General features: G+C 48.2%; 42 protein-coding genes. 22 read left to right on the top strand and 20 right to left on the bottom strand.

Translation table 11 applies throughout. The annotated features are described in order from the left end of the window. From HLG76_RS14835 to HLG76_RS13455, 7 genes are all read right to left on the bottom strand, one after another. A partial coding sequence (locus HLG76_RS14835) for a hypothetical protein (protein WP_217706591.1) occupies positions 1–184 on the bottom strand: 184 nt, incomplete at its 3' end. 402 nt (positions 185–586) lie between these two features. Further along, positions 587–2,482 (bottom strand): methyl-accepting chemotaxis protein, encoded by a 1,896-nt coding sequence (locus tag HLG76_RS13475; protein ID WP_175993845.1) that lies wholly within the window; start codon positions 2,480–2,482, stop codon positions 587–589. A 31-nt stretch (positions 2,483–2,513) separates the two neighbouring features. Continuing rightward, positions 2,514–3,074 (bottom strand): outer membrane beta-barrel protein, encoded by a 561-nt coding sequence (locus tag HLG76_RS13470; protein ID WP_175993844.1) that lies wholly within the window; start codon positions 3,072–3,074, stop codon positions 2,514–2,516. Between the two features lie 130 nt (positions 3,075–3,204). Continuing rightward, positions 3,205–4,722 carry a LuxR C-terminal-related transcriptional regulator gene (locus tag HLG76_RS13465; protein WP_175993843.1) on the bottom strand — a complete coding sequence of 506 codons (1,518 nt, stop codon included), beginning with the start codon at positions 4,720–4,722 and terminating at the stop codon, positions 3,205–3,207. A 222-nt stretch (positions 4,723–4,944) separates the two neighbouring features. Then, on the bottom strand, positions 4,945–5,193 hold the full coding sequence (locus HLG76_RS15050) for a glucose PTS transporter subunit EIIB (protein ID WP_368656360.1): 249 nt from the start codon (positions 5,191–5,193) through the stop codon (positions 4,945–4,947). After that, positions 5,190–6,500 carry a PTS transporter subunit EIIC gene (locus HLG76_RS13460; RefSeq protein WP_254877700.1) on the bottom strand — a complete coding sequence of 437 codons (1,311 nt, stop codon included), beginning with the start codon at positions 6,498–6,500 and terminating at the stop codon, positions 5,190–5,192. Before HLG76_RS13460 ends, HLG76_RS15050 begins: the two co-directional genes overlap by 4 nt. Positions 6,501–6,551: 51 nt before the next feature. Continuing rightward, entirely contained in the window at positions 6,552–7,880 is a 1,329-nt protein-coding gene (locus HLG76_RS13455) for a 6-phospho-alpha-glucosidase (RefSeq protein ID WP_254877699.1), read from the bottom strand. A gap of 168 nt (positions 7,881–8,048) precedes the next feature. On the opposite strand from HLG76_RS13455, the gene HLG76_RS13450 reads away from it, so the two are divergent. After that, on the top strand, positions 8,049–8,771 hold the full coding sequence (locus HLG76_RS13450) for a GntR family transcriptional regulator (RefSeq protein WP_175993842.1): 723 nt from the start codon (positions 8,049–8,051) through the stop codon (positions 8,769–8,771). An 82-nt stretch (positions 8,772–8,853) separates the two neighbouring features. Next, the gene (locus HLG76_RS13445) at positions 8,854–9,285 is read left to right on the top strand and encodes a PACE efflux transporter (RefSeq protein ID WP_077661478.1); all 432 of its coding nucleotides are present in this window, start codon (positions 8,854–8,856) and stop codon (positions 9,283–9,285) included. Positions 9,286–9,319: 34 nt separating this feature from the next. On the opposite strand, the gene HLG76_RS13440 is transcribed toward HLG76_RS13445, so the two are convergent. The 5 genes from HLG76_RS13440 to xerD all read right to left on the bottom strand — a co-directional run bounded on the left by HLG76_RS13440 (position 9,320) and on the right by xerD (position 16,261). Next, positions 9,320–10,657, bottom strand: a complete 1,338-nt coding sequence (locus HLG76_RS13440; RefSeq protein ID WP_175993841.1) for a sigma-54 dependent transcriptional regulator — start codon at positions 10,655–10,657, stop codon at positions 9,320–9,322. 233 nt (positions 10,658–10,890) lie between these two features. Then, positions 10,891–12,399: a lysine--tRNA ligase gene (gene lysS / locus HLG76_RS13435; RefSeq protein WP_077646814.1), complete on the bottom strand. Its 1,509-nt coding sequence runs from the start codon at positions 12,397–12,399 to the stop codon at positions 10,891–10,893. 26 nt (positions 12,400–12,425) lie between these two features. Beyond that, positions 12,426–13,524 (bottom strand): peptide chain release factor 2 gene (prfB, locus tag HLG76_RS13430; protein WP_175993840.1). Its coding sequence is split into 2 segments (ribosomal slippage): positions 12,426–13,448 and positions 13,450–13,524, totalling 1,098 coding nucleotides; the frame shifts between segments, so codons are not numbered across the junction. Positions 13,525–13,618: 94 nt separating this feature from the next. After that, positions 13,619–15,349 (bottom strand): single-stranded-DNA-specific exonuclease RecJ, encoded by a 1,731-nt coding sequence (recJ, locus tag HLG76_RS13425; protein WP_077461739.1) that lies wholly within the window; start codon positions 15,347–15,349, stop codon positions 13,619–13,621. Positions 15,350–15,370: 21 nt separating this feature from the next. Further along, positions 15,371–16,261 (bottom strand): site-specific tyrosine recombinase XerD, encoded by an 891-nt coding sequence (xerD, locus tag HLG76_RS13420; RefSeq protein WP_077576788.1) that lies wholly within the window; start codon positions 16,259–16,261, stop codon positions 15,371–15,373. A 147-nt stretch (positions 16,262–16,408) separates the two neighbouring features. Between xerD and fldB the strand changes: the two genes are divergently transcribed. Continuing rightward, positions 16,409–16,927: a flavodoxin FldB gene (fldB, locus tag HLG76_RS13415; RefSeq protein ID WP_175993839.1), complete on the top strand. Its 519-nt coding sequence runs from the start codon at positions 16,409–16,411 to the stop codon at positions 16,925–16,927. A 140-nt stretch (positions 16,928–17,067) separates the two neighbouring features. Here fldB and brnQ read toward each other — a convergent pair whose 3' ends face one another. Next, positions 17,068–18,372: a branched-chain amino acid transport system II carrier protein gene (gene brnQ, locus HLG76_RS13410; protein WP_175993838.1), complete on the bottom strand. Its 1,305-nt coding sequence runs from the start codon at positions 18,370–18,372 to the stop codon at positions 17,068–17,070. A 310-nt stretch (positions 18,373–18,682) separates the two neighbouring features. Between brnQ and HLG76_RS13405 the strand changes: the two genes are divergently transcribed. From HLG76_RS13405 to HLG76_RS13395, 3 genes are all read left to right on the top strand, one after another. Beyond that, a complete protein-coding gene (locus HLG76_RS13405; protein WP_368656359.1) occupies positions 18,683–19,387 on the top strand; it encodes a tRNA1(Val) (adenine(37)-N6)-methyltransferase in 705 nt (234 codons plus the stop codon). A gap of 106 nt (positions 19,388–19,493) precedes the next feature. Further along, a complete protein-coding gene (gene srmB / locus HLG76_RS13400) occupies positions 19,494–20,717 on the top strand; it encodes an ATP-dependent RNA helicase SrmB (protein ID WP_175993837.1) in 1,224 nt (407 codons plus the stop codon). A gap of 237 nt (positions 20,718–20,954) precedes the next feature. After that, entirely contained in the window at positions 20,955–22,502 is a 1,548-nt protein-coding gene (locus HLG76_RS13395; protein WP_175993836.1) for a sodium:alanine symporter family protein, read from the top strand. A gap of 96 nt (positions 22,503–22,598) precedes the next feature. Here the strand turns inward: HLG76_RS13395 and HLG76_RS13390 are convergent, their stop codons facing one another. Beyond that, on the bottom strand, positions 22,599–23,297 hold the full coding sequence (locus HLG76_RS13390; protein WP_175993835.1) for an oxidative stress defense protein: 699 nt from the start codon (positions 23,295–23,297) through the stop codon (positions 22,599–22,601). Between the two features lie 302 nt (positions 23,298–23,599). Between HLG76_RS13390 and HLG76_RS13385 the strand changes: the two genes are divergently transcribed. After that, entirely contained in the window at positions 23,600–24,190 is a 591-nt protein-coding gene (locus HLG76_RS13385) for a LysE/ArgO family amino acid transporter (RefSeq protein WP_175993847.1), read from the top strand. A gap of 60 nt (positions 24,191–24,250) precedes the next feature. Here the strand turns inward: HLG76_RS13385 and mscS are convergent, their stop codons facing one another. From mscS to HLG76_RS13360, 5 genes are all read right to left on the bottom strand, one after another. Next, the gene (mscS, locus tag HLG76_RS13380; RefSeq protein ID WP_175993834.1) at positions 24,251–25,108 is read right to left on the bottom strand and encodes a small-conductance mechanosensitive channel MscS; all 858 of its coding nucleotides are present in this window, start codon (positions 25,106–25,108) and stop codon (positions 24,251–24,253) included. Positions 25,109–25,276: 168 nt separating this feature from the next. Then, entirely contained in the window at positions 25,277–26,353 is a 1,077-nt protein-coding gene (gene fbaA / locus HLG76_RS13375) for a class II fructose-bisphosphate aldolase (RefSeq protein ID WP_175993833.1), read from the bottom strand. Between the two features lie 154 nt (positions 26,354–26,507). Then, a complete protein-coding gene (locus HLG76_RS13370; RefSeq protein ID WP_175993832.1) occupies positions 26,508–27,674 on the bottom strand; it encodes a phosphoglycerate kinase in 1,167 nt (388 codons plus the stop codon). 67 nt (positions 27,675–27,741) lie between these two features. Continuing rightward, positions 27,742–28,749 (bottom strand): erythrose-4-phosphate dehydrogenase, encoded by a 1,008-nt coding sequence (epd, locus tag HLG76_RS13365; RefSeq protein WP_175993831.1) that lies wholly within the window; start codon positions 28,747–28,749, stop codon positions 27,742–27,744. A 174-nt stretch (positions 28,750–28,923) separates the two neighbouring features. Next, entirely contained in the window at positions 28,924–30,906 is a 1,983-nt protein-coding gene (locus tag HLG76_RS13360) for a ligand-gated channel protein (protein WP_175993830.1), read from the bottom strand. A gap of 173 nt (positions 30,907–31,079) precedes the next feature. On the opposite strand from HLG76_RS13360, the gene HLG76_RS13355 reads away from it, so the two are divergent. From HLG76_RS13355 to ruvX, 7 genes are all read left to right on the top strand, one after another. After that, a complete protein-coding gene (locus HLG76_RS13355; protein WP_175993829.1) occupies positions 31,080–32,000 on the top strand; it encodes a LysR family transcriptional regulator in 921 nt (306 codons plus the stop codon). A gap of 178 nt (positions 32,001–32,178) precedes the next feature. Continuing rightward, the gene (gene metK / locus HLG76_RS13350; protein ID WP_175993828.1) at positions 32,179–33,333 is read left to right on the top strand and encodes a methionine adenosyltransferase; all 1,155 of its coding nucleotides are present in this window, start codon (positions 32,179–32,181) and stop codon (positions 33,331–33,333) included. Between the two features lie 71 nt (positions 33,334–33,404). Further along, positions 33,405–33,908: a SprT family zinc-dependent metalloprotease gene (locus HLG76_RS13345; RefSeq protein ID WP_217706589.1), complete on the top strand. Its 504-nt coding sequence runs from the start codon at positions 33,405–33,407 to the stop codon at positions 33,906–33,908. 119 nt (positions 33,909–34,027) lie between these two features. Beyond that, entirely contained in the window at positions 34,028–34,759 is a 732-nt protein-coding gene (gene rsmE / locus HLG76_RS13340; protein ID WP_175993827.1) for a 16S rRNA (uracil(1498)-N(3))-methyltransferase, read from the top strand. 18 nt (positions 34,760–34,777) lie between these two features. Beyond that, positions 34,778–35,722: a glutathione synthase gene (gene gshB, locus HLG76_RS13335; protein WP_175993826.1), complete on the top strand. Its 945-nt coding sequence runs from the start codon at positions 34,778–34,780 to the stop codon at positions 35,720–35,722. 88 nt (positions 35,723–35,810) lie between these two features. Then, on the top strand, positions 35,811–36,377 hold the full coding sequence (locus HLG76_RS13330; protein ID WP_077669382.1) for a YqgE/AlgH family protein: 567 nt from the start codon (positions 35,811–35,813) through the stop codon (positions 36,375–36,377). Continuing rightward, positions 36,374–36,820 carry a Holliday junction resolvase RuvX gene (gene ruvX / locus HLG76_RS13325; protein WP_021024536.1) on the top strand — a complete coding sequence of 149 codons (447 nt, stop codon included), beginning with the start codon at positions 36,374–36,376 and terminating at the stop codon, positions 36,818–36,820. The genes HLG76_RS13330 and ruvX overlap by 4 nt, the downstream gene beginning before the upstream one ends. Here ruvX and HLG76_RS13320 read toward each other — a convergent pair. Continuing rightward, positions 36,765–37,802, bottom strand: a complete 1,038-nt coding sequence (locus tag HLG76_RS13320) for a type IV pilus twitching motility protein PilT (protein WP_021024537.1) — start codon at positions 37,800–37,802, stop codon at positions 36,765–36,767. The genes ruvX and HLG76_RS13320 overlap by 56 nt on opposite strands. A gap of 23 nt (positions 37,803–37,825) precedes the next feature. Between HLG76_RS13320 and HLG76_RS13315 the strand changes: the two genes are divergently transcribed. From HLG76_RS13315 to rsmC, 8 genes are all read left to right on the top strand, one after another. After that, entirely contained in the window at positions 37,826–38,527 is a 702-nt protein-coding gene (locus tag HLG76_RS13315) for a YggS family pyridoxal phosphate-dependent enzyme (protein ID WP_021024538.1), read from the top strand. 42 nt (positions 38,528–38,569) lie between these two features. Continuing rightward, complete coding sequence (gene proC, locus HLG76_RS13310) at positions 38,570–39,388, top strand: pyrroline-5-carboxylate reductase (protein ID WP_077461753.1); 819 nt, start codon at positions 38,570–38,572, stop codon at positions 39,386–39,388. A gap of 16 nt (positions 39,389–39,404) precedes the next feature. Then, positions 39,405–39,959, top strand: a complete 555-nt coding sequence (locus HLG76_RS13305; RefSeq protein ID WP_077461754.1) for a YggT family protein — start codon at positions 39,405–39,407, stop codon at positions 39,957–39,959. A 91-nt stretch (positions 39,960–40,050) separates the two neighbouring features. Continuing rightward, positions 40,051–40,491, top strand: a complete 441-nt coding sequence (locus tag HLG76_RS13300) for a DUF4426 domain-containing protein (protein ID WP_175993825.1) — start codon at positions 40,051–40,053, stop codon at positions 40,489–40,491. 28 nt (positions 40,492–40,519) lie between these two features. Then, positions 40,520–41,116 carry an RdgB/HAM1 family non-canonical purine NTP pyrophosphatase gene (rdgB, locus tag HLG76_RS13295; protein WP_077461755.1) on the top strand — a complete coding sequence of 199 codons (597 nt, stop codon included), beginning with the start codon at positions 40,520–40,522 and terminating at the stop codon, positions 41,114–41,116. Positions 41,117–41,119: 3 nt separating this feature from the next. Further along, entirely contained in the window at positions 41,120–42,271 is a 1,152-nt protein-coding gene (gene hemW, locus HLG76_RS13290; protein ID WP_175993824.1) for a radical SAM family heme chaperone HemW, read from the top strand. Between the two features lie 90 nt (positions 42,272–42,361). Then, positions 42,362–43,447, top strand: coding sequence for an AI-2E family transporter (locus HLG76_RS13285; RefSeq protein ID WP_077461757.1), 1,086 nt, complete (start codon positions 42,362–42,364; stop codon positions 43,445–43,447). Between the two features lie 107 nt (positions 43,448–43,554). Beyond that, positions 43,555–44,580 (top strand): 16S rRNA (guanine(1207)-N(2))-methyltransferase RsmC, encoded by a 1,026-nt coding sequence (gene rsmC, locus HLG76_RS13280; protein WP_021024545.1) that lies wholly within the window; start codon positions 43,555–43,557, stop codon positions 44,578–44,580. Positions 44,581–44,933 lie beyond the last annotated feature (353 nt).

The raw sequence follows: 44,933 nt of genomic DNA, 5'->3' as shown, positions 1-44,933 counted from the left end.
TCAACCGGCCAAGATAATTGTCGCTAGACCGGCCACCGTAATTGTCGCTCAATACAAAACCAATCATATTATTTAAATACTGTTCACAGCTCGCCTTTTTTACTTGTCGCCCAGCTTGTCGATCACAATGGATGCATTGAGGCTTATAGACCTCTTTGAAAATACCACTATAAGCCCCCAGCATATTTCTCCCCTAAAAAACATTATAAATGGCTAGAGTAATAATCTCGCTACCAGTTTTCGAAAAATAACCCGCAACAATAGCCTAGTATGCACATGGATGAGAACTAAAGTAGAGCTTCAATAAGGCCGCTTCCATATCAAAACTTTTACTTCGGCACCCATGAATAAAACCTCGCATGTCCTGACGTATCAGCTTATATTTTGGGTTATCTAACATACGTTTATAGTAAACAAGCAACAAACGCTTCCGCTCCGATAAGGAAACATGCTTATCTACAGTGCTAATGTAGGAGTAAAGCCTTATTAGGCTATTCACAACAAGTTCAAAAAAAAGCCGCTCTTTTGTGTCTTTTATGGCGTCTGACATACAATGATTGCTACCCATCAACACCAAAACCTCGATTTATACTCTGAATCGCTTAACCGTTTCATGCAGACGTGAGTTCAGACGACCAATTTTCTCGGCTTCTTCTGTGACCACATCACTCCCTTTGCTAATTGACGCTACAATGGTCCTAATCCTATTCATGTTTTCGCTGATGTCCGCAGACACCGCTGATTGCTCTTCAGCCGCTGTTGAGATTTGCGTACTGGCATCGTCGGTTTCTTTTGCGTACTCCGCCATCGTTCTCAAGCTTGTAGCCACCTGTTCTTGACCGGAAGCCGTATCAACACACATTTGTTTTGTACGATTAATCGCTGCAGACATTTGTTCGCTACTAGCTAATAGCGCAGAAAGCACCTTATCGATTTCCTTGGTGCTGTCCATTGTCCGACTCGCAAGCGTCCTGACTTCATCCGCGACTACCGCGAAGCCTCGTCCCTGCTCACCAGCACGCGCCGCTTCTATTGCCGCATTAAGCGCCAACAAATTGGTTTGCTCTGCAATTTCTCCAATCACCTTCAATGCGCCATTAATGTTGTCACTGCTGGCGTTCATGTCGCTCACCAAGGCAACAGAGGCTTCCATATCTTCTAACAAGCGCTCGTTGAGCGACTGCGCTTTTCTCACCACTTCTTCTGATTGCCCGCCTAACTCTGATGCCTCTACAGTGATCTGGGACGCTTTAACGGCGCTTTGCGCGACCGAATGGGCGGTACTGTTCATTTCTTCAATGGCTGTTGCCACTTGCTCAGTTTCAACCGAGTGCTGACCAATACTCTCAGCGTTTTCCTCGGTAAGCGATTGTAACCGCTCGACATTATCAGCCAGTCCTAAAGAGACCTCGACGATATCAGCAACGGCACGATGGACTTTATCAATAAATGCATCAATACCTCGACCAATGTCACCCAAGTCATCATTGCGCTCAAGGTTAAGACGTTTAGTGAGATCGGCTTCACCACTGGAAAGATCCTCTGCCAACACACGAAGAGAGGTGATAGGACGGTACAGCTTATTGATTAACAGATAGAAAGCAGCGATGGCTGCCAGGATGCCCGCGAACACCATGAGTATTGTGGTGGTGCGAGTTTGATAAATCGGTGCAAATGTTTTTTCGTCCTCTACAGAGACGCCCAAAAACCACGTTGTATCAGCAATCTCTAGCGGCGCCGAGAAAAACACTTTTTCAACTCCCCCATAGGTATACTCTTGATACTTGGGTTGAGTACTATTGATGACAGCCCTAGCAACACTGGAAAAGCCCGCCAGTGACGTAGCTTGCTCGCCATTAGAAATATTTGGACTTGAGGAGGCGAGAATGGTTGAGTGCCTATCCATAATCACCGCGACTGCCCCATCCATCTCTTGGAAAGACTCAACAATCTTATTCATTTTTGACAAGTCAAAATCAAAAGAGAGGACATCGTTTCCTATTTGAGTGGCCATCGACATCCACATTCTCTCAGCGCCTTTGTAAGCTCGCGTTGTCGCAACGCCATTTGTCGATACAGCCGCTTTGTACCACTCTCTATTTCGTGCATCGCCTTTATATATGTGTCCTGGCCAGTCGGCACCCTGTTGATTCCAATAAGCTTTGCCATTTCCAGAAGTAAACACCACACTGTCCATATTCGTCGAGGCAGCGATATGCTTGACCAGCGCTATTTTATTATCTGGAAAAGGGTTACTTTTGTAGTATTCTGAAAGATTTAATAAGACACTTTCTTTTTCATCAAAGTAGGATGAAATGGTTCCGGCATTCGCTTCTACATATTCCCTAACCGTTTTCTCTTTATCCTGCTTAAATGCGTCATAGACATTAAGATATGTGAAAAGACTGACCACACCCAATGATAAGGATACCAATATCAACACCCCCATAAGGAGCGATTGTCTAAACCCTAACTTCTTCATTCCCCTCTCCCATAAAACTGCTATCTAGGCATTAAAATTTATACAAGACACCAAGAGAAAACAGATAGTTATCATCAACTTCCTGTCTAGAGTCTGTTATATATACATCATCTTGCGAGGACTCATAGCCGAGACGAGACATCACATGAATGTTTTCGCTTAAGGGTCGCATCACGATACCGCCAAGCTCATACCCCCACTCATGCCCAAAGTCTTTTGGCTCATCACTCTCATCGACATCGAACTCATAATGCTTATAGGTGAGTCCCCCGTATAATCCTGCTTGGATACAGGCATAATCACGCGTTAAGGTCAAACCAAGGGAATAGCCTGTTTTATCGATACCCTCTAATGATAGATGGCTTTTATGCTCTATCGCGTCATAGCTCCACCCAGCATAGATTGAGGTACCCTCTAACAGTTGATAGTAATAGGTAAACTGAGCGCCGTTCGCATGTCCGTCAATTATTTCTCCACTGTCATAAAGAGAGTGTCTGTACTCAAGTGATATTGAATTATTCGTGTTAGAGTAAGCAGAAAATGAAGTGAACGAGGCCAGCAGTAATAATGAGTAAACAGCAGAGTAATTCATTATAAAACACCAGGTAAATAGAAGTTAATCATAAAATACCGCTAGGCGCTATATGGGTAAATAGTACTCTGGTACGAAACTCAAGGTAAATGGAAAAAACAACAAAATCAGGTGACTCTATTAACAAAAATCACAATAAGTCATAGCGCCCCTTAACACCGAGTTTCTTATATATATTGTTCGCATGGGACTTAACCGTGTTGATTGATATATTTAGTGCGCTAGCAAGATCTTTGTAAGAGTAGCCCAGCTTAAGAAGCTCCACGATTTCTCGTTCTTTTTTAGATAAAGCATGACATCCTGTGCCATCCTTTTGTAAATGTCTATCTTGTACATTTCGCTTCAAAAAGACAAAAAGGATGGGGGGCTTAAAGTGACAAGGTCTATTTCTCAAATAATTTCTAATTTGCTCTTGGTAAAAGTGTTCAACAAAAGATGACTTTACAATACACGGCAGTCTGACACGTTTATCTCGACATCGAGCTAACTCATACAGCGAGTAGAAATCAGGGGTATTCCAAGCTTCTGATACCTGGTTATATTCATAAACGGAGATGAGCTTTCTCTCAAACGCAACAAAGTTTTTAAAGGAGAACCGCTCTCTCGATACCTCAATTAGCATGTTGCAGTACAAAGAGTATATCTGATAAAAACAGTTATCAGTAGATGATAAATAATCACGCTTAAAGCGATTAATATAGTTCTCTATCGTGTGTAGTCCTTTACCTGACCAGAGTGATGAAATAATAATAGCCACCGTCGTCATGTACTGCATTTTATGTGTTCGGTAAGGCAATAGCGTATATAAGTCATAACGACCTAACGCAGTCTCGTAATTATCACTCATTGCCGCGCAAAGTATATTGAGGAAATAGCCATAATACAGACTAATCCAACGCTTTCGTCTTTGGCATAACGGAAGGAGATTTTTAAGAAGATGTTGGCAATCATCAAATCGGCTAAGAAGAAATAACTCTTGAGCAGTCGATGTGAGTAAGTCAATTACCTCTTCGTCATCAATGTCAATTTTACCAAGCTGATACTTTTCAAAAAACAAATCAGCACTGAGTGTTTCACCGTGCTCTAGCCGACGCACGATATGATACAAGAGTATTTCACCATAGCTACTCGTGTCTGGGTTATCATTACCGAAAAAAACGTTATAACATAGCTTAGCTTGTTCGAATTTCCCAAAAACAAGATATATTTTAATCGCTTTGACGAGCACTCTCTTTTCTAAATTGAACCCTTGCCGCATCAGCTTATTCACTAAGAATAGTGGCGTTTCACTTAAGTTAAGATCAATCATCACCTGTAAGATAACACTCACGTAATGATTCACATCACTCTCATACTTCAGCAAGGTTTTATATAATATATTTACTCCTTCTTTAGGTAACACACTTACAAACCTGAAGACTCTATCATCATTATCGATGATTGATAGAATTTTTTTCCGGTCAAGATCTGAGAGCTCTCTACCTAGATAATAATATTCGTATCCATTTTCTCTAATGATATCCTTTTCATTAGATAATTTTTCTTTGGCAATATCCCCGTAAGGGAAAGCGCAACGATCTAAAACGTCGTAAGTAATCACCCTACTCAATTTAAAGGCTAGTAACAGCTCTTCTTCAATTTCAGACATTACACGCTCTCAATTATTATTCGATGGCCACACTGAGTATCACCTTAAATTGGGCAACAACTGACTCAGACTCAAACGACTTTTCGTAACCAACGAACATTACCACTAATAACACTCTAATCAATAGTACCTAAGTACGATTAACTCCTAGCTTATATTAGCCTCAATGCATAAGAGCGGTACCCAGTACCGCTCTTCATTCCTTGTCTTGAGGCGCAAAACCTACGCTCGTGTCAATTGCGTCATTTCTTCGCGAACCTGAGGTACGGTTAAGCCGACAATAATTTGAAAGCTATCACCATTACGTACCATGTTGACTGCACCATGCGCCTGAAAATATTGCGTTTCCGCTACTTTTTCTGGCTCATGCACCTTGATACGCAACCGTGTTGCACAATTGGTAAGCAAGGCTATGTTGTCTTTACCACCTAGCCCTTCAATAAACGCACTCGCTTGCCCGCCATCAATCACACCGCTCGATGAATCGCTTTGCTGCGCACCCTTATAGTCGGCTTTGGTATAAAGCTTCGCCTCTGCGCTGCCCGGCCGGGCGTGGGGATATCAAATTTCAAAATCAGCGCGCGGAATACCACAAAGTAAATAGCGGTGAAACTCAGGCCGATGAGCACTTGCACTATATATGTATCGCCATGCAAGCTGCCTAGCGGTAACCAATTTTGAAAAATAAAGTCGATGATCCCAGTCTGGAAGTTACCTGAGACACCAAACCAATAGGCAATAGTTGCCATGGTCGCTGCCAATACCGCGTGGAGTGCAAACAATGCTGGCGCGATAAACAGGAAGGTAAACTCAATCGGCTCAGTGATCCCAGTAAGAATGGCCGTCAATGCCGCACCGAGTACTAAACCGAGCACCATTTTCTTGTTTTCTGGTTTCGCGGTTGCGTAAAGGGCCATGGCAATACCGGTACAGCCAAAGACTTTCCCCATCCCAGTCAACATCAAGCCACCTTGTGGGAATTGCTCGGTTAAAGGCGCAGGGTTGCTGGCAAAGTTTTGGATATTTTGAATCCAATGAGCCACCGTGCCGCCATCCACCGCTACGGGTCCATAAAATACGGGACCGTAGACAAAATGATGCAGACCCGTTGGGATCATAATCCGCTCAAGGAAGGTGAACATCCATACCCCGAATGAACCAGCACCGACTAAAAAGGTTTGTAGATTATTAATGCCGTGCTGAATACTTGGCCAAGTAAAACAGGTGATGATCGCCATGAGTACCATGATCGGGAAACTCACAATAACCACCAAGGGGGTGCCACCAAACACTGCCGCCCAGTTTGGCAGTTTTTTGTCGAAGAAACGATTGTGAACCCAAACGGAGAGGCTAGCAATGACGATGGCGCCCAATAGGTTAGTATCCAAAGTCAATATACCGCCAACATCAGTCAGTCCACGCTCACCCTCCACATAATTCACCCCAAGCTCAGGTCCCCAGAACTGTAAAATGCCACCAATCACATAATTAAAGGTGATGTATGACACTAGTGTGGCCAGTACTGCACGCCCGGATGCAGATTTTGCTAGTGCTATCGGTAACCCTACCGCAAACACCAGGGCCATATTTTTAAACACCGCCAACGAGGCTTGGAGAAGGATCGTTGACACTTTTACCCATGCACTGCCTTCCACCGCCCAAGGAAAGAGATCTTGGTTGAGCAACATCACCGATAAGCCTAATAACATACCGGCGGCAGGAAAGAGGAGCACAGGGACAAACATTGCTGCGCCAAAGCGCTGGATCATATCTTTCATGATGATCGCTCCCAGGTTTTGGCCCCAGATGGTCTCTGGGGCATCGTATTATTAATGAAATTGCGGTAGATAGTCGGCGTTAACACGTAGAAGCTCATCGACGATCTGTTGCGCTTTTGGCACATCCACAACGGTGCGATTGAGCGTGAGCGCGTTGACCAGTGTTTGTCGATCTCCGCTAAACCAGGCATCAACGACCAGCTTTTCGTAGCCGAGTTGGCCTTCGATCAGTGCTTTTTGGAACGTAGGGATGGTTCCGACCGCAAAGCGTTTCGGGCCGTCATTGGTTAACGCTGCCGGTACTTCCACCATGGCATCATTCTGAATATTTGCGATCGCGCCATCATTCGGCACAATAACCAGATACGTCTCACCACGGTTATATGCCAACGAGGCCGCCACGCGAACCATATAGCGCCCATGAATGTCTGCGTGAAGGTGCTCATTAGCGGTGGTGCCCGCGGCAATGATGCGCTCATTCAGGCTAAACACCCGCTTTTCTCGCCCATTGATCACTTGGCGCGCTCGCGTATTAGCGATATCCTCTTTTTCAACCATTTTTTCTGGGTATAAGTAGTACTGTAGGTAAGTATTCGGTAAGTACTCTGGATTATCCCGTAGCATCGTTTGCATGTTTTTGAACGTTGCCTGCCATGAAGGATCATCAGCAATTTCTGGATCGACAGCACTGATCCCCTCTTCCAGAATGATGCGTTTAATCTCAGCGGTAAGGTCAACACCTTCTCGATTTCGTACCTTGGTAAACCATCCAAAGTGGTTCAGCCCAAAGTATTCCGGCACCAAATCCCAGATCTCGCAACCAAGTAATTGTGCATAACTCACCATAATGGCGGCAGGCATATCGCAGATGTTTAGAATGCGGTTGTCATCAGGAAACTGGCGCTGTAGCGCTTCAGCTACAATGGCAGCAGGGTTGGTGTAGTTTAGAATCCACGCGTCAGGAGCAAACGCGCGGATTTCATTGACCAAGGTAATCATGTCACCGATAGAACGCAGCCCATAAGCCATTCCACCCGCGCCACAGGTTTCTTGACCGACACAGCCATAAGAAAGTGGAACCTGCTCATCACGCTCACGCATCGGTAATCCACCCGTGCGGATCTGAATAAAGAAAAAATCAGCATCAGAAAATGCGGTTTCTTTATCCGTGGTGTACACGAACTCCTCGACCTCAGGATAAGCTTCGCGCAGTAAGATTTCTGTTGCTTTTGCGTTTGAAGCCTGTCTTTGTTCGTCAATGTCATAGAAGGTGATTTTGCGTAGTGGAAATGCCTCTTTCTCAGCGATCAAGCTATTAATCATGCCGAGTGTGTAGGTGCTTCCACCCCCGACGATAGTAAGCTTTTGTGGTTTCATCATCGTGTCTCCTCTTAATATGTATCTTTAATGTATTACATTAAAGATACTTTAAAAATACACAAAGGGTCATTTATTGATCAGGGGCACGATAAGAATCTATTTATGTACTTTAAATGTATTATCGATCACAGTTTGTTATGATTGGGCATGCAGCTAAAAGGAGCCGACATGTTGAAACCTCGCTACATGCAAATAGCCGATTTACTCACTGAGCAGATTAAAGATGGCACCCTGACACCAGGCGCGATGATGCCCACAGAAGCAGAACTACAAGCAACCTATAATGTCAGCCGCGTCACGATACGTAAGGCAATGAAAGTATTGGTCGATAATGAACTGCTTTATCGAGTGAGAGGCAGTGGTAGCTATGTAAAAGCGCCAAAAGCACAACATAATGCCTTTCAACTAATGGGGTTTATCGAAGAAGTATCCGCACAAGGAAAGATCCCAAGTTCAAAGGTGATTGCGTTTGAAACGTGTCCTTGTAGTCACGCGATTGCTAGTAAATTAAATCTTGAGGAAGGCACATTAATCTATGCGATACAACGTCTTCGCTTGATCGATGATGAGCCAGAAATTCTAGAGTGCACGTATCTGCCGGTTGCCATGTTTACCGACCTTAGTATCGATATCATGCAAACATCAAAATATGATTATATAGAGCACCAAAAAGGAATGCAGATCGCCAAAAGTCGACAGTGCGTTTGGCCAGATAGCACCTCTCTATCGCTCGCTGATCTATTGAATACCAAAGAAAACACACCTATTTTACGTGTTGAATCGGTGAGTGAATTAGTTGATGGCACGCCATTTGAGTATACAGTGAACTATTTTCGTTTATATCAATATAGCTTCGAGTTTATCGCACATCGTCAAACAACAGCGCAGTAAGTCACTATCACATTTATCTCGGTTGCGTTGCCGTCCATTCCATGTAATCTGGCCGTATTATCCAACCTAACGCGGCAACTTGATGAGAACACAGGCAGATAGATGGCGCCATGCTATCGGTTTTGAACTAACGGGCTTGATCTTGGTGGTCTTGGGGCTCAATTGGATCCTTGGGGCTGGGATCGGTCACCTTGGCGTGATGGGGGCGATTTTTTCAGTTCTCGCCACCTTCTGGAATTATGTCTACAACATTGGCTTTGATAAAGCGATGTTAGCGCGGCGGGGCTCGGTGATCAAAACCCTCCCCTTGCGTCTGTTGCATGCTGTGCTTTTTGAGGCTGGGCTTCTGGTCGCCACTATCCCCTTTATCATGTGGTGGCTGTCGATGAGCTTTTGGCAAGCTCTGAGCATGGATATTGGGCTCGTCATTTTTTATCTGATTTATGCGTTTGTTTATAACTGGCTGTATGACTATTTGTTTCCGATCCCAGCTCCCCACTCAAAACAAGGCTGAGTACATCAACCTTCATAGAAATACGTCAAAAGGTTTATTGACGAAACGTGCGTGGCGCGGGGATCAAATTGTGTTTATTTAAAAGCCGATACATGGTCGCACGTGAAACACCGAGCTCTTTAGCCGCGGCCGATACTTGTCCCTTATTTTCCTCTAGCACAGCAATTAACGCATCGCGTTCCGACTCTTCACGGATTTTACGTAAGCTTTGTTTATAATCACCCTGATGGGGCAAATCTAAGTGCTCCGCATCAATCACCAGATGATCGGCCAGCAATACCGCGCGCTTCACCTGGTTGATAAGCTCGCGCACATTACCCGGCCATGAATAACTACTGAGCACACGCTTGGCTTCATCAGAAAAGGTTCGCGCTTGCGTATTATATTGACGTGCAAACTTAAGCAAAAAATACTCTGCTAACTCAGGTACATCGGACTGGCGATCTTTAAGCGCTGGCATATTAATACGCAGCACATTCAATCGATAATACAAGTCTTCGCGAAATAATCCTTCGGCGACACGCTTTTCTAAATCCATATGTGTGGAGGCAATCACGCGCACATCGAGATCACGATTATATTGGTCATGGGTGATATCCAAGGTGCCTTCTTGCAGCAAATGCAGTAAGTGCCCTTGCAAGTGCAGGGGTAAGTCGCCAATTTCATCAAAAAACAAGGTACTTTTATGACACTGGCGGATTTTCCCTGGCATCTTTTCATCGCCCAGCAACGCATGCTGCATCGACTCATCGGCTAACGCCGAGCATTTCACCGACTCAAACGGCGCTTTCGCACGAGTAGATGCATGATGAATCGCTTGGGCCACTAGCTCTTTACCGGTACCGCTCTCGCCGGCGATTAACACAGACACATCGGTTGGCGCGACACGACGTACTTGATCACGCAACTTTTTCATCGCCGGGCTCGTTCCCTCTAGTCCCATATCACTGTGGTCACCGAGTTGTGGCCAGACATGGCGCTCAAGACGCAGCATACCGAGTTGGTGACCAATGGTACTCATCAGTTGCGAATTAGGAACAGGTGAGGTGAAGTAGTCAATACAGAAACTGACAATAAACTGGCAGATCGCTTCATTAGTAAGCTGATTTTCTCTCACCAAGGCTAACCAACGCACCTGCTTGTTACGGTTAACTAGCGAAGCGACACCATTGAGGCTAAAGTCGTTATGGCTGAGATCGACAATACCAATACAAGGGCCGATATCTTGTAACAATGACTGCGCAGCACGCAAATCATAGCAGCGATGACAATGCCAGCCAGCTTGCTCAAGGGTTGCCAGCCAAGGCTCATAAGCGCCACCGACCATCACGAGTGAGCTTAAGGTTTTGTCACTCCCTGCATCAAATCCCATAACACCTGCCTTACATCCAGTCTGTCATACTACTTGCCAAACAAAGCCTTATTATAAAGATGGCCGATTTTAAATCTGTCTCAATAAAGAGACATCAGCTGGACACCATAAGCATTATTTTAGTCAAATATATGAATAAACCCGATAAAATGTTGAGTCTTTGACCTAAATATCGGGTATAAGGCACAAAAAAAGCGGCTCTGTGAGCCGCTTCCATGGTGGTCTTTCCAGTTTTAGCTACCTTGTTGAGGGCGCATCGCTGGGAACAAAATCACATCGCGAATGGTATGTGTATTGGTAAAGAGCATCACCAGACGATCAATGCCAATTCCCTGCCCTGCCGTTGGCGGCAAGCCATGTTCAAGCGCATTAATGTAATCGGCATCGTAATACATTGCCTCATCATCACCTGCATCTTTGGCATCAACTTGGGCTTTGAAGCGCGCATCTTGATCTTCGGCATCATTCAACTCCGAGAAGCCATTGGCCACTTCACGCCCACCCACGAAGAATTCAAAACGATCAGTCACGAATGGGTTGTCGTCATTGCGACGAGCCAATGGTGAGATATCCGCTGGGTATTCGGTAATGAAGGTCGGCTGAATTAATTGTGGCTCCGCCGTTTCACCAAAGATTTCTTCAAGTAACTGGCCAGCCGTCCAAAACGATTCGACACTGATATTCAGTGATTTCGCAATGGCGGCTAGATGATCTCGCTCTTGCACATTCTCATCGTTCAGCGCTTGAATCTCAGCATGATCAGGGTTGTACTGCTTAATGGCATCAAGCATGGTAATGCGTGGGTAAGGCCCAGCAAAATTAATCTCATGTTCGCCATAAGGCATTACAGATTGCCCCATCACTTCCAGCGCCACACGCGATAACATATCTTCGGTGAGATCCATCAGATCGTTATAGTCCGCGTACGCCATATAGAATTCCATCATGGTGAATTCTGGGTTATGGCGTGGCGATAAACCTTCGTTACGGAAATTCCGGTTCACTTCAAACACACGCTCGAAACCACCGACAACGAGACGCTTGAGGTATAGCTCAGGCGCGACACGTAGATACATGTCGATATCTAACGCATTATGATGAGTGGTAAATGGACGTGCTGTTGCCCCACCTGGGATAACGTGCATCATCGGTGTTTCCACTTCCATAAAGTGTTTTTCTACCATGTAGTTACGAATGGCGGTCACCACACTTGAACGCACTTGGAATGCGTGACGTGACTCTTCGTTGACAATCAAGTCGACATAACGTTGGCGATAACGCAGCTCTTGATCAGCCAAGCCATGGAATTTTTCTGGCAACGGACGCAATGCTTTGGTCAGTAGCTGGTAGCGCTCCATGTTGACATACAGATCGCCTTTGCCCGACTTATGCAGCGCACCATGCACGCCAATAATATCACCAATATCTAAGCCTTGGTACTCGGCTTTCAGCGCTTTTTGTACGTCTTTCGAGGCATAGGCTTGCACACGGCCCGAGACATCTTGTACCACCATAAATGGTCCGCGCTTGGCCATAATACGGCCTGCGATCGTGACTTTGTGATCAAGTGTTTCAAGCTCGGCTTTGTCTTTATCGCCAAATTCAGCCTGCAGGTCTGCGGCAAGATGCTCACGACGGAAGTCGTTAGGATGGCCGTTTGCCTTACAGTTTTCACGAATGTGATTCAGTTTGGCGCGACGCTCGGCAATCAGCTTATTTTCGTCTGGTAACTGGTCAGTCATAGAAAACCCTTTACATTAAATCGTGATTACAGGCCAGATTTGAGGCTGGCTTCAATAAATTTATCTAAATCGCCATCAAGAACGGCCTGGGTATTACGGTTTTCAACACCGGTACGCAAGTCTTTGATGCGCGAATCATCCAAGACATAGGAGCGAATTTGACTGCCCCAACCAATATCCGACTTTGCATCTTCGTTGGCTTGTTTTTCCGCATTTTGCTTTTGTAGCTCAAGTTCAAACAGCTTGGCTCTTAGCTGTTTCATCGCTTGATCTTTGTTTTTGTGTTGCGAGCGATCGTTCTGACACTGCACCACGGTATTAGTCGGAATATGCGTAATACGGACCGCTGATTCTGTGGTGTTAACGTGCTGACCACCGGCCCCCGATGCACGGTAAACATCAATGCGTAAATCAGAAGGATTGATCTCGATATCAATGTCGTCATCAATTTCAGGGTACACAAACGCAGACGCAAATGAGGTATGACGGCGCCCGCCAGAATCAAACGGCGACTTACGCACCAAGCGATGTACGCCTGTCTCCGTACGTAACCATCCGTAGGCGTATTCGCCCGATATACGCACAGTCGCCGATTTAAGCCCAGCGACATCGCCTTCAGATACTTCGATAACTTCGGTTTTAAAGCCTTTCGCATCCGCCCAACGGAGGTACATGCGGAGCATCATGTTGGTCCAATCTTGCGCTTCTGTGCCGCCAGACCCTGCTTGCAAGTCAATATAGCTATCGGATGAATCATGCTCGCCAGAGAACATACGACGGAATTCAAGCTTAGTGAGCTTTGTTTCAAGGTCGGCCAACTCAGGCTCAACTTCATCAAAGGTTTCTTGATCGTCTTCTTCGACCGCCAGCATCAACAGCTCGTTGACCTCTTCGCCCCCTTGGGTCAAGTGATCGATGGTTTCAACCACCGCCTCCAGTGAAGCACGCTCTTTACCCAGCGCTTGGGCACGTTGTGGTTCATTCCATACGTCGGGTTGTTCTAATTCGGCATTAACTTCTTCTAGACGCTCTTTTTTAGCATCGTAGTCAAAGATACCCCCGAAGGACATCGGTGCGTTCAGCGATATCCGCGAGGCGATTTTTGATTGGATTAATCTCAAACATGGTCAAGCATCTTCATTATTTGCGGAAATTTAACCGCCGAATTTTAGCGAATTGTCGCGCTAATAAACAGGGCGTGATGGAAAAAGCCGCACAATTAAGCCGGTTCAAGGTAAGAAACAATCAGCTGAGCACTGCGATTACCACGAAACTCATTGATATCCAGTCGATAAACGAGGTGAAGCGTTTTGACACTGGGATCCGGCCAGCGACGCACATCCACGTTAAATGCGATCGCATCTATCATGGTGCCACCACCTTCAGGCTCAACCATCAATTTTAAGTGTTTTCCTCCCACTAGCTTTTGCTGTAATACATGAAAGTTGCCATCGAACTGCGGCTCTGGAAAACCTTGTCCCCAAGGTCCGCCAGATTGAATGATCTCGGCAGTCTCTATCCCCAGCTCATGGCTTTGCAGCGCGCCGTCGCTCAATAATACCCCTTTCAGATCATCCTCACTGACCTGCTCGCGCACCTGCGCATCAAACTGCTTGGCGAACGTATCAAACTGTGCTTCGTCGATGGTCAGTCCCGCGGCCATGGCATGGCCGCCAAACTTTTTAATTAACCCGGGATTGAGCGTATCTATCCTATCTAGCGTGTCACGCATATGTAAGCCGGGAATCGAGCGTGCCGATCCTTTGATCAGCCCCTCGCCACCGTCGGCAAAGGCGATCACCGGACGATGAAATTGATCTTTTAAGCGCGACGCGAGAATGCCAATGACACCCTGGTGCCAATCGCGCTGAAATAAGGCCAGTCCCACCGGTAAATCTTGCTCAGAGTGTTCGGCAATCAAGCGCTCGCACCAAGCCACGGCTTCTTGCTTCATACCTTGTTCGATATCTTTACGCGTTTGATTTAACGCATCCAGCTCGGACGCCATCCGTCTGGCCGCATGGATGTTGTCGCACAGTAATAGCTCTACCCCGAAGGCCATGTCATCTAACCGTCCTGCCGCATTGATCCTGGGCCCTAGCGCAAAACCAAAATCACTGGCGACCAGTGTTGCCATATTGCGATTGGCGACCTCGATCAAGGCTTGAATCCCTGGCCGACAACGACCTGCTCGGATCCGCTGTAACCCTTGATGAACAAGAATGCGGTTGTTGCTATCAAGCGCCACCACATCCGCCACCGTGCCGAGTGCGACTAAATCGAGTAGCTCAGCCAGATTAGGGATAGCCAAACCTTGTTGCGTAAACCAACCTTGGTCACGCAAGTGCGCACGCAAGGCAAGCATTAAATAAAACGCGACCCCGACCCCTGCTAACGCTTTAGAGGGAAAGTGGCAGTCATCTAAATTCGGGTTGACCATCGCATCCGCATTCGGCAGTTGATCGCCGGGCAAATGATGATCGGTTACCAATACGTGCATACCGAGGGCTTTGGCATGGGCAACACCTGCTAATGAAGATACGCCGTTATCGACGGTCATAATCAGTTCTGCGCCTCGCTCAGCGGCTTGATCAACCACCTCTGGGCTCAAGCCATAACCATCATCAAAGCGATTGGGCACCAAATAATCTACGCGTGTCGCGCCCATCATACGCAGTGCTTTTACTGATAGCGCCGATGAAGTCGCGCCATCAGCATCAAAATCTCCAACGATTAAAATAGACCGATGGGCCGCCAAGGCCTCGGCAAGCAAGTGTACGGCGGCATCGATCCCTTTGAGCGCTTGATATTGATGGAGCCCCGCTGCGCTGCGATTTAGCTCGCTATCTGTTTGTAGCCCACGGTGCGCATATAAACGCTGTAAGAGCGGAGGAATGGCATCGCTGAATGCTGGCGTGACTGACGGCGTCCGTCTTTTTATTTCTATCATGAAGTGATTACCAATTGCGGGTTAACCTCGAGGATGATGCGCTTGATGAAGCTGTTTCAAACGCTCCGTCGCCACATGGGTATAAATTTGCGTCGTTGAAAGATCACTGTGCCCCAACAACATCTGTACTACCCGCAAATCCGCACCATGATTAAGCAGATGGGTCGCGAAAGCATGTCGAAGGACGTGTGGAGATAAATCATCGGTCTCAATACCGGCCAGTTGAGCATAATATTTAATTCGATGCCAAAAAGTTTGTCGTGTCATTTGCCGCGCGCGTTTACTCGGAAAAAACACATCGGTGCTGGTTTGGCCCAATAAGACGGGACGACTGTGAGCTAAATACTGTTCGAGCCAATCCACCGCCGATTCACCCATCGGTACTAACCGCTCTTTATCGCCCTTCCCTGAGACACGCACGACACCTTGGCGAAGGCTCACGGTTTCAGTGGTGAGTTCAATTAATTCGGTTACACGTAGCCCGGTGGCATAGAGTAGCTCTAGCATCGCTTTATCTCGCAACTCTAACGGATCGCGCGTGTTCGGTGCCTCTAATAAATCGTCGATCTGCGCTTCAGTTAGATCTTTTGGCAATCGTTTAGGTTGTTTGGGACTTATCAGCGTCGCACTCGGATCGTCGGGACGCAACTTCTGACGGTATACATATTGAAAAAGCCGACGTAATGCCGACACCATTCGGCTGCGAGAGCTGGACTGGTAGCCTTGTTCGTGTAACCAATACTGATAATCTTGTAAATCTTGCTTACTCACTGCCACCAATGCACGACGGTCGAGCCAGTGACAAAGCTTGAGTAAGTCGGCACGATAGGAATTTAAGGTATTCTCGGATAACCCGCGTTCCATCCACATGGCGTCCAGAAACTGTTCGATTAATTCAATGTTTTTATTCACGTTCAGCCTGCTTGGTTATAAATCGGAAAATACGTGGTTTGCCGGGGTAGGGACGGCCAACATTATACAAAATGTCGCCAGCCCTTGCTGGATCAAATTGCCGTTCAACAGGTAAACTGCCCGCATGATAAACAACAGAGTCGCGCTATGAAAATCGGTCTTTTTTATGGCTCTACCACCTGCTACACCGAAATGGCCGCGGAAAAAATCCGTGATTTTATCGGTGACGATCTGGTCGAGCTCCACAATGTAAAAGAAACGCCGCTCGCCAAGATGGCAGACTATGACTTACTACTGCTAGGCATTTCCACCTGGGATTTCGGCGAACTCCAAGAAGACTGGGAAGCCGTTTGGCAAGATATTGATAGCTTGCAGCTAAACGATAAGACCATCGCATTGTTCGGTTTAGGCGATCAGGAAGGCTACGCGGAATGGTATCTCGATGCCATGGGCATGCTTCATCAACAGTTACAAGGTTGTGGCGCGCAGTTTATTGGCTACTGGCCAACCGCAGGCTACCGCTTTGATGCCTCCAAGGCGGTGACGGAGGATGGCAAACAATTTGTTGGCTTAGCCCTTGATGAAGACAGCGAATATGATCTCAGTGATGAGCGCATCCAAGCCTGGTGCGAGCAAGTACTGGTAGAATATCAGGCCATGCTTTAACGCACTCTGCGTGCAGTCAATCCTACGCTGTACGCTTGCTAACCGTGAGCGCTTAAATTGTCTGGGCCATGATAGATCCACCATTGCCATAATAAAAAACCGCGCTATTTGGCGCGGTTTTTTATCTTAAGACAAGGCGATTATGCTTCGGCTAATGTCGAGTCACGGGCGCCAACAAACTTGGCTACCACCATGGCCGCTAACGTCGGAAGTAACCATGCCATGCCAACATCGAACAGTGGTAGGAAGTTAAAGGCACTCATGTCCGCCCCCATCACTTTCACTGCATCGAGTAAACTAAAGAGTAAAGCCACCCCCATGACTAAACGATAACCCAGTGCTGGGTTTGGCAGCCAGCGGCGAATGAAGGTCAAGCCAATCAAGGCAATCGCTACCGGATATAAAGCGAACAAGACCGGAACGGAAATCGCAATTAACTGCTTTAGGCCAACATTGGCAACCACCGCACAGACAGTGGCAACCACCACGACCCAGCGACGATATGTCCATGATGTCAGCGAGCTAAAATAGTCTGCACATGCGCTGACCAAGCCAATCACTGTGGTCAAACAGGCTAAACCAATGATGGCGGCAAGGATCATTTGTCCAACCGGACCAAACAGCGCATCGACATACGCGGCCATGATTTCGCCACCGTTTTGGGTCCCCTGCGCCACCACACTCGCGGTGGAGCCTAAATAAAACAAGGACACATAGACAAACGCTAAGCCCGCCGCAGCAATAATGCCGGCGTAAATCAGATACATGCAGGTCGCTTTGTTGTCTTCAATGCCCTTTTTACGGATCACATCGACAATCAACATACCAAACATCAGTGCGGCGAAGGTATCCATGGTGTTATACCCTTCAAGAAAGCCGGTGGTCAGCGCATTCTCAACGTAGTTTCCTTGCGCGGCAGCTACTTCTCCTTGTGGATTAACAATGACGGCGATCGCCAGGATCGCTAATGCCGCAAATAACAAAGGCGTCAAGAATTTACCAATCGTGTCGATCAGTTTTCCTTGCGAAAGAGAGAAAAACATTGCAGCAGCAAAAAAGACCACAGAAAACGCACCCAGCTCAAGCTGTCCAGGCGATGACAAAAAAGGCTTAAAACCAATTTCGTAAGCGACCAGTCCGGCACGAGGCGCCGCAAAAGCTGGGCCAATGATGATAAAAATCAACACTGCCATCAGGGTCGCGATACCGGTTGGCAAATCACGAGTGAGCCCTTTCCAGCCCCCTCCTGCGATGGCAACGGCGATAATACCGATTAGCGGAAGACCAACAGCCGTAATCAAAAATCCGATCATGGCGGCGGTGTAATGGTCGCCAGCTAACATGCCAGCTTGTGGTGGAAAGATTATATTCCCCGCGCCTAAGAAAAAGGCAAAGGTCATAAAACCTAACGCTAAAATATCTACTAATTTTAAACGTTTAGTCACGATGAATACCTACAGCTTTAGAGGGTGTTTGCAAATGAATAATCTTTCGCCCATCTGAAACGCTGATTTATAATATTTTGTTTCAGACGATAGGCGGAATGCAGAATAATGAACAAGTTCCCTGTCACAGTAAAGGCATTGGCAAAAAACCTTGTGATCTTCTGCTTTAGCAATAACAATTAGCTCAATAAACTGGCTAAATAATTATCTCTGGCATTTTTCAATAACGATATCTTGCAACACTCTGATCACATTAAAGTAAAAAATGCTATCGGCTTGCTGACCAAACTACGGAGACACTGAGCATCTTGTGAGTCAATTTCGATTTAAGCAATTTACGATTGAACACGGTAAATGCGGCATGAAAGTCAGTACCGATGGGGTGCTGTTAGGGGCGTGGGCCGAACCTCATCAGGCACAAAAGAGTTTAGATATAGGGACTGGCACCGGATTATTGGCCCTTATGTTGGCACAACGTTTTGCTAACCTGGCCGTGACAGCCGTCGACTATGACGTGTCAGCGTTTCATTGTGCATACGATAATGTGGCAAGGTCGCGGTTTGTGGATCAGATTCAGGTACAACATACCGATATCAACACCTACCATAGCCCACCTCTATGGCCTCACATTGTGTGTAACCCGCCATATTTTACCAGTGGGGTCTCGTCAAAAAACAAGCAACGTGCGATCGCCAGACACACGGACACGCTTAGCCATGCAGATTTAGTTCACTGCTTGGCACGCCTTTTAACACCAACAGGGTGTGCTGACCTGATTTTACCGATAAAAGAAGCTGAGGCGTTGATCGAACAGGCCGCTGAATATGATCTCTACTTATGCCGTCATGTACTCGTAACACCAAGCCCGAATAAGCCGCCTTCTCGATTACTGTTCACGTTAAGCCCCACGACGGGAACGCTAAGATCTGATACGATCACTGTGCGTGATGAGCATGGCGATTACACCCAAGCGTTTACCGCCTTGACGCGCGCGTTTTATCTCAAATTGCCGTAAGCAAAATATCGCAGTGTAGGACAATCCGTATTGGTCATGACGCGCTGCCTATTTACACCATTTGCGTCTATAATGCCGCGCTTAACTATCCTTGGAGAATTACCCTGTGCGAAGCTTTGCCGAACTAGAGCTGGATCCTGAACTGCTCAGTGCACTCGACGATATGGGCTATCAGCGCCCAACGCTTATCCAATCGGAGGTCATCCCCCATGGTATGGATGGGCGCGACATCCTCGCGTCGGCGCCAACCGGAACGGGAAAAACCACCGCTTTTTTGCTACCAATGCTGCAGCATTTGTTAGATTTCCCGCGGCAAAAGCCAGGACCCGGCCGCGTGCTTATCCTGACACCGACGCGCGAACTCGCCATACAAGTCGCTGAGGAAGCGCGGGCATTAGCCAAAAACACCAGTCTCAAAGTGTTCACTATTACGGGTGGGATTTCGTATCAAGAGCACGCCGAACAACTGGGTAAAACACAGGATATTGTCGTCGCGACGCCAGGCCGCCTAATGGAATACATTGAAGCTGAACGTTTCGACTGTCGCGCCGTCGAGTGCCTCATTCTCGACGAAGCCGATCGCATGTTGGATATGGGCTTTGCCAATACGGTCAATCGCCTCTCCGATGAGTGCCAACGTCGCCGTCAGACCATGTTATTTTCAGCTACGCTTGAAGGTCGCGGGGTTAGCGGATTCACGGACAGTCTTTTAGACGAGCCAGAACTCATCGATGTCACCCCTCCTCGCCGTGAACGCAAAAAAATCACTCAATGGTATTACCGCTGTGACGATCTCAATCACAAACGCGCACTACTCAAAGCCATTGTGACCGACCAAGCGGAGCGCGCGATTGTCTTCATAAAAACACGTGAACGCTTGGCGGAACTTCGCGAGTATATGCAGTCACAACAACTAGAATGCGCCTGGATCCAAGGTGAAATGCAACAAGCTAAACGCAATAATGCCATCAGTCGTTTTAGTGAAGGAAAAGTGCATGTTCTCCTTGCGACCGATGTGGCCGCTCGCGGCATTGATGTGCCTGATATCACTCACGTGATTAACTACGATCTGCCCCGTACCGCCGATGTGTATTTACATCGTATTGGTCGCACAGCACGCGCAGGTAAGAAAGGATCAGCCATTTCACTGGTTGAAGCGCACGATCAACCGATGATGGATCGTATCACCCGTTATATGGATGAGGATATCAAAGAGCGAACCATCGGTGATTTGAAGCCAAAACATAAAAAAGCAGAGCACAAAAAGAAAAAAAAGAAGCAAAGCGATAAAAAGACAACCACAGCTAAAAAGCCCAAAAAACGCAAATAGACTTAGACACTCATCCATCGCACTGACTGGCTGAAATATAAGGATTTACTCAAGGAGGCCCGACACGGCCTCCTTTTTTTCACCTATCACGTCCATTTTACTGCACACTAAACGATCAATTTCACACATCGTGCAATGTAATGACACAAAATATTAACAAATGAACTGAAGATCAGTTTAAGATGCTAGACGCGATAAAAACAAAACATGATGCAAACACAGTAGAAGGAACTCACTATGCAATCGTTTGTCGATTTCTTAAATAGCATCATATGGAGCCCAGTTCTGATTTACACCTGTTTAGGTGCAGGCCTGTTCTACTCTATATTGACGCGTTTCGTTCAAGTTCGTCACTTCGCAGAAATGTGGCGACTGCTCTTTTCTGGGAAAAGTTCGGAAAAAGGGATCTCTTCATTCCAAGCGCTCGCCGTGTCCCTCTCTGGTCGTGTCGGTACCGGTAATATTGCCGGTGTGGCAGCCGCGATCGGTTTTGGCGGCCCAGGGGCTGTTTTTTGGATGTGGGTCGTTGCCTTCTTAGGGGCTGCGACGGCATTCACCGAGTCAACCTTAGCGCAGATTTATAAAGAAGAAGACAATGGCGAGTTCCGCGGTGGGCCCGCGTATTATATTGAAAAAGCGATGGGGCAAAAATGGTATGCCATTCTTTTTGCACTCGCGACACTCCTCGCGTGTGGCGTCATGTTGCCGGGCGTACAGTCGAATGCGATTGGGAATGCCGTTGAAACCGCCTTTGGCTCAGGTGCCATGGTTGATACTGCCATGTTTGGCGCACTCGAGGTGTCTAAAATCATCACGGGCGCTTTTATTTCTGTCGTGCTAGGTTTCATTATTTTTGGTGGCGTGAAGCGTATCGCCCACTTTACCCAGATCGTCGTGCCATTTATGGCGCTGGCGTACATCATTATCGCCTTCGTTATCATTTTGCTCAATATCAGCGAAGTGCCTACCGTGTTTGCCATGATTGTTGGCGATGCCTTCACACCAATGGCCGGCGCTGGCGCAGCAATCGGTTGGGGGGTAAAACGTGGGGTTTACTCTAACGAAGCCGGTCAAGGGACAGGCCCTCATGCCGCCGCTGCTGCGAACGTTGATCACCCCGCTCAGCAAGGTTTGGTGCAGTCGTTCTCCGTGTATATCGATACGCTGTTAGTCTGTTCAGCCACCGCGTTTATGATCATCATCACCGGTGCTTACAATGTACACGGTGCCGGTGACGCCTTTATCGTGCAAAATTTAGCCTCGTCGGTGGCAGCCAATAGTCCTGAGTTTACTCAGCTTGCCATTGAAGCGGCAATGCCTGGATTGGGCAAACCCTTTATCGCGTTTGCACTTTTCTTCTTCGCCTTTACTACCATTCTCGCCTACTACTACATTGCGGAAACCAACATTGCTTACCTACGTCGCACGTTTAAAGTGCCTGGTATGATGTTTGTGCTGAAACTGGTGCTGATGTCCGCGGTATTCTATGGTTGTGTGCGTAGTGCTAACCTCGCTTGGGCATTTGGTGACGCTGGGGTTGGCTTAATGGCTTGGCTCAACATTGTCGGTATTATCATCATCTTCTTCATGTCTAAACCGGCGATGAAGGCGTTGAAAGACTATGAAGAGCAGCAAGCCCAAGGGGTTGAAACTTACACCTTTGATCCGGTTAAACTGGGGATCAAAAATGCTGACTACTGGGAGCAGCGCTTAGCGCGTCGCAATGGTACCCAAAGTGATGACGCAACGGATCCCGACGGTAAGCCGGTTAATCCAACCGCGTAACACACGGTAAGACAAGTAAGATAAAGGGCGCCTACTTAGGCGCCCTTTATGATCGCTGACCGATAGTCATACCACCACTAGCGGCTGTACGTGCGGTTAGTCATCTAAGCGGAAAATAATATCGACTTGGTCACGGACCTGCATTGTCATGTCTTGATAGCTTGCGGCAACATCAGCACTGCCACTACGCATTTCAGCATTCATCATCACAGGACGTGGATTACTCGAGCGATAACGGACTTGCCACACGCCATCCAAATGCATATTTAGGCTCTCAGCCAGTGCTGTCGCTTTTGCTTTGGCGTCGTTAACGGCAGCCTCGCGAGCTTTATCTTTGAGCGCCGACTGTTCGCTACTGGTTAGCTGTACCTGTCGGATACGATTGATCCCCTCGCCCAGCGCACCATCTAATACCGCATTCAACTTGTCTAGCTGGTTTAACGTTACCGTCACTTGGCGCTCGGCACGATAACCTATCAGTTCAGGCGCTTTGTCTTTGGTATGTTGATAACGTGGAGATAGCTGGATATGGGCACTCTCTATCTGATCACGTTTCACGCCTTGCCTTGCCAATCGTTCGATAAAAGCCGCAACCGCTTTATCTGATGCACTTTTTGCTGCTTTGGCGGTTTTTCGCTCAGTAACCACGCCAACATCAATATTGGCCATATCAGGCGCTGCCGTGATTTCTCCAACACCGGTGATCTCTAAATGAGGGAAATCGATATTGGCCATCGCTGTAGGGGCAACAACCAACGCACCTGTGAGCCATATTATTGCTTTAAACTTACGCATCATTTCTCCTTTCATGGATTCAAATTGTCATGAGGTTATCGGTCAGACTCTGTTATTCGCGAAAGACTCCCTCGCCTAAGTCAAGTTTATGTTAAAACACGATCAACGCCATTTATTACTCGGCACAAACTTGTTTGTGATCGGCAGTTCCTCTCCTAAGTCCCGAACCCTTGGCGTAATGCAGAGAATTCGATTCCCTTTACGGGTTACTCTGCTTAAAGTAAGAGGAATACACGAGATAAAAGGAAGAGACCGTGAGCAGTTTTTTAGTCGCACTTCAGGGCTTAGGATTAAGCCTCACCATGATTATTCCCATTGGCGCCCAAAACGCTTATGTGATTAACCAAGGGATCAGTCGTGAACACCACATGATCACCGCATCCATTTGCTTTATCTGCGATATTGTCTTGATCTCGACAGGTATCTTCGGTGGAGGCGCTTTATTAGCAAGCTATCCTTTATTGCTAAATACGATCACTATAGCTGGCATCGCGTTTCTCAGTGTGTATGCGTGGCAGTTTATACAAAGTGCGCGTCAGCAAAATCAGGAAGATGTCTCAACCGTGCCGAGCATGAGCCGTGGGCGCCGAGCGGTGATCATTGGTGCGCTTGCGGTGACCTTACTCAACCCGCATGTTTACCTTGATACCGTGGTGGTGTTAGGGGCGATTGGCGGCCAGTTTGCATTCGATGAACGCATCGCCTTTACTATCGGCGCGCTGATGGGATCGTGTTTATGGTTTTATGGTTTATCCGCGGGGGCTGCCCGCTTGTCGCCTTGGCTGTCGACGCCATCGATACGTCGATTACTCGACCTGTTAATGGCCAGTATGATGTTGTTTGTGGCCGGAAAGCTCGCGCTTGGTCTTTATGCACGCTTGCTCGCCAGTTAAGTAATGGGAATGGATGCGGCACACTGACCGCACCCATACCAGTTAAAACCAATAGACTGCTTACGCTTGGCTCTCTCCGCGTTCGAAATGAACACTCATTTGCGGGAAAGGAATTTCAATCCCGTTTTCGTCCAGCGCTTCTTTAATCGAAGGAAGCAGTTCAAAATAAACAGTCCAGTAATCCTCGGTTTTTACCCAGGGACGGACGACGAAGTTGACCGAAGAATCGGCCAATGTCATCACGGCCACATTAGGCTCAGGATCTTTTAGAATAAGCGGATGCTGCGTCACAATATCCGTTAACACAGCCTTGGTTTTTTTCAAGTCGGCGCTGTACGCCACACCAATGGTTAAATCGACACGGCGCGTCGCATGTCTCGAGTAGTTTGTGATTGGGCTGCTAATCACTGAGCCATTGGGGACAACAACCATTTTATTGTCCGGCGTGGTCAGCACAGTAGAGAAAATCTGTATTGACTCAACAGAGCCTGCAACGCCTGCCAGCTCGACATAATCCCCTGATTTAAAGGGGCGAAACATCACAATTAAGACGCCAGCGGCAAAGTTGGCTAACGAACCTTGCAAGGCTAAACCGACAGCCAAACCAGCAGCACCAAGAATCGCAATCACAGAAGCGGTTTGTACGCCAACACGGCTGAGTGCAGCAATCAGCACGATGATAAAGAGTAAGTATCGAACCAAGCCATGGATGAACTCGATCACCGCGTTATCCATATTACGCTTACGCATCACACCCGCCATGGAATTAGCGAGCCCTTTTACCACCATGTTACCGATCACTAATATCAATAATGCTGAGACAATATTGACCCCATATTGAATCAACAGGTCTTGATTGCTGGTGAGCCATGTCTGTGCCCACTTCGCCCCTTCTACCACCGTGTTTTCTTCACTCATTCCCTCTTCCCTCTATGATTGGAATAAATCATTACCTAATAGTAACAGGCTTTTACCATCCTTTGTCTATCTTAGCGTCTTACGTTAGTGAACGCGCTATCAGCAAATATAAAAAAAGCCCGCCAAATATGGCGGGCTCATGTCTTCTTACGCTATCGGTACTGGAACTTACAGTACGTCAATCGCGTTAAGATCTTTAAAGGCTTGCTCAAGACGTGCAACCATTGATTCTTGACCTTTACGCAACCATACGCGTGGATCGTAGAATTTTTTGTTTGGCTGATCATCACCTTTCGGGTTACCGATTTGGCTTTGCAGATAACCTTCGTTATCTTGATAGTACTGACGGATACCATCCCATGTTGCCCACTGGGTATCGGTATCAATGTTCATTTTGATCACGCCATAACCAATAGACTCTTGAATCTGCGCTTCTGAAGAGCCCGAGCCGCCATGGAAGACGAAGTTTAGGCCATTGGTCGGTAGACCAAATTTCTCTGAACAGTAAGCTTGTGATTCACGTAGGATTTCTGGCTTAAGTACCACGTTACCTGGCTTATAAACACCGTGAACGTTACCGAATGAAGCGGCAATGGTGAAGCGAGGGCTTACAGCAGACAGTTTTTCGTATGCGTACGCCACTTCTTCTGGCTTGGTGTAAAGGTCAGCGGTATCCACATCGCTGTTATCCACGCCGTCTTCTTCACCACCGGTAATGCCCAGTTCGATTTCCAGCGTCATGCCCATTTTGTCCATGCGCGCCAGGTATTCGGCACAGATTTCCATGTTCTCTTCCAGTGACTCTTCAGAAAGATCAATCATGTGAGAAGAGAACAGTGGCTTACCGTGTTCTTTAAAGAAAGCTTCACCAGCATCAAGCAGACCGTCGATCCACGGCAGCAGTTTTTTCGCTGCGTGGTCAGTATGCATAATCACTGGCACACCATAAACTTCAGCCATCGCGTGAACGTATTTCGCACCGGCAACAGCGCCTTTAATTTGCGCTTCTTGACCGTCTAGCTTCAGGCCTTTGCCTGGGAAGAAGCCTGCACCACCGTTAGAGAATTGGATAACCACTGGCGCTTTTACATTCGCTGCGGCTTCCATCACTGCGTTGATAGAGTCCGTGTTTACCACGTTAACCGCTGGCAACGCGAACTTGTTCTCTTTAGCAACTTCAAATACTTTCTGAACATCATCGCCAGAGATAACGCCAGGTTTTACAAAATCAAAAACTTTAGACATGGCTCTTGTCCTATTAAATCGGGTTGTCTTTGCTGAACTGAGTAAAGATGCGCATCGGCACCTTTATCAACACGGTGCAATCGTTTACGACTCGGCCTATTGTAGTCAAACGAAAGCAAAAACGGGAGACATCACTCCCGTTTTATCGTCGGATTTATGCGTCTTTCGCACGCGCTTCCAGCATTTCTACCGCTGGAAGGGGTTTGCCTTCAACAAACTCAAGGAAGGCGCCGCCGCCGGTTGAGATGTAAGACACATCGGCTTTAATGCCAAATTTATCAATGGCAGCCAAGGTATCACCACCGCCTGCAACCGAGAAGCCTTCCGACTCAGCGATTGCTTTTGAAATCCCTGCGGTACCGGCTTCAAAGTTTTTAAACTCGAACACACCTACTGGGCCATTCCAAAGAATCGTTTTGGCATTTTTCAAGATGTCAGCCAGTGCTTGAGTAGATTCTGGCCCTAGGTCGAAGATCATGTCATCGTCTTGCACGTCTTCAACACGCTTGATTTCAGCCTCTGCATTTTCATCAAATGCTTTAGCACACGCCACGTCGGTCGCAACAGGGATATGACACTCATCCATTAAGGATTTCGCCGTATCCACCAAATCTGCTTCATAAAGCGATTTGCCCACATTGTGACCATCAGCTGCAATAAAGGTGTTGGCAATACCACCACCGACAACCAGTTGGTCTGCAACAGTAGACAGTGATTTCAGAACAGTCAGTTTGGTCGACACTTTTGACCCACCCACAATCGCCACCATTGGGCGCGCAGGGTTGTCCATTGCTTTACCAAGCGCGTCAAGTTCGTTAGCCAACAGTGGCCCGGCGCAGGCGATCGGCGCATGCGTGCCCACGCCATGGGTTGACGCTTGTGCACGGTGCGCGGTGCCAAAGGCATCCATCACGAAGATATCGCACAGTGCGGCATATTTTTTCGACAAGGCTTCGTCGTTCTTTTTCTCGCCCTTGTTAAAGCGAACGTTCTCTAGCACAACGAGCTCACCAGCATTCAGTTCAAGACCGTCTAAGTAATCTTTAGCCAGGCTAACTTTGCAGTCCAGTGCGTCGTCAAGATAGTTCACGACAGGTTGCAGTGAGTATTGGTCTTCAGGTTGTCCTTCTTCAGGACGACCCAAGTGAGAGGTCACCATCACTTTCGCGCCTGCTTCCAAGCAGTGTTTGATGGTAGGCAATGACGCCAAAATACGTGCGTCAGAGGTAACTTTACCGTCTTTTACCGGCACGTTCAGATCGGCACGGATAAAGACACGCTTTCCGGCAAGATCTAAGTCGGTCATCTTAATTACAGACATAGGGTCCTCTCTATAAGGTTGCAAATTGAAACTGATTTAATCAGGGCGACCCCTTGCGTTAACGCGCTCATTGCGCCATCGCCAAGGTGGTATCCAACATTCGGTTGGCAAAGCCCCACTCGTTGTCGCACCAAACCAACGTTTTTATCAGCTGATGATTACTCACCCGCGTTTGCGACCCATCGACAATGGCACTGTGTGAGTCGTGGTTGAAGTCTATCGACACCAAGGGCGCTTCGGTATAATCCAGTATACCGTCTAATGTACATCGAGATGCGGTTTGCAGAGCTTGATTTACGTCATTAACTTTCACTTTAGTACGTACAGTGACACTTAAATCCATAGCTGTCACGTTTATCGTCGGCACACGGACAGAAATCGCTTCGAACTTGTCAGAAAATTTCGGAAAAATCCTACCGATCCCAACATGCAATTTGGTATCGACAGGAATGATAGACTGGCTAGCCGTGCGTGTACGACGAAGATCGGAATGGTAAGCGTCGATCACCTGTTGATCATTCATGGAAGAATGAATGGTGGTGATGGTGCCAGATTCAATACCAAAGTGTTCATCCAGCGCTTTGATTACCGGGACAATACAGTTAGTGGTGCAGGACCCGTTGGAGACAATACGATCGTCCGTCGTCAATGCCTCGTGATTAACGCCATATATCACGGTTCGATCTACATCTTGGCTGGCTGGATGTGAAAACAAGACTTTTTTAGCGCCCGCAGCAATATGGGCCTCGCCGTCTTCGCGTGTACCAAATTTGCCTGTACAGTCTAGGACAATATCGACATCAAGGTCACGCCAAGGTAAAAGCTGTAATTCTGGTAAGTGAAGAAGGCGAATGCTGTCGGTCGCAACAAACAAGTGTTCTTGGTTGTAAGACACAGGCCAGCCAAATCGACCATGGCTCGAATCATACTGGAGTAGATGCGCCATCGCTTCCGGTTCTGCGAGTTCATTGATCGCCACCACTTGGATGCGATCGTGCTTACCGCTTTCATATAAGGCACGCAATACGCTACGCCCTATGCGGCCAAATCCATTAATTGCGACTCTTACTGCCATGTCCATCGGTGCTTGTTTGACGATGGTACACAGTGTATCTCAAGCACGTAAAAGACGCACGTGTTGTGTGAGCCTTCTCACGCGCCTTCGGGGATGAAGTGCCGTGAAAAACGCCCGTCAGGCAATCATCCAAATACCAAGACGGGCGCGGCAGTGTTATCGCTGTATCAGCACTTAAAAGTGGATATTCATTCCCAACCAGTAACGACGCTCATCCGTGATATATTCATAATCGTCGTACTCGAGCGTGTTATCGAACAAGTTATAAATGGCGCCTTGAAGCTCAATCGATTCGGTCAGTTGATAGTTCGCTCCTGTATCCAACATGGTATACCCAGGCTCAATATTTTTGCCAGAAGATGGGCCCTCGGTGGGATCCATTTCTTTGCCACGATAGGTCGCGCTAATCCAAGGGTTCAGCCTTTCCGTGGCTTGCCAATTGACTTCGCCATACGCGAGCTGCTGGGGAATTTGATTTAAAGGTTGGCCTTTATACGCCCCCGTCTTCTGCTCCGAATCGGTGTAAGTATAGCTGGCACTGACATCGACATTCTCCGTGACCGGCACGAATAGGCTGGCTTCAACCCCTTGAGTGACCGCTTCGTCAACGTTAATCCGAATCGTGGACGGTTTAGTTTTTGTTTTTTTCTCTTCCTTGTCGTAATAGACAGTAGGTGGACAGGTTGACGCGGGACAAGTAACACGGGTGATCTTATCTTTAAAATCATTATGGAATGCTGTTAACGAGCCACTGACTCCGGTGTCGCCTTGATAGTTAATACTCACTTCTGAGTTCACAGACGTTTCAGGTTCCAGGTCGGCGTTACCATAGATATTCCCGCCTCGGCTAACTTGTGCCCAATTCGGGGCAATTTCGCGCAGTTGTGGCGAGCGGAACCCCGTCGCGACCCCACCCTTCACTATCCAGCTATCGGTGAGCTGATAAACACCATACAGGCGTGGACTGGCGTGATAATCATAGTTTTCATCATGATCAACACGCAAGCCTAGCGTCACGCTGAACGGGTCAGTCACGCGCCATTCATCCTCCACAAACAAGGCGGCCTGAGTATTGTCAATGTCAGTTTGGCTCGATGCTTGGTTAGAAGAAAAATCTTCCAACTTCGCTTTGTTCACCGAACCGCCGACAGTCAACGTGTGTGTTTCAAAATCACGAATGAGACGGGTTTTAAACTCGGTGTTCTTAATCGTCATTTCACGACTTTTATTGCGGCTTTGCTCGTACTGCAAGTGTGAATCTGACCAGCCCCACGTCCAATGCCCTTCATGCCCCAGCGCTACCGATTGCCGCCGATATTCATTATTGCTGTTTTCACAACTGCCTCGACACTGGCTATCATCGGTCGGCACGGTTTTACCCATCAGGCCACTACGCTCTTGCGAGCTCGCGCCCAAGTCCAAAGTCCACTGTTGAAAATCGCTGGCATCATAAGTCAACGAGGTAGAAAGACTACGTAAAGATTTGTCCTCGTAACCGAAAGTAATCTCGTCTTCTTGGCGTTGAACGTTTTGGCCTGATACCGTCATCCCTAGCTTATCGCTTAACGCGCCAGACAGGTAAAAGTTGGCGCTTTGTTCATCGCCTGATGCGCGTTTTTCTTGTAATAACGTACTCAACTGCACGTTACCGTGCCACTCTTGTTGGTTACGACGGGTAATGATATTGATCACCCCACCAATGGCATCTGAGCCATACAAGGTCGACATCGGCCCCCGAATCACTTCAATACGCTCAATCGCTTGTAGCGGCGGTAACCAACCTTGCTCAATGCCAGGCCCGTCACTGTTCGGGCGTGTTTCTCGACTGGTGGTACGTTTTCCATCCACCAGCATCAGGGTATATTTTGAGCCCATTCCGCGAATACTTATATCCGTAGTGTCACCGCCTCCGGTCACGACCACGCCAGGAATACGCTTTAATGCATCCGTAACATCGCGATAATAACGATCTTCAAGTTGGTCACGGCTAATCACGCTAATACTTGCTGGCGCCTTTGCGGTGGCTTGTTCAAATCCTGACGCTGTGATCACCATAGTTTCGGTATTTTGATCACCCGCTTCTGCCGCATGAATAGCACTCACAGGCATACCGGCGAATACCATCCCGAGAACAACGGGACGAAGACAACTGGACATAATCAACTCCATTTTGTGATAATGATTATTATTTGTTAGTTGATAATTATTCACGTTTGAGTTCGGGCGCATAGGGACAAAAAAGGAACACCTCGTTCCAGTAATAGAACGAGGCAGTGAGCTTCATGCCGAACCACTGATATGAATCTTCACCGAAGTGAAAAAGGACCGTTATGCAGGATTTTTCCTCAATTCGTGCGTTTGTTGCTTTATGTCATCATCAAAGCCTCACGGCGGCAGCAAAAGCACTCGGACAGCCCAAATCGACAGTCAGTCGTCGATTAGCCCAACTAGAGACAGACATGGGCCAGTCATTGACACAACGACAAGGAAATCGGCTGGTATTAACCAAAGCGGGAGAGATTTTTTCTCACTACTGCCAACAAATGCTCGATTTAGCAGAGGAAAGTGAAGAAGCGATCCAGGGGTTAAATAATCACCTTCAAGGGCCGATTGACGTGCTTTGTCACCCCGGCATGATGCGTGGATGGGCTGGGCCATCGATTAATGCGTTTTTAGCCCAACACCCTAAGGTGTCCATTACACTAACCAGTGAGGTGAGCGCACCACGTATCCAATCGGCTGATCTGATTATTTGGGCAGGCGATATCACGCTGCCGATGAACTGTCGCGCTGATACGCTAGGGCAGTGGCAGTATGGTATTTATGCTGCACCACACTACGTAGCGCAACATGGTCCCTTCACACATCCACGCGCGTTGGACGATCATCCTTGGTTAGATGTCTTTGCTCTGCGACGAAAAGGGTTGACGCTCTATAATCACGATAAAGCCTATCATTTAAGCGCGATACCAAGCCGTTTCAATTGCGATATGATCGCTATTCAATTAGATGCGATTGCGGATGGACAAGGCGTCGGACTTTTACCGACTTGGAGCGCAGCTGGCTATCAACAGCACCATCCGGACAACATTATGCGGTGTTTGCCGCAATGGCACTCAGCGCCTGTTCCGCTGCGTCTTTATTGCAGCGCTGGCCGCCTTCCCCTGCGTGTTGAATCACTCAAGGATTGGCTACAAGAAGCCGCGCCGGCACACTGGCAACCGGCGAGATCACCTCAGGCCGTTACCTAGTTTGATACGATACATAGACGTTTTTGCTATACCTAGAGAGACTCCTGCTGCATCAACTGACTTGCGTTTATCATATTTGCGAATAAAATAGACGTCTAGAAGTTAAAACATCTGAGATGATCGGCGAGACTATTCGCTACGTATCGTCGGTATTCTTGATAATCAATGAGAGTGTCACATGGCTAAGCACCTGTTTACCTCAGAGTCCGTCTCTGAAGGCCATCCTGATAAAATCGCCGATCAGATTTCTGATGCGGTCTTGGATGCCATTCTTGAGCAAGATCCCAAAGCACGCGTTGCCTGCGAAACCTATGTAAAGACCGGTATGGTCATGGTAGGCGGGGAAGTGACAACCTCTGCCTGGGTAGATATTGAAGAGCTCACCCGCCAAACCGTGCGCGATATTGGTTACGTGCACTCGGACATGGGGTTTGATGCCAATTCTTGCGCGGTATTGAATACGATTGGCAAGCAATCGCCTGACATTAATCAAGGCGTTGACCGCGCCGATCCCAAAGATCAAGGCGCTGGCGACCAAGGGATCATGTTTGGTTTTGCCACCAATGAAACCAACGTACTGATGCCTGCCCCTATCACTTACTCACACCGTTTGGTCGAGCGACAGGCGCAAGTGCGCAAAGATGGCACCTTAGATTGGTTGCGCCCTGATGCGAAAAGTCAGGTTACTTTCGCCTATGACAACGGCAAAATTGCTGGCATTGATGCCGTCGTACTGTCAACACAGCATTGCGATAGCATTTCAACCGACGATCTGCGCGAAGCGGTCATGGAAGAAATCATCAAACCGGTTCTACCTGCAGAGTGGCTCACTAAAGAGACCAAGTTCTTTATCAATCCAACCGGTCGCTTTGTCATTGGCGGCCCGATGGGTGACTGTGGTTTAACCGGCCGTAAAATTATCGTGGACACCTATGGCGGTGCAGCGCGTCACGGTGGCGGGGCTTTCTCAGGCAAAGATCCCTCAAAAGTGGATCGTTCTGCAGCTTACGCAGCCCGCTATGTGGCGAAAAACATCGTCGCAGCTGGCTTAGCTGATCGCTGTGAGATTCAATTGTCGTACGCCATTGGTGTGGCCGAGCCAACGTCTATAATGGTAGAAACCTTTGGCACTGAAAAAGTGGCACCTGAGGTGATCATTAAAGCGGTACGTGAGCACTTCGACTTGCGTCCTTATGGCTTGCAAGAAATGCTCGACTTGCTGCAACCAATTTATAAGCAAACCGCCGCGTATGGTCATTTTGGTCGTGAGATCTTCCCATGGGAGAAAACCGACAAAGCCGATGTATTGCGTGAGTTTGCCAAACTTGGTTAATCTGGTCTGATTCACTTTTTGCAAAGGGAAGCGTCGGCTTCCCTTTTTTAATTGCTGCTTGAGCCAAATTGATGCCTTCTCTTTCCGACACCTTAATGAAAACAGTCACCGACCGCGTTCATGCCTGTATTGATAGCGCCAATCTGCAATTCGGTCTGCACTTGGTTTATCCCCAGGTTGGTTTCACTTTGCGAGGCCGAGCCGCCGGCACCGCGCATCCGACAGAATGGCGACTACGATTTAATCCGGTATTGCTCCAGCAGGACGCCGAGGCTTTTTTGCAGGAGGTGATCCCGCACGAAGTGTGTCATTTAGTGACGTTTGCTCTGTATGGGCGTGTCAAGCCTCATGGTCCGGAATGGCGAGACCTGATGATCAACCTGTTTAACGCCCCCGCCAACACCACCCACCGGCTGGATATTACAGCGGTACAAGGAAAAACCTTCTCGTATCAATGTCGATGTGGGCCAGTCGCTTTGACAATACGACGGCATCATAAAGTCCAGCGAGGTCAAGCAACCTATCGGTGCAAGCAGTGCCAACAGGTACTGACGCCAGTGGGCGAAGCACGCTAGCCATTTGCTTTTCCGTTCACCGCCCCCATATTATTGGCAAATTCCCTATTCACGCACCACCTATTGCCACCGGTAGCCATGTTACACTGGAGGCTGATTGACAATGGAAAGCCAACACCATGCGAATTCCTCGAATTTATCACCCGGTGCCTTTACCTTCTCAAGGCACGGTGACCTTAAGCGATGAAGCGGCAAATCACCTAGGCCGCGTATTAAGAATGCAAGCAGAACAACCTATTCAGCTGTTTGATGGCCAAGGGGCACAGTTTCCAGCGACCTTGACCCAAGTGACGAAAAAATACGTCACTGCAACCATCACGGCGCGCGAGGACGTAGGGGTTGAATCGCCATTAGATTTCGAACTGGGCCAGGTCATTTCTCGTGGTGAGAAGATGGAATTTACCATTCAAAAGTCGGTCGAGTTAGGGGTCAATACCATCACACCACTGTTATCTGCGCGATGTGGGGTTAAACTTAACGCCGAACGATTGGAGAAAAAACGCCAACAATGGCAAAAGATCGCCATTGGCGCGTGCGAGCAAAGTGGACGCAATGTCGTCCCCATCATCCATCCGGTGATCCCTCTAGACACCTGGTGTCAGCAGGCATTTGATGGGCTGAAGCTCAACCTACATCCTCGCGCACCGTATTCTATTAATACGCTGCCTGAAGCCCCTTCCAAGATACGTTTGCTGATTGGGCCAGAAGGCGGATTGTCAGAAGAAGAAATAGCCATGACACGTGAACGTGGTTTTGAAGAGATTTTATTGGGCCCACGAATCTTACGCACAGAAACGGCAGCGCTGACAGCCATTACCGCGCTACAAGTCCGTTTTGGCGATCTGGGTTAACCGGCAAACAGGAGAGACATGATGAAAATAGGTGTGGTGATGGATCCCATTGAGGCCATCAGTGTGAAAAAAGACTCCACGTTTGCCATGATGTTGGCAGCGCAACAACGCGGCTGGGAAATACATACTATTTCGATGAATGATATGTCGATGCTGCAGGGAGAACCGAGTGCGCGCACCCAAACCGTGAGTGTGATGGATGATCCCAACCATTGGTACCAAGTACACCAAACACAAACTCTTCCGCTACGCGAATTTGATGCGATCTTGATGCGAAAAGATCCCCCTTTTGATACCGAGTATATCTATGCGACCTACATGCTAGAGCGCGCGGAAGAAGCCGGCGTTGTAATTGTCAACAAACCGCAAAGCTTGCGTGACTGTAATGAAAAACTCTATACCGCATGGTTCCCCGAACACACCCCCACGACCTTGGTCACACGACGGGCTGACGAAATCCGAGCCTTTCAAGCTGAACATGGTGACGTCATTTTAAAACCACTTGATGGCATGGGTGGCGCCTCTATTTTCCGGGTCAAACAAGGTGATCCGAATATTGGTGTGATCATTGAGACCCTTACTGAGCATGGCCAACGTTTTTGCATGGCACAAACCTTCGTCCCTGACATCAGCAATGGTGATAAGCGCATCTTAATTGTTGACGGCGAACCGGTGCCCTACTGTCTGGCCCGCATTCCAGCAGAAGGTGAAACGCGCGGTAATCTCGCCGCCGGTGGCCGTGGTGAAGCACGTCCTTTATCGGAGACGGATTGGGCAATTGCACGTGCAATCGCACCGACATTGAAAGAAAAAGGGCTGATCTTCGTTGGACTCGATGTGATTGGCGATAAGCTCACAGAAATCAATGTCACCAGTCCGACCTGTATTCGTGAAATTGACGCCGCGTATGATATTTCCGTAGGCGACATCTTGATGGAAGCGATCGCCCAACGCTGCCAATAAAAAATGAGGCGCATAGCGCCTCTATGATTGTCTAAATACACATTTTTTGCGCATACTCAACGTAAGCGTACGAACAGGAGACGGCGATATGGATCTGAAAAATCATTTTTTAATCGCAATGCCGAGCATGGCCGATAGCCGTTTTCAACAGGGTGTTATCTACGTGTGTGAACATAATCATGACGGCGCCATGGGGTTAATGATCAATCACCCTATCAACCTGTCCGTGGGTAAAATGCTGGACCAAATAGAGATAGAGCGCGACGTGCCGCTTTCCAAAACAACCGAAAGTCTGACCCAATCCGTTTTATTTGGCGGGCCGGTGTCTGAAGATCGAGGATTTGTGCTGCATCCTGCCAATTGTTCGTATGGCACCAGTGTGCCCGTATCGGATCAATTAGCCGTGACCACCTCAAAAGATATCTTGTCGATTCTCGGGACCGAGCAACAGCCAGAGCAATTTTTGGTGGCCTTGGGTTATGCAGGCTGGGAAGCCGGACAGCTTGAACAAGAGTTAGCCGAAAATAGTTGGCTCACACTGGAGGCCGATCCTAGCGTAATTTTTGATACCCCTGTTCACCAACGTTGGCAAAAAGCGCTCGACCAACTCGGCATTGACGCCGCCAACCTTTCTTCACAAGTAGGACACGCATGAACGCACAAACCGTGATGGGTTTTGATTACGGGGTAAAAAGCATTGGCGTTGCCATCGGTCAGTCGTTAACCGGCACCGCTCGCCCTTTATGCGCTTTGAAAGCGCGCGATGGTATTCCTAACTGGGATGACATTGATGCCCTATTAAAAGAATGGCAACCTGATTATTTAGTGGTTGGGCTGCCATTAGATTTACAAGGTGAACCTCTCGATACCATTACACCCAGAGCGAAAAAATTTGCCAATCGCTTACATGGGCGCTTTGGTTTCCCGGTCTCGTTACATGATGAGCGCCTATCAACACGCGAAGCCCGCGCAGCACTTTTTGAACAAGGCGGCTACAAAGCCTTAGGTAAGGGAGCTGTTGACGCCCAATCAGCCGTTGTGATTATTGAAAGCTGGTTTGAGCGCCAATATGCTGAGCCGTTTCACGCCTCGGAATAACCCCTTGGTCGGTCAGCCGTGTTATCGCCTGCTCCATAGTTTGCATCCCCTGGGCGACGCCTGTTTGCATCATGGAGGTCATCTGCGCCACCTTGTCTTCACGGATAAGGTTAGCAATCGCAGGGGTGGCTTTCATAATTTCATACGCAGCGACCCGTCGGCCCTGGGTGTTTTTGACGAGCTGCTGCGATACTACCGCCTGCAAAGAGGCAGACAACATAGAGCGAACCAAGGGCTTATCACTACCTGGAAACACATCGATAATCCGGTCAACGCTTTTCGCCGCACTCGCGGTATGTAACGTGGCAAAGACTAAATGGCCCGTTTCTGCGGCCGTCAATGCTAAGCTTATTGTCTCTAAGTCTCGTAGCTCGCCGACCAGAATCACATCTGGATCCTCCCGTAAGGCCGAACGCAGCGCCTGTTGAAAGGATTGCGTATCACGATTCACTTCCCGCTGATTCACTAAGCTTTGTTGCGGCGAGTGAATGAACTCGATCGGATCTTCAATAGTAAGAATATGCTTTTGTTGATGACGATTAATATGATCAACCATCGCTGCCAACGTCGTTGATTTTCCCGATCCCGTCGGCCCAGTCACGAGTACCAGCCCCTGAGTGAGCGACGCGAGCTCTGTTAAGACAGAAGGCGCGTTTAACACTTCTAAGGTTGGCAGCGCCTCTGGGATAACCCGAAACACCGCCGCGCACCCATGTTGCTGATGAAAAGCGTTCACCCGAAACCGGCCAACCGAGGCCAGCTCAAACGAAAAATCCACCTCCCATTCGGTTACAAACGTTTGGCGTTGTTCGGGATTCATCACAGCGATAATCAATTGCTCGACCGCTTGATGATTGAGCGCAGGTAGACTGAGCTTGCGCACATCGCCATCTACCCGCACCATAGGCGGCACGCCCGCAGAAAGATGTAGATCTGACGCACGATGCTTTACACTAAAGGCCAATAGCTCAGTAATTTCCATTCATTTTCCTCGTAGAATCAGGTATGTGTAATATTAAGCAGAATATTGAACAGGTCAGGGAACAAATAGACCTCGCCACCCAAAAATGCGGCCGACCCGATCATTCGGTGCAGTTGCTTGCGGTGAGTAAAACAAAACCCGTCGAGGCGATCGCAGAGGCCGTGGCCGCAGGTCAAACCGCATTTGGCGAAAACTACGTGCAGGAAGGCGTTGAAAAAGTGGAGCACTTTGCCACACATGCCCCAAACACAAAGATTGAGTGGCACTTTATTGGTCCAATTCAGTCAAACAAAACGCGCTTGATCGCCAGCCACTTTGATTGGGTCCACTCAGTCGATCGGTTAAAAATTGCTAAACGTCTGAGTGAGCAACGTCCCGCGCATTTGCCGCCACTCAACGTTTTAGTACAAGTGAATACCAGCGGTGAGGCGTCTAAATCAGGCATAACACTGGATGAAGCCATGGATTTGATTGAATCAATGCGGGCTTTACCCAATCTCACCGTGCGAGGATTCATGTCGATCCCTCAACCGGAAACAGATTATCAGCGCCAATGTGCCGCGTTTGAGCCTTTAGCGACCGCGTTTGATTCACTCCACGCACACACGCCGACTATTGATACCTTATCGATGGGTATGAGCGGTGATATGGCAGCTGCCATTGCATGTGGCAGTACCATGGTAAGAATCGGCACCGCCGTTTTTGGTGCACGTGATTATCGCTAACGACACCTACACAGAATGATCAGAACAACAGGAACCGAATACATGGAACATCGCCCTCTCACCTTTATTGGGGCTGGCAACATGGCTCGATCCATCATTGCCGGACTCGTGGATGCAGGATATCCCGCCTCAGCCATTACAGCCGCGTCACCCAGCGCGCATCCTAACGATGTGCTGACAACGCAATACGGGATCCAAACCACCACAAACAACCTTCTTGCTTGCCAACAAGCGGAAGTGATCGTTTTAGCGGTAAAACCCCAATTAATGGCAAAAGTATTAAGCGACTTGCCAGCGGTCGATTGGTCGTCGAAAATGGTGATCTCAATAGCCGCTGGCATCAATGTTGCCCGTCTTAATCAAATGGCTGGTACGTCACTTAATCTGGTGCGCGTGATGCCGAATACGCCTTCGCTGGTGGGTAAAGGCATGAGCGGCCTGTACGCATCACCGGGTGTGACGACGGGTGATCAAGACTATGCCTCCGCGCTGATGAAAGCGGTGGGTGAAGTCTGCTGGGTCGATAATGAAGCGAGTATCAATGGTGTGATTGCGGCTGCAGGCAGTGCGCCGGCCTATTTTTTCCGCTTTATGGAAGCCATGCAGCAAGAAGCCATTCGCCAAGGTTTTACTGACCAGCAAGCAAGGGCGTTGGTACAACAAGCCGCACTGGGAGCGGCAGAAATGGTGGCCGCGAACCCAGACACCACGCTTGGAGAACTACGCGAGCAGGTGACTTCAAAAGGAGGAACCACCGCAGAAGCGTTGCAAGTATTCGAGCAGCACAATATTAGCGACATAGTCGCACAGGCCATGCAAGCGGCGGTGAGCCGTGCTGAGCAAATGGAACAAGAATTTTAATCACTAAGGCGACGATATGAATGCAATGACCTTTCTGATCAACACCGCGTTTGATCTTTACATCATGGTGGTGTTACTCCGTATATGGCTACAATGGTCTCGGGCCGATTTTTATAACCCGTTCTCTCAATTTGTGGTGAAGGCGACCCAACCTGTTGTGGGTCCACTGCGCCGGATGGTTCCCGCGCTCGGTGGATTAGATCTCGCGACCGTACTCTTTGCTTATCTGCTGATGGTCGCTAAATTTGTGGCACTGGATTTAGTCGCCGGCAATCCATTAGCAATGAGTTCAGGAATGTTCCTGTTTTCTGCCATTGCGCTGCTTAAAGCAGCCGGTAAACTGCTGTTTTGGGTGCTGATCCTACGTGCCATTCTCAGCTGGGTAAGCCAAGGCAATAACCCTGTAGAGCAAGTGTTCCATCAATTAACCGAGCCGGTTTGCGCCCCAGTGCGTCGCATCCTCCCTCCTATCGGTGGACTGGATCTCAGTATTTTGGTGATCTTTATCGGTCTGCAATTTATCAATATGTTAATTGGCGATATGGTCGGCCCAGTTTGGTACGCCCTATAAGGGATATGCGCCTCACCCTGACAAGGATCGGGCTGAGGCGCTCGTGCGTACTGGTTTCGGTATGCTCATGCGATCACAACAAGGAAAGATTATGCGTAACCTCATTGCTTTGATGATTAGCCTCTGTGGCATAGTCATGACCCCAGCTTGGGCGGGCCAGTTTAAAGAAATCGGCGAATTAGAGGTGCACTACAACACCTTATCAACGACGTTTTTAACCCCTGACATCGCCAAGCAATATGATATTACCCGCAGCGGCTATCGCGGGTTGGTTAATATCGCGGTTCTCGACACCATGCAGCTTGGAAAACCGGCGATTGCCGCCAAGGTCCAAGGCCAAGTCAAAAACTTGGTGGGTAACAGTCGAGAGCTAAATTTTACCGAGATCCGCGAAGGCGACGCGATTTATTACATTGCGACCTTTGCCGCTGATGATGAGGAAACCTATCAATTCCAGATTGATCTCAACGCAGCGGGCAATCGCAGTGCCTCCTTCGACTACAATTACACGTTTTACGTCGATACCCCTTAACAGGGTGACAAACACATAGGTAACCGACATGAATAAAGTTGTGCTGGCAACCGGCAATGCAGGCAAAGTAAAAGAAATGGCCGGGCTACTCGGCGAATTTGGTTTTGAGGTTCTGCCGCAAAGTGATTTTGCGGTGACAGAAGCTGACGAAACAGGGACCACTTTTATTGAAAATGCCATCATTAAAGCCCGCCACGCGGCGAAACTGACCGGGCTTCCAGCCATCGCCGATGATTCAGGCCTTGAGGTGGATGCGCTAAAAGGCGCACCTGGCGTCTATTCAGCTCGCTATGCTGGCGATGACGCCAATGATGCCGATAATGTCGCCAAGCTACTCGACGCAATGCATGATACTGATACCCATGCACGCCAAGCACGTTTTCATTGCGTATTGGTGTACATGCGCCACGCGAATGATCCGACGCCATTGGTCTGTCATGGCGTTTGGGAAGGTCAAATTGCCCATGCACCACAAGGTGACAACGGCTTTGGCTACGATCCAGTATTTTTGCCCCATGATCAGCAATGCACCGCTGCCGAAATGCCTGCGTCAGAGAAAAAACAACGCTCACATCGCGGTCAAGCCCTCAACGCCCTATTTCAAGCCTTAAAAGCGTCGCAATAACCCATGATCCCATTAAGTTTGTATGTACACATCCCGTGGTGTGTACAAAAATGCCCGTATTGTGACTTTAACTCACACACGCAAAAAGGCGCGATCCCAGAAGACGATTATATCGATGCGTTGCTCGACGATCTCGACACCGACCTGGCCGCTTATCCCTCAATAGTCACGCGTCCACTGCACTCTATTTTTATCGGTGGCGGCACACCCAGCCTGATGTCGCCCGCTCAGATTGAGCGTTTGCTCGCCGGGATCAATGCGCGACTGACCCCGGGTAACAATATGGAAGTCACCATGGAGGCCAATCCGGGCACCGTCGAGGCGGATAAATTTATTGGCTATCGCCAAGCGGGCGTGACTCGTATATCCATTGGCGTACAAAGCTTTTCTGCCGATAAGCTTACCCGGCTAGGCCGTATTCATGGCCCTGGTGAGGCAGAACGGGCAGCTCACCTTGCCCACCAAGCGAGACTGACGAGTTTTAATCTCGATCTGATGCATGGTTTGCCCGATCAATCAGAACAAGAAGCACTCAGCGATTTGGAGCAAGCCATTGCACTGAAGCCGCCGCATATTTCTTGGTATCAACTGACTATCGAGCCTAATACTCAGTTTTACTCTAAGCCGCCCACCCTGCCAGAAGAAGACACCTTGTGGGACATTTTTGATCAAGGCCATCAACGACTGACCGATGCGGGATATGTTCAGTACGAGACCTCCGCCTATAGCCTGCCAGGCCACCAATGTGCACATAACCTCAACTACTGGCGTTTTGGGGATTATTTAGGGATTGGCTGCGGCGCACATGGCAAACTGACCTTGCTAGAGGATGACCAACCTCGTTTACTTCGTACCGTCAAAGTGAAACACCCGCGTGGCTACCTCGATCCAGACAAAGCCTACCTCACCGACAGCCAGTGGGTAAAACATACCGATCTTGCGTTTGAGTTTTTTATGAACCGTTTTCGCTTGCTCGAGCCCTGCCCCAAAGCTGATTTTGTCAGTCACACTGGGCTACCGCTGTCACATCTCGCCGCGCCTATCTCTCAAGCTTCTGAGCAAGGCTTAATCACAGAAACAAGCACCCATTGGCAAATCACGCCAAAAGGTAAATTATTTCTCAATGATCTGCTGGCCATTTTTTTAGCTGACTAATGCAACAAACGATGTGTTAAGGTGCCTATAAATTAGGCGCCGGTATATAAGGCGAGCCCAATCATTCAACAAGCTAAAAAGGATATCTCTGTGACTCCGTCATTTCGCGTCGAGCCCAAGCATTGGACCTTAATTGCGGCCCTTATTATCGCCGTTTACGCCTGTTACCTTTTGATCGAGCCCTATATTGGTGCGATTGTGCTCGCCTTTATCGTGTCGTTGCTGTTTTTCCCCGTCCATAAACGCATCGAAGAAAAGATTGGTCAGCGACCCAATACCGCATCGGTCTTATCTTGCATCCTGATCACCTTTATCATCTTTATTCCACTCACTGTCGTGGCGGGTGCGATCATCGATCAAGGTGTAAGCTTTTTCACTCGTAGCTATGAATGGCTCAATAACGGCGGGGCCAGGCAACTGATCAATAACCCGCAGATACAATCAGCCTTACACTTTGTCAATCAGTGGCTACCGTTTGATGTCATCGACCCTCAAGAGACGGTTAAAAAACTGGCCGCGTGGATGTCCTCTTTTAGCGGTCAAATGCTTGAGTTCAGCTCTGGGGTACTGGGCGATGTCACTAACTTTTTTATCACCTTTATGCTGATGTTATTTGTGCTGTTCTTTTTACTGCGCGATCACGACAACATTATCCAAACACTGCGTCATGTTATCCCTTTGTCACGTAGCCAAGAAGACCAACTGCTTGATGAAGTGGAGAAAGTCGCCAAATCGGCTGTTCTCGGTTCATTCCTCACTGCTTTAGCACAAGGTGCTGCAGGCGGCCTAGCGATGTGGGCGGTAGGCTTACCGGCCCTTTTTTGGGGCACCATGATGGCCTTTGCCTCTTTTATTCCTGTGATAGGGACAGCACTTATCTGGTTACCAACAGTGCTATATCTCGCAGTAATCGGTGACTGGCAGTGGGCGCTCGCGCTTTTAGTATGGAGCGTTGTGGTTGTGGGCTCCATTGATAATCTGCTTCGCCCTTTTTTGATGCAGGGAAACTCTGGCATGAACACCCTGCTTATCTTTTTCTCATTGTTGGGCGGTTTGCACCTCTTTGGCTTAATGGGGTTAATTTACGGTCCGATTATTTTCTCATTAACATTGGTGTTATTCCGGATGTATGAGCTCGAGTTTGCACACTTCCTTGATCGCCAAGACAACGCCTAACCCGTTAAAGATTGGCCTGGTGCGTGCTTTGTGGGAAAATTCGACTCCCGACGCGCCAGGTTATTTCGGTGCGCTTTATTACCGTCGATAATGCAAAGAGAACAATCATGACCCTCACGGCCCCCAGTGAAATTGCTCAGCGTCACCTTCCGTTGTTTGATAATAAACACCTGCTGTTGGCAGGAGAGCTCGAAGATGACTTTGTCCAACAATTATCGCAACGTGCCGCAAGCGTCACTGTCTTTACGACGCATCACGGTTTCGCCACACGCCAGAAAAAAGCGTCGATTACTGTTCATGCAGGCGCGACGCTCGATATCGATCATCCCATCGATCTGGTCTTATTTTATTGGCCTAAAGCAAAAGCAGAAGCTGATTACTTACTCGCAATGTTGACACACGCATTGGGGAAAGAGGTTGATTGGATGGTAGTGGGTGAAAACCGTAGTGGCATCAAAAGCATTGAAAAACGCTTCGCTCCCTACGGGTCTATTAGCAAATACGATGCTGCGCGGCGCTGCAGTATGTATTACGGCACCTGCCACACCCCTGCGAGCTCTTTTTCGTTGGAAGCGTGGTTTACTGACTACCCATTAACCCTCGGCGAGACGTCACTGACCATTCGTGCGTTACCCGGCGTATTTAGCCAAAAAAGTTTAGATGACGGTACCGAGTTGTTGCTTCGTCATCTTCCGTCGATCAAAGGAAACGTATTAGACGTAGGTTGCGGCGCAGGCGTGATAGGTAGCTATATCCTTGCTACTTATCCTGATTGCCAAGTGACGCTTGTGGATGTTAATTACCTCGCCATTGCATCAAGCAAAGCCACACTTGCCGCCAACGGCTTAGATGGGCAAGTTTTACCTTCAGATATGCTTGATGGTGTTGAGGCGACATTTAATACTATCATTAGTAACCCCCCTTTCCATGATGGACTGGATACCCGCTACTCACCAACCGAGTCTTTGTTACGTAACGTCCCCTCTCACCTCTCCAAAGGTGGTCAGCTCATTGTGGTGGCCAATAGTTTCTTACGCTATCCGCCGATAATTAAAGACAGTCTCGGACAGTGTGAATCGATCGCCAAGACTCGACGCTTCGCGGTCTATCACGCATATAAAACACGTGAGTAAGATCAGAGCAACGGGTTACCTTTAGCAGCTTTATTATCACCACATTTATCATCGCTAAAGCCTGCATTGAAGACTCATTACAACAAAAAGCCCTGACCGTCAGGCCAGGGCTTTATTGGTTTTTCATCAAAGATTAAAGATACAAAAAAGCCCCGACCATTAGGTCAGGGCTTCGTATTTCACTCATCAAAGTCTTACATATCATTGCTTTGATGCTTAAATGTTTGCTAACTAAAGCCCAACATTAAGCTCTAATTAGATTATCTTGTTTGATGCGATGAGGATTTTGAATCGAGATGCGCAGTGTATGCCAATACATGAGCATCGCAGATATCAAAAGCATCGAGCTATCA

It is taken from the genome of Salinivibrio sp. EAGSL, assembly GCF_013366455.1.
Classification (GTDB): Bacteria; Pseudomonadota; Gammaproteobacteria; order Enterobacterales; family Vibrionaceae; genus Salinivibrio; species Salinivibrio costicola.
Note: the sequence above shows the minus strand (reverse complement) of the source record. Positions and strands in the feature narration are given on the sequence as shown.

Bases quoted from the DNA above. Each gene is read 5' to 3' on its own strand.
- HLG76_RS13475 (WP_175993845.1), bottom strand. From the start codon at position 2,482: ATGAAGAAGTTAGGGTTTAGACAATCGCTCCTTATGGGGGTGTTGATA.
- HLG76_RS13470 (WP_175993844.1), bottom strand. From the start codon at position 3,074: ATGAATTACTCTGCTGTTTACTCATTATTACTGCTGGCCTCGTTCACT.
- HLG76_RS13465 (WP_175993843.1), bottom strand. From the start codon at position 4,722: ATGTCTGAAATTGAAGAAGAGCTGTTACTAGCCTTTAAATTGAGTAGG.
- HLG76_RS13460 (WP_254877700.1), bottom strand. From the start codon at position 6,500: ATGAAAGATATGATCCAGCGCTTTGGCGCAGCAATGTTTGTCCCTGTG.
- HLG76_RS13455 (WP_254877699.1), bottom strand. From the start codon at position 7,880: ATGATGAAACCACAAAAGCTTACTATCGTCGGGGGTGGAAGCACCTAC.
- HLG76_RS13450 (WP_175993842.1), top strand. From the start codon at position 8,049: ATGTTGAAACCTCGCTACATGCAAATAGCCGATTTACTCACTGAGCAG.
- HLG76_RS13445 (WP_077661478.1), top strand. From the start codon at position 8,854: ATGAGAACACAGGCAGATAGATGGCGCCATGCTATCGGTTTTGAACTA.
- HLG76_RS13440 (WP_175993841.1), bottom strand. From the start codon at position 10,657: ATGGGATTTGATGCAGGGAGTGACAAAACCTTAAGCTCACTCGTGATG.
- lysS (WP_077646814.1), bottom strand. From the start codon at position 12,399: ATGACTGACCAGTTACCAGACGAAAATAAGCTGATTGCCGAGCGTCGC.
- recJ (WP_077461739.1), bottom strand. From the start codon at position 15,349: ATGATAGAAATAAAAAGACGGACGCCGTCAGTCACGCCAGCATTCAGC.
- fldB (WP_175993839.1), top strand. From the start codon at position 16,409: ATGAAAATCGGTCTTTTTTATGGCTCTACCACCTGCTACACCGAAATG.
- HLG76_RS13395 (WP_175993836.1), top strand. From the start codon at position 20,955: ATGCAATCGTTTGTCGATTTCTTAAATAGCATCATATGGAGCCCAGTT.
- HLG76_RS13390 (WP_175993835.1), bottom strand. From the start codon at position 23,297: ATGCGTAAGTTTAAAGCAATAATATGGCTCACAGGTGCGTTGGTTGTT.
- HLG76_RS13385 (WP_175993847.1), top strand. From the start codon at position 23,600: ATGATTATTCCCATTGGCGCCCAAAACGCTTATGTGATTAACCAAGGG.
- mscS (WP_175993834.1), bottom strand. From the start codon at position 25,108: ATGAGTGAAGAAAACACGGTGGTAGAAGGGGCGAAGTGGGCACAGACA.
- fbaA (WP_175993833.1), bottom strand. From the start codon at position 26,353: ATGTCTAAAGTTTTTGATTTTGTAAAACCTGGCGTTATCTCTGGCGAT.
- HLG76_RS13370 (WP_175993832.1), bottom strand. From the start codon at position 27,674: ATGTCTGTAATTAAGATGACCGACTTAGATCTTGCCGGAAAGCGTGTC.
- epd (WP_175993831.1), bottom strand. From the start codon at position 28,749: ATGGCAGTAAGAGTCGCAATTAATGGATTTGGCCGCATAGGGCGTAGC.
- HLG76_RS13360 (WP_175993830.1), bottom strand. From the start codon at position 30,906: ATGTCCAGTTGTCTTCGTCCCGTTGTTCTCGGGATGGTATTCGCCGGT.
- HLG76_RS13355 (WP_175993829.1), top strand. From the start codon at position 31,080: ATGCAGGATTTTTCCTCAATTCGTGCGTTTGTTGCTTTATGTCATCAT.
- metK (WP_175993828.1), top strand. From the start codon at position 32,179: ATGGCTAAGCACCTGTTTACCTCAGAGTCCGTCTCTGAAGGCCATCCT.
- HLG76_RS13345 (WP_217706589.1), top strand. From the start codon at position 33,405: ATGCCTTCTCTTTCCGACACCTTAATGAAAACAGTCACCGACCGCGTT.
- rsmE (WP_175993827.1), top strand. From the start codon at position 34,028: ATGCGAATTCCTCGAATTTATCACCCGGTGCCTTTACCTTCTCAAGGC.
- gshB (WP_175993826.1), top strand. From the start codon at position 34,778: ATGATGAAAATAGGTGTGGTGATGGATCCCATTGAGGCCATCAGTGTG.
- HLG76_RS13330 (WP_077669382.1), top strand. From the start codon at position 35,811: ATGGATCTGAAAAATCATTTTTTAATCGCAATGCCGAGCATGGCCGAT.
- ruvX (WP_021024536.1), top strand. From the start codon at position 36,374: ATGAACGCACAAACCGTGATGGGTTTTGATTACGGGGTAAAAAGCATT.
- HLG76_RS13320 (WP_021024537.1), bottom strand. From the start codon at position 37,802: ATGGAAATTACTGAGCTATTGGCCTTTAGTGTAAAGCATCGTGCGTCA.
- HLG76_RS13315 (WP_021024538.1), top strand. From the start codon at position 37,826: ATGTGTAATATTAAGCAGAATATTGAACAGGTCAGGGAACAAATAGAC.
- proC (WP_077461753.1), top strand. From the start codon at position 38,570: ATGGAACATCGCCCTCTCACCTTTATTGGGGCTGGCAACATGGCTCGA.
- HLG76_RS13305 (WP_077461754.1), top strand. From the start codon at position 39,405: ATGAATGCAATGACCTTTCTGATCAACACCGCGTTTGATCTTTACATC.
- HLG76_RS13300 (WP_175993825.1), top strand. From the start codon at position 40,051: ATGCGTAACCTCATTGCTTTGATGATTAGCCTCTGTGGCATAGTCATG.
- rdgB (WP_077461755.1), top strand. From the start codon at position 40,520: ATGAATAAAGTTGTGCTGGCAACCGGCAATGCAGGCAAAGTAAAAGAA.
- hemW (WP_175993824.1), top strand. From the start codon at position 41,120: ATGATCCCATTAAGTTTGTATGTACACATCCCGTGGTGTGTACAAAAA.
- rsmC (WP_021024545.1), top strand. From the start codon at position 43,555: ATGACCCTCACGGCCCCCAGTGAAATTGCTCAGCGTCACCTTCCGTTG.